The sequence below is a fragment of the Chitinophaga sp. genome (assembly GCF_039596155.1).
Lineage (GTDB): Bacteria > Bacteroidota > Bacteroidia > Chitinophagales > Chitinophagaceae > Chitinophaga.
The window spans coordinates 173015-213644 of the sequence record NZ_JBCNKF010000010.1 but is presented as its reverse complement, the minus strand read 5'-3'; the positions used below and the strand labels follow the sequence as shown (position 1 = coordinate 213644).

Annotated in this window: 31 protein-coding genes and 1 CRISPR repeat array (1 of these 32 only partly in view); of the genes, 19 read left to right on the top strand and 12 right to left on the bottom strand. The window is 41.3% G+C overall.

Features of this window, described 5'->3' with window-relative positions:
• Window positions 1-450: 450 nt before the first annotated feature.
• From cas6 to ABDW33_RS12500, 18 genes are all read left to right on the top strand, one after another.
• Entirely contained in the window at window positions 451-1107 is a 657-nt protein-coding gene (gene cas6, locus ABDW33_RS12585; protein ID WP_343690421.1) for a CRISPR-associated endoribonuclease Cas6, read from the top strand.
• A 5-nt stretch (window positions 1108-1112) separates the two neighbouring features.
• Window positions 1113-1685: a hypothetical protein gene (locus ABDW33_RS12580; RefSeq protein WP_343690420.1), complete on the top strand. Its 573-nt coding sequence runs from the start codon at window positions 1113-1115 to the stop codon at window positions 1683-1685.
• Window positions 1685-3823: a CRISPR-associated helicase Cas3' gene (gene cas3, locus ABDW33_RS12575; protein WP_343690419.1), complete on the top strand. Its 2139-nt coding sequence runs from the start codon at window positions 1685-1687 to the stop codon at window positions 3821-3823. Before ABDW33_RS12580 ends, cas3 begins: the two co-directional genes overlap by 1 nt.
• Before the next feature lie 12 nt (window positions 3824-3835).
• Window positions 3836-5122, top strand: a complete 1287-nt coding sequence (locus ABDW33_RS12570; RefSeq protein ID WP_343690418.1) for a hypothetical protein — start codon at window positions 3836-3838, stop codon at window positions 5120-5122.
• A 10-nt stretch (window positions 5123-5132) separates the two neighbouring features.
• The gene (locus ABDW33_RS12565; RefSeq protein WP_343690417.1) at window positions 5133-6191 is read left to right on the top strand and encodes a hypothetical protein; all 1059 of its coding nucleotides are present in this window, start codon (window positions 5133-5135) and stop codon (window positions 6189-6191) included.
• A 59-nt stretch (window positions 6192-6250) separates the two neighbouring features.
• Entirely contained in the window at window positions 6251-6787 is a 537-nt protein-coding gene (gene cas4 / locus ABDW33_RS12560; RefSeq protein ID WP_343690416.1) for a CRISPR-associated protein Cas4, read from the top strand.
• Entirely contained in the window at window positions 6784-7788 is a 1005-nt protein-coding gene (cas1b, locus tag ABDW33_RS12555) for a type I-B CRISPR-associated endonuclease Cas1b (protein WP_343690415.1), read from the top strand. The genes cas4 and cas1b overlap by 4 nt, the downstream gene beginning before the upstream one ends.
• 10 nt (window positions 7789-7798) lie before the next feature.
• A complete protein-coding gene (cas2, locus tag ABDW33_RS12550) occupies window positions 7799-8062 on the top strand; it encodes a CRISPR-associated endonuclease Cas2 (RefSeq protein ID WP_343690414.1) in 264 nt (87 codons plus the stop codon).
• A 207-nt stretch (window positions 8063-8269) separates the two neighbouring features.
• Window positions 8270-12319: a CRISPR direct-repeat array (repeat unit 30 nt; unit sequence GTATTAATCGCACTATTGTAGAATGGAAAC).
• Window positions 12320-14131: 1812 nt separating this feature from the next.
• Window positions 14132-14371, top strand: a complete 240-nt coding sequence (locus ABDW33_RS12545) for a hypothetical protein (RefSeq protein WP_343690413.1) — start codon at window positions 14132-14134, stop codon at window positions 14369-14371.
• 78 nt (window positions 14372-14449) lie between these two features.
• A complete protein-coding gene (locus ABDW33_RS12540; protein ID WP_343690412.1) occupies window positions 14450-15646 on the top strand; it encodes a DUF4221 family protein in 1197 nt (398 codons plus the stop codon).
• A 10-nt stretch (window positions 15647-15656) separates the two neighbouring features.
• A complete protein-coding gene (locus ABDW33_RS12535; RefSeq protein WP_343690411.1) occupies window positions 15657-16124 on the top strand; it encodes a hypothetical protein in 468 nt (155 codons plus the stop codon).
• Window positions 16125-16136: 12 nt separating this feature from the next.
• Entirely contained in the window at window positions 16137-18344 is a 2208-nt protein-coding gene (locus tag ABDW33_RS12530) for a hypothetical protein (RefSeq protein ID WP_343690410.1), read from the top strand.
• An 11-nt stretch (window positions 18345-18355) separates the two neighbouring features.
• Window positions 18356-21049, top strand: a complete 2694-nt coding sequence (locus ABDW33_RS12525; protein WP_343690409.1) for an outer membrane beta-barrel protein — start codon at window positions 18356-18358, stop codon at window positions 21047-21049.
• On the top strand, window positions 21046-21816 hold the full coding sequence (locus tag ABDW33_RS12520) for a GLPGLI family protein (RefSeq protein WP_343690408.1): 771 nt from the start codon (window positions 21046-21048) through the stop codon (window positions 21814-21816). Before ABDW33_RS12525 ends, ABDW33_RS12520 begins: the two co-directional genes overlap by 4 nt.
• 12 nt (window positions 21817-21828) lie before the next feature.
• Window positions 21829-22782 (top strand): signal peptidase I, encoded by a 954-nt coding sequence (gene lepB, locus ABDW33_RS12515; RefSeq protein ID WP_343690407.1) that lies wholly within the window; start codon window positions 21829-21831, stop codon window positions 22780-22782.
• Window positions 22779-24341 carry an O-antigen ligase family protein gene (locus ABDW33_RS12510; RefSeq protein WP_343690406.1) on the top strand — a complete coding sequence of 521 codons (1563 nt, stop codon included), beginning with the start codon at window positions 22779-22781 and terminating at the stop codon, window positions 24339-24341. Before lepB ends, ABDW33_RS12510 begins: the two co-directional genes overlap by 4 nt.
• A 12-nt stretch (window positions 24342-24353) precedes the next feature.
• Complete coding sequence (locus ABDW33_RS12505; protein WP_343690405.1) at window positions 24354-27002, top strand: hypothetical protein; 2649 nt, start codon at window positions 24354-24356, stop codon at window positions 27000-27002.
• 71 nt (window positions 27003-27073) lie between these two features.
• Window positions 27074-27604: a hypothetical protein gene (locus tag ABDW33_RS12500; protein ID WP_343690404.1), complete on the top strand. Its 531-nt coding sequence runs from the start codon at window positions 27074-27076 to the stop codon at window positions 27602-27604.
• 242 nt (window positions 27605-27846) lie between these two features.
• Here ABDW33_RS12500 and ABDW33_RS12495 read toward each other — a convergent pair whose 3' ends face one another.
• Together ABDW33_RS12495 and ABDW33_RS12490 are read right to left on the bottom strand one after the other, a co-directional pair.
• Entirely contained in the window at window positions 27847-28320 is a 474-nt protein-coding gene (locus ABDW33_RS12495) for a hypothetical protein (RefSeq protein ID WP_343690403.1), read from the bottom strand.
• Window positions 28321-28458: 138 nt separating this feature from the next.
• Window positions 28459-28932: a hypothetical protein gene (locus tag ABDW33_RS12490; RefSeq protein ID WP_343690402.1), complete on the bottom strand. Its 474-nt coding sequence runs from the start codon at window positions 28930-28932 to the stop codon at window positions 28459-28461.
• A gap of 90 nt (window positions 28933-29022) precedes the next feature.
• Here ABDW33_RS12490 and ABDW33_RS12485 point away from each other — a divergent pair, with 90 nt between their 5' ends.
• On the top strand, window positions 29023-29385 hold the full coding sequence (locus tag ABDW33_RS12485) for a hypothetical protein (protein ID WP_343690401.1): 363 nt from the start codon (window positions 29023-29025) through the stop codon (window positions 29383-29385).
• A 206-nt stretch (window positions 29386-29591) separates the two neighbouring features.
• On the opposite strand, the gene ABDW33_RS12480 is transcribed toward ABDW33_RS12485, so the two are convergent.
• The 10 genes from ABDW33_RS12480 to ABDW33_RS12435 form a co-directional block, all read right to left on the bottom strand.
• Entirely contained in the window at window positions 29592-30128 is a 537-nt protein-coding gene (locus tag ABDW33_RS12480) for a hypothetical protein (protein ID WP_343690400.1), read from the bottom strand.
• A 1-nt stretch (window position 30129) separates the two neighbouring features.
• Entirely contained in the window at window positions 30130-30951 is an 822-nt protein-coding gene (locus ABDW33_RS12475) for a L,D-transpeptidase (protein ID WP_343690399.1), read from the bottom strand.
• A gap of 15 nt (window positions 30952-30966) precedes the next feature.
• On the bottom strand, window positions 30967-31362 hold the full coding sequence (tssD, locus tag ABDW33_RS12470) for a type VI secretion system tube protein TssD (protein ID WP_343690398.1): 396 nt from the start codon (window positions 31360-31362) through the stop codon (window positions 30967-30969).
• 188 nt (window positions 31363-31550) lie between these two features.
• A complete protein-coding gene (locus ABDW33_RS12465) occupies window positions 31551-31946 on the bottom strand; it encodes a Gfo/Idh/MocA family oxidoreductase (protein WP_343690397.1) in 396 nt (131 codons plus the stop codon).
• A 289-nt stretch (window positions 31947-32235) separates the two neighbouring features.
• Window positions 32236-33570 (bottom strand): MFS transporter, encoded by a 1335-nt coding sequence (locus ABDW33_RS12460; RefSeq protein WP_343690396.1) that lies wholly within the window; start codon window positions 33568-33570, stop codon window positions 32236-32238.
• Window positions 33571-33666: 96 nt separating this feature from the next.
• Complete coding sequence (locus ABDW33_RS12455) at window positions 33667-35958, bottom strand: glycoside hydrolase family 65 protein (RefSeq protein WP_343690395.1); 2292 nt, start codon at window positions 35956-35958, stop codon at window positions 33667-33669.
• A complete protein-coding gene (gene pgmB, locus ABDW33_RS12450) occupies window positions 35958-36611 on the bottom strand; it encodes a beta-phosphoglucomutase (protein ID WP_343690394.1) in 654 nt (217 codons plus the stop codon). The genes ABDW33_RS12455 and pgmB overlap by 1 nt, the downstream gene beginning before the upstream one ends.
• Before the next feature lie 22 nt (window positions 36612-36633).
• Complete coding sequence (locus ABDW33_RS12445; RefSeq protein WP_343690393.1) at window positions 36634-38481, bottom strand: glycoside hydrolase family 13 protein; 1848 nt, start codon at window positions 38479-38481, stop codon at window positions 36634-36636.
• Window positions 38482-38493: 12 nt separating this feature from the next.
• Window positions 38494-39525 (bottom strand): SusE domain-containing protein, encoded by a 1032-nt coding sequence (locus ABDW33_RS12440; RefSeq protein ID WP_343690392.1) that lies wholly within the window; start codon window positions 39523-39525, stop codon window positions 38494-38496.
• A 17-nt stretch (window positions 39526-39542) separates the two neighbouring features.
• Window positions 39543-40630: the 3' portion of a RagB/SusD family nutrient uptake outer membrane protein gene (locus tag ABDW33_RS12435; protein WP_343690391.1), read on the bottom strand. 505 nt of this gene lie beyond the right edge of the window; 1088 of the gene's 1593 nt are visible here — the last part of the coding sequence; its start codon lies beyond the right edge, outside the window — the gene reads right to left on this strand; its stop codon occupies window positions 39543-39545.

Sequence of the window (40630 nt, the reverse complement as noted above, 5' to 3'; positions counted from 1 at the left end):
TCTAAAAGTCCCTTTGGGAGTAGAAATTCCATCAACTGTCTATAGCTCTGATCCAAGTTTGTTGCTTCTTTAATGAGTTGCAAAGCAACAAATTTTTAGCATTCCCCCCAAGAATTCAACTTGATCCGAAATGAGCACATGAAGGATCAAGTTGAATTCCTATAGGATTTTTGTGTCAAGCATAGATTTTAGATAAACTGAACAGAAAGAATCCTACATCTCTAACCCCTCTTACCGCCTTTCACTATCTACTCGATTGACCGCACTTTTTTATCTCCATTACTATCCCAAATACTGGTTGATAAAATTCGATACGTTGCATAGTTATCCCTTATAAACAACCGGTTAAAAGTTGAAGTATGTTCCTCGAAAGTAAGGGCCGCGAAAAAGGGGATTTTTCCTATTTTAATATATAGAAATAAAATCCACCTTTGAATTACAATTAAGTTTATGAGGTTACATTTAAAGCTATTATCAGGAGGCCCCCACGTTCCTTTCAACTACCAGGTTTATCTTACAGGAGCAATTCATAAATGGCTAGGAAAAAACGACCATCATGGTTCTATGGGCATGTATTCCTTTTCATGGTTAAAAGGAGGATCAGCTAAAAAAGATGGATTATGTTTTCCTCAAGGCGCTACATGGGAAATTTCTGCATACCATTCAACATTTTTAAAACAACTTATTAACGGCATACAGCAGCATCCTGAGATAGCATTTGGATTGATTGTAACAGATGTTACCATAAAGGAAACACCCAATTTCCCTTCATCTCAAACATTCTTCGTTAATAGCCCAGTACTTGTAAAAAGAACCATAAATAACAAAGATTATCACTACACATTTGATCACCCGGACTGTGAAAAGATGTTAACCGAAACATTGCAACATAAATTAAATCTGGCTGAATTACCATCTGCAGGTGTGAAGGTGAAATTCCAGACAGACTATCCTGCTGCACATACAAAAGTTATTTACTATAAGAGTATTGGTAACCGGGTTAATATATGTCCTGTTATAATAGAAGGTACGTCAGAGCAACTCGCTTTTGCATGGGAAGTTGGTGTGGGGAATAGCACAGGAATTGGTTTTGGAGCATTAAAATAATCTTTATGACTTTCTATGTAGTTAAATACACAGGTCCTTTTGGCTTTATCAAACCATGGACTGCAGTAAGAGACAGTAAAACTTTCAGCCAACAGTTTTTGACGGCTTCTACACTTGAAGGTATTGAAAAGAAGCTTTTCCCGGAACAATTAAAAGAGATTGGTATAAAAAAAATCGCCCGGTACAGGCTAAGCTACGATTCCATCAATTTACAGCAGGAAGTAACTCAGACAAGAGGGTGGGAATATAAAAAGCAACAGTCTTTAATGGTCAGGAATCGTTCGATTTTGGATCGCGGGGTAATGTTATCTCCCATGCTAATGCTTGCATTTTCTGACAGGCAGGATGCAGAAACAGCGGCTGAACAGCATATCTGTCTTTGCAGGAATGAGGACATTCTATTACCTGAGCCAGAGATATTACTTTTTGAGGAAGAAGAATTTAACGATATATGCGGCTTCGAACTAATTTTTGGTGAAACAGATGATTCGTTCTTAACAGGATTTAACCGCTTCGACAATAATATGACCATGCATGGAAGATTAATTGTAATTGGACGCCCGGTAAAAAACTGCTGATGTTTACATTTGACCATCTATTAGCAAAAAGTGAGAAGTATGGAAAGCTGACATTGGTCCAGCATCTTTCGGATGTAGCTTCAATTGCAAGAATGGTAGCTAAAAGCATGCAGCTGGATGAAGAAATCGCGTTTAAGGGAGCTATACTTCACGACATAGGAAAGACAAGTGATCAATTCCAAAAGACACTGGATAAAAATTTCCATCGTCCACCGGGTTATATTTTCCGGCATGAAATAGCATCTTTGTTTTTCATATCATTGATCGAGGGGAAAGACAAACCTGCAATAATAGATATGATAGTAGCGCATCATAAATCCATTTTAAATGATAACCGTAGCCTTGGATTGCTAGATATGACGGATAATATGACGGACTGTTTTGAAAAACATGCAATTGGTTTTTCATTATGGTCGCCCATTGCAATGGAGATTTTATCCCATTTTGGATTCCCGGTTAAAAGTATCTCAGAGCAAGAAGCCAGGCAAAATTTTGAATTTGTTGTTGAATATTGCGAGTCAAAAAGATATGGATATTCAAAATGGAAAGGACTTTTAATTGCAGCAGACCATTTGGCATCAGCAATGGAAGGAAGCGTTGATAAAATATTGGACAAATTGTTCATTAAGCCTGATCTCGATTTTTACAAACGACAAACAGCCCTTTATCCCCTCTCTATGATTCCCGGAGACAACGAATCTCGGTTTACGCTCGTCAAGGCACCAACCGGAGCAGGGAAAACTGACTTTTTGTTAAAGAGGTGCGCAGGTAGAGTATTTTACACGTTACCATTTCAGGCATCAATAAATGCCATGTATGAGCGAATAAAGCTTGACCTGGCTAATACAGCCAGTCAGATTCATTTACTTCATGCATCATCATCATTGAAAATAGAAGGGAAAGAAATTGAAGAAAAAATACTGCAAAAGCATATTGGTGCATCAGTAAAAATCCTGACACCACATCAGCTGGCTGCGCTTGTTTTCGGTACGAAAGGATACGAAGCATTGATAGCAGACCTGACAGGTTGCGATGTTATCCTTGATGAAATACATACCTATAGTGAAATTACACAGGCGATTGTCTTAAAAATTGTCGATATCATCTGTTCATTAGGATGCAGGGTACATATTGGAACGGCGACAATGCCTACGGTATTATACAACCGATTGCTTGAAATAATGGGAGGGGAAAAAGACGTTTATCAAGTAGCGTTGCCAGATGACGTCCTTGATACTTTTGATAGACATATCGTTTTTAAAGTTTCTAAAATGGAAAATCTGGAAGAGATTATCGACCATGCGATACATGATAACAAAAAATTACTGATTGTTGCTAACAGGGTTGTCAACGCACAGGAAATATTCAAAAAAATTTCAGCGAAATATCCGGATATAGAAAAAATGCTTATCCACAGCAGATTTAAAAGGGGAGAAAGAAGCAATCTGGAACTCAAACTAAAAGAACAATATAATAACAGTCCGCATCCATGTATTGTTGTAGCAACCCAGGTGGTGGAAGTTAGCCTTGATATAAGTTTTGATATAATGATAACAGAAACGGCACCCATTGACAGCTTAATACAAAGGTTTGGAAGGATAAACAGGAAACGGACAACCTCGACCATAGGCACTTTTAAACCTGTATATGTACTCGCACCACCAGAAAATGAACGGGATGCTCTGCCCTACAATATGGACATTCTTAAAAAAAGCTATGAGGTATTGCCGGATGGATTCGTACTACATGAAAGGGATGTTCAGCGCCTGGTCGATTTTGTTTATCCTGAAATTGCATTTACAAACATTGATCTGAATACGGTTTTTAATAATGGGAAATGGCGAATTAAGGAACTATGTCATCACGCCCGATCCGCACTTCTTGAGATATTGGATATTGATTCAGTTGCAGGTGTTCTCGAAAGTGACATGGCCGCCTATGAGAGAGGAAAACATGAAGAACAATCAGCATTAGAAATTCCCTTATCATACAGATCAATCGCTTTTAATCAATTAACAATAGCTACTATTTCTAACAAACCATACATTATACCAGACAAGGCATATGACAACGAATTGGGGTATCTGTCATTATTTGCGAAACCCGAATATTACGACGTTACATTACGGTTCCTATAATTAATTATTCATATGATAGCAGTCAACATTGGCAGAACATTTTTAAAGGCCTATAATGAAAGGTATCAAACTAATTACTCTGCTAAAAAATTCTTTCTTGAGAAATATTTTCCTCTTTTCTTTGATGCGGAAAAATACATGCAATACGTAACAAATTCTCCGTTTGTACAGGGATTGAAAAAGGGTACCCCTCCTACTCCCACAGAAAGACAGCAACGATTAGCCGCTTTTATTGAGAAAATCGACCGTAATGATCCGGACGCTAGTTTTGCAATTGGATTTCCATCTATGGAGATAACTGCAACGACATCTGGCCAACTTACGGATATTTCTCAACCCTGGATAAAAGAGGATGTATATCTTTCCTGGATAGGCAGTGGGCTTGGAATAGGTATACAAGGTGGACTATCTATATTTTTCAACAAAGGAGAGTTACTGATGGATCTTTATGAGGGCTGGAACATATACAGAAAATTTCTGCATACAATACCCTTACTAAGAGGTAATCAAATTAATACCTGGAATGGGCAATGGATTGCCCACCGTTATGATCATCGACGTTATGACCCATCAGATCCTACAACACAGTTTAATGGCATAAGTGCGATGAAAGATGGTGGATTGGAAATCAGCACACAATCCTGGATAGCTGTAATGATCGGTATTTCCCGTAAATGGGGTGATCTACAATTAACGGGGTATGTTTATAATCTTGGTCAAACCAACACAACCATTGGTTTTATACCATTTAAAATTCCACAGATAAAAAGACCTGTTGAGCTATATGAAAAATATTTCGGGACAACCAGTAAAGCAGAAGTTGACCAATTATTTGGTACTGCGTTTGGTTTTACAAAAGCATGTCAAATGGGGGTCATTGGTGTAAGTGCCATGGAGCCAAAAGGACTACGTGAATTTATTGAGCAGGGTAAAAGTCCTGTTTATAATGAAAAAGATGAAAATAAAAAACTACACTTCCAAACACATCAAATTTGGTTATTAGCTATGTTAAACAATGAGCAGTTATGGGAACAGGCAAGAAACTTTGCCCTCCTCCTGAACACATATGCATTAAGCAGTGATAAGGGTAAAAAAGATAAAACGAACCAGGTTAAAACGGTATTAACTGCGGTGAATCAAAAACAATTTTTGGAGAGCCTTATTACCATTGTCGAAGAAGCTAGTGATAAAGATGCATATGCAGAAATGGCAAAACTAATCCATGTAATGCCGAAGGACAATGTTCCCTATTTCTTAACACTTATACGTTTTCATTTTGCAACCATAAGTAAAAATTAAACTCAGATCAATGAAACCTTACATTTTTTTAAGAGCATTAAAGCATGCAGAGCATACAGTATTTGGTGTACAGGATGGGCAGAAAACCTATTATGATGCTCAGTTCGGTCAATATTGTGCATATTCCAGCGGCCAACAGGTAAAACGCTCCATTCTTGAGGAACTGACATCCCTTTTACACGTCCCGATGGCGCCCGTGACATTTAATTATAATATCACTAAAGATAAACAACTGGAAAATAAGGAGCCCTGGTCTCCATGTGATCCTTCTTATGTAGACCAGTTAATTGGTGGATGGATGCGTGCTGGTGATGGATTGACCGTAAAAAGGAGAAGTCCATTGTCAATATCCGCAATGCGGCCATTACATCCTTTATTGTCAGGCACCGTAAAAGAAAACATTACATTTGACAGGAGTAACCGACCAGATAATAACCCGGTAAATGTAAGAATGGCTGGCAGCGAAAAATTGCTATCAGAAGAAGAAATAGACAATTATCTCACTTCCAATGGCCGTACCTTACCACGCAGGAACTGGATACCTGACAACAGGAGAGCACAGGGGCTTTTTGTATATGATATTGCCATTGACCTTCGTACCCTATTTTCTGTATCAACGAACCAGCATGAGCCTGAATTGAGTAAGGAAAAAATCGTTGAACTAAAATCAAAAGGATGGCTGGAAAGTGAAAATACATTTGGTAAATGTTTGACGCTACCAAAAGAAGAACGTGAAAAAATAATTCCTGCGTTGGCAAGTGCATTACTTAACTGGAGGATTACATCCAACCAAGCCCGAACTTTTAGTTTAATGGAAACGCTGGCAGTGGCTATCAGCGACAATGCGAGCACACTTACCGGAGCGATCCGGGCAAAACTGATAGATGATGGTGATAGACCAAAGGCAAAACCCATTATTGATGGAACTGCCGGTGCTGCTATCTTTATTACGCTTCCTTGTGCAGGTTACATTGCTACAGAAAATGAAAGTGCAGATGCGCTTATAAAAGCAGAAGAAAAATTAATTGAAAAATTAAAGACATTTAACTACGAAAATCAGTTACCATAAATCCTGGTAACTGAGACATATATTACCTTCTATCATATTACAATCTGATTATCGGTCTAATGTTACAAATTAACGCTACTCATATTAATTACTTCCATGTGTGTCACCGTAAGCTCTGGCTTTTTTGTAATGGTATAAACATGGAACACACTTCAGATCTTGTTTCAGATGGCAAATTACTGCATGCTGTCAGTTATCCTCAGCGGGCTGAAAAGCGAAAAGAAATTGAGATTTCTGCTTCAATAGATGAAAATATTGTGTTGAATGGTAAAATTGATTTCTTTGATGCAGTAGGGAAAGTTATTCACGAAACAAAGAGAAGTGATAAGATTGAAATAGCTCATGAGTGGCAGGTGAAATACTATATATGGCTTTTTGAACTGAATAATATTGCTGGCGTTAAAGGAATTATTGAATATCCCAAACTACGCATAAATAGTGATATTAGTTTGACTGAAGGAGATAAACGTTATTTGGAGGAGGTGGTAAATATGATAAATAAGATTAGAATTAATGAGGTTTGCCCGCCCCTGATTAATAGCAAAATTTGCCGTAATTGTAGTTATCATGACCTTTGTTATGCAGATGAAATATGAAAAAGTCTTATTATCTTTTCAATCCGGGACGAATGAGCCGAAAGGACAACACACTGAAGTTCACTGCTATTGATGAGCGAGGTGAAGAAGGGGAGTCTCGGTTTATACCCATTGAAAATGTTGATAATTTGTATGCATTTGGTGCATTAGATGCTAATAGTTCATTATTTAATCTTTTAGGCAAAGAACAGATCAGTGTTCATTTTTTTGACTTCTATGAACATTATACAGGTAGTTTTATGCCAAGAGACTATTTACTCAGTGGAAAAGTTTTGATTGCTCAAACTGAATATTATAGCAAACCTCAGAAACGCATCAAAATAGCCAAGAAATTTATTGAAGGTGCAGTATTTAACATATTAAAGAACTTACGCTATTATAATAATAGAGAAAAAGATACATCCATCCAGATTGAAAAAATTGAAAATTTAGCTTTACAAATTGCTTTTTCAGAAAATATTGAGACTTTAATGGGTATAGAAGGCAATATAAGGATGACGTATTATGAATGTTTCGATTCAATAATCAATGATTTCAAAATGGGTAAGCGCGCTAAACAACCTCCCGACAACGAAGTTAACACCTTAATTTCCTTTGTAAATTCCCTGTGCTACACACTTTGCCTTGATATGATTTATCATACTCAATTAAATCCGACCATAAGTTATTTACATGAGCCGGGATATCGAAGATTCTCGCTTGCATTAGACCTCGCTGAAGTTTTCAAACCTATCCTTTCGGATCGATTGATATTTGCATTATTCAATAAGAGAATTATTCAGAAAAATGATTTTGATTTTTCATTGAATGGCTGCTTATTAAAGGAGAGCGGAAGAAAAAAAGTGGTAAAAGCATGGGATGAAAAATTAAACGAGACTATTAAGCATCGAATTTTAGGTAGAAATGTGAGTTATAAACATTTAGTAAAATTAGAATGTTATAAATTAGTTAAACATATTCTAGGTATGGAAGAATATAAACCTTTCAGGGCCTGGTGGTAAATTAAAAACCATGTACATTATTCTTTTTTACGATATCAAAGAAGAGCGGGTAGGAAAAATGTTAAAATTATGCAGGAGGTATTTAAATTGGATACAGAATAGTGTATTTGAAGGTGAATTGTCTGACGTAAAATTAAAAGAATTGGTAAATTATGCGTTAGAAATAATTGATACGGGGTATGATAGTATTATTATTTTTAAAACCCGCCAGGAGAAATGGCTTGATAAGCAAGTGATTGGTAGGGAACGGAATGATTTAAATAACTTTATATAGTTGTCGATCAGGTGTTTAAGGTGATTAAATTATTTCAGGTTAATCCAATATGAAATTGAAACGATTTGCTATGGCGGTTTTTATGATGTCGTCGATCTAAGGGGGAAATCGTACAATTAGGCATAGACGATAATTAGGGGTATTTTTTAAGGGGTTTAGGATTACAAAGCCTTGTGAACAGGCTTTTTTCCGGGGAATTTATGACGGGTATTAATCGCACTATTGTAGAATGGAAACGAAGTCATCATCAATAGGGAGAAACACGCCGTTCAGGTATTAATCGCACTATTGTAGAATGGAAACTACTAAGGAATGATGATATCGACCTGACAGATATCAGTATTAATCGCACTATTGTAGAATGGAAACAATATTGGAAGGACCAGAGGTATCTACCCCAATACGTATTAATCGCACTATTGTAGAATGGAAACGTAGCGTATACTGTGAAATTGATCTGCATTTATTCAGTATTAATCGCACTATTGTAGAATGGAAACTGATTATTTTCTCCTGGTAATTCACTGGCAGCGTTAAAGTATTAATCGCACTATTGTAGAATGGAAACAGAGGGCGAAACGGTATGGATGAAAGGGGAATACGTGTATTAATCGCACTATTGTAGAATGGAAACTACTTTAAGGAATTCGATCCGGATCTGATTGAAAGGTATTAATCGCACTATTGTAGAATGGAAACTTCGTAGCGTTTAAAGTAACATCATAGGGGTTATTTAGTATTAATCGCACTATTGTAGAATGGAAACTTAAAAATTTATCAGATGGCTTACGACGTTTCAGCCGTATTAATCGCACTATTGTAGAATGGAAACTGTTGAATGACCTGCATATTTCAAGCAAAAGATCCCGGTATTAATCGCACTATTGTAGAATGGAAACCAGTTTACCCATGATGAACTAAAGGCGGAATTGGCAGTATTAATCGCACTATTGTAGAATGGAAACATCTTAGGACCGGCCGATTGTGATTGTAGGTTATTGTATTAATCGCACTATTGTAGAATGGAAACATTTTCAAACCTTGACGGATCTGACAACGCATCAGGAGTATTAATCGCACTATTGTAGAATGGAAACAGTAAATAGTCTTGTTCGTTCGCTGTATGCCACATAGGTATTAATCGCACTATTGTAGAATGGAAACGTCGTTGGATAAGAATAGCTAGCAATGGCACTACCGGTATTAATCGCACTATTGTAGAATGGAAACTTGATTGCATCATTATAACCTGACTGCATAAATTCAGTATTAATCGCACTATTGTAGAATGGAAACTACTAAACGAATAAGCCACGTTGCGCTATTGAAAGGTATTAATCGCACTATTGTAGAATGGAAACTAGACTCACTCGCGTTCTTCGAATCGATCATTCAGCGTATTAATCGCACTATTGTAGAATGGAAACTATATTGACTCCGGAGCGGCAATAAACGGTATTGGTGTATTAATCGCACTATTGTAGAATGGAAACGGGAGATGCGCTAACGCTGCCCGATGACGTAACGCGGTATTAATCGCACTATTGTAGAATGGAAACTGTCATAACTGAGATTGATGGTAGTGATGCTGAAGGTATTAATCGCACTATTGTAGAATGGAAACTTGTAGCAGGATTCGTTGTTGACGTTAATAAGCTGGTATTAATCGCACTATTGTAGAATGGAAACGGTAAAGGCGGATCCGGTGTTGCCGGTCGTTGGATAGTATTAATCGCACTATTGTAGAATGGAAACGAGCTTTTAAGCATTTCGAGCGCAAACGCTTTAAAGTATTAATCGCACTATTGTAGAATGGAAACCAGTATAAAGCCTGTTGAATTCTTCCTGGTCAATAAAGTATTAATCGCACTATTGTAGAATGGAAACTCTCATTGCTATTTGCGAACTGGTTTTGCCGCCGAGTATTAATCGCACTATTGTAGAATGGAAACAATATATTTCAGATATATCCCCGGAAGCGAGTTTGAGTATTAATCGCACTATTGTAGAATGGAAACTTTTAAAGGGGTTATTAAGCTGCCTCAATCCGGATGGTATTAATCGCACTATTGTAGAATGGAAACGTAGTAGGCATTCTGAGATAGGCTCCTCACCTTACGGGTATTAATCGCACTATTGTAGAATGGAAACTTGCAAGTTGAACTATATTTCCCTCTGCATCACCGGTATTAATCGCACTATTGTAGAATGGAAACCGTTATCTTCTTTATGAGCTGATCAAATACATAGAGTATTAATCGCACTATTGTAGAATGGAAACTTGTCTGACGAATAGGAGAAGTATTGAGACCCCTGTATTAATCGCACTATTGTAGAATGGAAACTTTTTAACTACTGCTGTAAATGTCGATACTTCAAATGGTATTAATCGCACTATTGTAGAATGGAAACTCTATCTTGCTTATCGGTATCAGCCAAGGCGCTACTGGTATTAATCGCACTATTGTAGAATGGAAACATACAGGGGATTCGGCCAACTCGACACTTACCCTTGTATTAATCGCACTATTGTAGAATGGAAACGCGATCAATACCAGGAAGGCGAAGAAAGCTAAAAGGTATTAATCGCACTATTGTAGAATGGAAACCATTACCTCTTTCGAATCAATAATCATAATCATTGTGTATTAATCGCACTATTGTAGAATGGAAACGAATCTAGTGTAATCATGCCATCCCCAACTGATGACAGTATTAATCGCACTATTGTAGAATGGAAACGGGGCTGGGTTGGGGGTTGATGGAGACGTAACATTTGTATTAATCGCACTATTGTAGAATGGAAACTATCATTACTGCATGCATTTGACTCGCTGGATTACCGTATTAATCGCACTATTGTAGAATGGAAACAGTATTTTTGTCATTTTATCGATTAAAGGCTGTCTTAGTATTAATCGCACTATTGTAGAATGGAAACTACTAACGAGATAGTGCCAGATAGCCGTATTAAGTGTATTAATCGCACTATTGTAGAATGGAAACGGAGATAGGAAATTATTAAATGTGCTGCTTGCTGAGTATTAATCGCACTATTGTAGAATGGAAACTGAAGGGAGTGAAGCAGAGAGCTGCTCCACTTCTTGTATTAATCGCACTATTGTAGAATGGAAACAAACTTCCCCAGGAAGATTGCCCGCAGGTGAAATGGTATTAATCGCACTATTGTAGAATGGAAACACGACTGACAGGGGATGTGTGGTCTAAATCTTCAGGTATTAATCGCACTATTGTAGAATGGAAACATCTATGTGCTGTATTCGATGCCATTGATCGCGCTAGTATTAATCGCACTATTGTAGAATGGAAACAAAGATGAACAGACTAAAGATCATTTGTTTGTGGAAGTATTAATCGCACTATTGTAGAATGGAAACGTGATAAATACTAATTCGGAAAGCAACTTAGCAAATGTATTAATCGCACTATTGTAGAATGGAAACTAAGTATTTACTGGTTGATAGGTTTGGGCATTTAAAGTATTAATCGCACTATTGTAGAATGGAAACTTTAATTGTAAACACATATTTTAATAGTCTTTCAGAGTATTAATCGCACTATTGTAGAATGGAAACTTCACGCATCGAATCTCCATTGGAGAGACATTGAAAGTATTAATCGCACTATTGTAGAATGGAAACATATCAAAATCTTCAGCGTCCGCGCTGGCATGAAATGTATTAATCGCACTATTGTAGAATGGAAACGAAACTAAAGTGCAGCTAAAGTATTGGGTTGATCAGGTATTAATCGCACTATTGTAGAATGGAAACTTATCTGAAAGAATATACGAAGGCTATAGAGACGCTGTATTAATCGCACTATTGTAGAATGGAAACGTATCTGATTCGATGGTATCAAACAATTCCTTAATAGTATTAATCGCACTATTGTAGAATGGAAACTTGCTGAAGAGGGAATTATCTGTAGGTATCTTGGGAGTATTAATCGCACTATTGTAGAATGGAAACTATTGACTAAAAGCAACGAAATAACTTCCGTCGTTAGTATTAATCGCACTATTGTAGAATGGAAACAATAAGAACCTTTTTTCTTCACCGATTCATTTATGTGTATTAATCGCACTATTGTAGAATGGAAACACAGATTATTCCCATCTGCACAAAACGCTCTTTTACTGTATTAATCGCACTATTATAGAATGGAAACATGTTTAGAGGCACCCCAATTCGCCAGGAACAAATCGTATTAATCGCACTATTGTAGAATGAAAACTACCGTGTTTTGATTGTCTAAAACGGAGGGCATTGGGCTAACCGTAATGGCGCATACCGGTCGAGTCAAAAACGGCGATATTGGACCCAAATGAGCAGAAATAACTTGTCTAGACCACCAATTAAGATTCCACTTTTTAAAACGAAGGTTATTGGCCTCAAATAAAGTTCACAATCATCCAAAGCAGAGATTGTCGCGCCAGATTTATCAATAACCGTACTAAAAAGGAAGTTCTTGGGCCGTTTTCCATAATTTGCAACAGTCTTGTACCTAAAAGACCAATAGGTATATAGCGGGTCAAAGAATCAATGTCATGGAAGTACGTACATTAATTTCATTGAAACAGAAGAGCAGGAGCAATCGATCGCTGATTACATTAAGATCAACTGTAAGACTGTAGACAGTTATGATGCCTCCGTTTAAAGCATTTGATTTACCCCAGTAAGTCTAAAACAGGTAGAAGACGCAGAACTTGCAGATCTTTTTACTGAAGATAGGCAGACAGAAAAAGAACGCTATGAGACACTGGCTGTTACTTCAGTCACATTGAAAAGGAATTTTTGAATCCTGGTTATTGTGTGGAGCATTACACCGGGAATACGTCTTAAAGCACTCGGATGTATAGTTATACACAGTCTTGATGGTCCATACGACAGAGGAATAAAAGGAGTACGCCGGAAGGAATATAATGACATAAAGTCGGCGAAAAACTGTATGTCGACTTTTGTGATGATAAACTCTATATTGACAAAACTACAGGAGAACTAATAGCTGTAGAAGTATTTATTGCAATACTGCCTTGCAGCCGATTACCATCATAAAACTATTAGCCTTAAAGAAAAGAGCAGACCTTATCAATTGTTTACCTACCTGTTTATAGCTCCCGGGGGAGTTCTTCAGACCATCGTATCTGATAATCTCAAAAGTGCGGTGAGCAAGGCACACAAATATGCACCACCGATCAATAAAACATTTCCGATTTTGCACTTTTCTATAGTTTTTTTTGCGGCAGGTCCTTTCCACTCTCATCATCCGATAAAGTATCAATTTAACACGCAATGGAGCTAGTATGATAACGTATTTACTACCTACTATCCCACCATACCATTTTCTCTTGAATAGCTTGATGCTAAGATCTGCAATCTGCTGATCACTTTTAATGACTACCTTTTTGCCCATGGAAGTACAATCCGCCGACAACAATTTATTGATACCGGAAAGAAGTGATTGCAATCCCTGCCACCCGGCCCTTATCACATACGACAATACAGCAGAGCTAAGGTGCAGGAAAAAGTTTGTGCATAGACAGACAAGTGTCGAAGTAATAAAACATACAATAAGATGATTCCTTTTCAAAACATGCTATAAACCAGATCATCTCATTCATTATTACTACTGCTCCAGAACAGCAATAATTGTCAGAAATAACTTTATTACTTGTTTAACTAACAATTATTATCTATATTTATTAGGATTCTTAAGTGATGTAATTTTTCATCCTCTTTAAAAGATTCATGTTGAACCCGTAATTCCATGCTGATCTGTGCTAAAGGTAAGTAGCGTTCCACAAAAAAGGAGACCCTGTGTTAGCCTCTCCCATTAATGATCAATTCAAGTAATAAAGAAGTTAATATTTCCTTAACCATAAAACTATTGCCTATGGTACAATAGCAAGAGAAAGGAGGTCATTATTTCAATGATTATGTGCATCTGTATTGAAGCACACGAGGTATTATTTGCGATAATATTCCTCCCGAAAAATATCGCAACAAAGAGAAATAACCCTACTATTCATTTAAAAATGTTACCCACATGAAAAAAAAGATCTATGGTGCTCTCGGCGTAGCAGCACTGGCTATTGCAGTATTCTTTACTACTAAAACGTCCAGCTCCGCATCTGACATCTCCTTGTCAAACATGTTTAAGATCAATGCAGCAAATGCTGAATGCTGCAGCACTCCTATTAACAACGGACGTTGTTCTTTCACAGGCAATTGCTTTGGTAACCCAGGTGGTCCGGTTGATTGTGATACCACAAAAGGCAGCTGCTAATTTTATTTAGATAAAAAGGCTATCTGTCCGGTAATTGCTGGCAGATAGCCATCCCGGTCACCTTCAAGTAAAGATGCTATGCGTAGGAAAATACCTATCATTTATATCGTCGTGTCCAGTATTTTCATGTCCTGTCAATCAGGTCCTGAGATTACCATTAAAAATGAAAAAAAAGGCAACCTGAAAGCTACCAAACGCCTGGAAATAACGGAAGAAAAACAATTCCCGTTAGATAGCCTTTCTGCCCCACGCCCTCCATATATTGAAATATTCAGCGACAGTAGCGGAGACAGCCAGCTTGCTATGCTCAGCGGATTTTCAAAGAATATTTTTATTTACAATTACGACTCTTCCAATAGCCCCGTCCATAAAATCCCTATTGGAAATGTACAGATCCCGCTTGCATTTCACATCAAAAACATGGATTCCATTTATGTATACAATGACCAATTCCTCGAAATGGACCTGCTGAATAACAAGTCTGAGATCGTATCAAAAATTTCACTGGTCAATAGCACCAATTTGAAAGATCTCGCCTGGACATTTAAGTATCCCCAGTATATGCCTCACTCTGTGAATAAAATGATTGAACATGAAGGCAAGCTCATATTCCCCGGACAATACATCTGGACAATTCCCGACACAATCGTGAAAAACTTTAAGTTCGCCACAGCTATTGATATGAACAGCAATCAGGTAAGCTTTTTGAACAAATACCCGTATGATATATATGGTCATGGATATGTGTGGGATGAGCCAATATATACAAACGTATACTATCATATGACACCTGATAATAAAAAGATGATCTGTAGTTTCCCCGTGTCACATGATCTATTCATTTATGACATGGAATCCAACAAGGAGCAGGTTGTATATGGTGGCGGTAACGGAGCTGAAAATATCAGCTCTATGGACCCCGCGCAGTTCAAATCCAAAACAGTAGCTCCCAAGGAATATATCTACCGGCAATCCTGCAAATCTGACCTCTACGCGGGCATATTGTATGATAAGTACAGGAAAGTGTATTACCGCTTTTTAAGAAAAGGTATTCCCGATGGAGCCCGGTTCAAATGGGAAAATAAAAAAGTAAATGTGATCGTCATGGATGAAAACTTCAATTACCTGGGTGAAACTGAGATCGGCGATATGAATGAATTCTATCCGGACAATTCTTTTGTAACAAAGGAAGGATTGAACATTGAATATGTAGATCCTAATGACGTAAAAGAAGAATTCCTGCGGTTCAAAATTTTCGCGCTAAAGAATATTTAAAACTATTATCATGAAAATAAGACATATCGCATGTTACATAATGGCATCTATGGTTATCTTATGTTGTTACTCATGCAAGAAATCTGATGCAAACCGGGAAGATGAGATCATCGCAACCGGGATAAAGGAAATCAAATTGCCTTCTCAATATAACTGGCTGGTTGTTCTACCTGGACTTGGCTGCAGAGGTTGTATACAGGAAGCCGAAGCTTTTATGAAGACCTACGTAGAGAAGCCCAATATAATGTTTGTGCTGACGAAGGTGCAATCCATGAAAATCCTGGAGCAAAAGATAGGAAAAACGCTACATGATCGCCAAAATGTTTATATTGACAAACAAGGATACTTTGATATCCCGACTAACAATACTATTTACCCATGTATTGTACAACTGGATAACGGCAAACCTGTACAACACCAGTTTCAATCACCGGCAAACGGTCAGGCATTCCAGTTGCTAAAAACAAAAATTGAGTAAGAAATTTCACGAATGAAGGTCCTTTTCAACTTCTTTTTTATCGTTAACCTGATCTGCAGCGGATCTAAGGTGTATTCCCAACCGGGCCGGGTATTGATGGATAGCCTGGCCCGGAGAATGAACATGTCCCTTTTTAACGAAAGTATCTACCTGAACAGCGATAAGGATATCTATATAGCTGGTGAGAATCTGTGGTTCAATGCATTTGTGATGGACAGGCAGTCTTTTGGGCTGTCTGAGACAGATAAGATCCTTTACCTGGAAATCATGAGCCTGAATGGTGATACCGTGATATGGAAGGAGATGTATCCTGTTGTACACGGTGTATGTGCAGGTCATGCTTACCTGCCAGTGGATCTCAGGAAAGGCAGATATTTATTAAAGGCGTATACAGGACATTCCTTCACCCGGGATCAACCTTATTTTTTTGCCACAGCTACTATACAGGTAGTGAAAGACCCCAGGGAAATCAGCAATAACTGGAAAGAAGCCCTTGATAAAACTGCACGTATTGACATTTTTCCGGAAGGTGGACAGCTGGTGAGTGGTGTGACCAATACGGTGGCTTTCAGAACTGAAAGCTCATCTGGAAAGGGTAAATTGCTTAAAAACGGGGTTGCCATACAAGATATTGAAACGAAACAGGACCATATTGGTGTATTTCAATTCACGCCGGATGCACAAGCTACTTACAGTATTCAATATGGTGGACAGGAGCAGCAATTGCCTGCTATTCAAAAAAATGGTATTGCGCTACACCTGTTACATAACGGGAAAGACAGCATTGCTTTCAGTATAGCTGCCAGTGGCTGGCAGGGCAACGTACTATTAAGACTACAGATGAATGGGGCCCTGCAGATGATAGGCGCCGGTGTGCTGCGTGACAAGCTGGTCATCAAGATACCGGTAAGCAGCCTCCCTGCCGGCATCGCTGAAGTCAGCCTTTTTGATGAGCAATTTCAGGTACTTGCCAGCAGGCTGGTATATGTACATGCCGGGCGAAAAATGCATGTTCACTTTAGTGGACTGCAGGATACATATGGGCCTAAAGGTATGGTGACTTTGAAAATGACCACTACAGATGAAAATGGGAAACCCATACCGGCAGCTGTAAGCGTACGTGTATATGACCGTTTGTTCGGCGACGCCAGGAGGAACAGGGATCTGACAAACTTCTATTATCTGACCTCGCTTTTAAGGGACACCCTTATTAATCCCGATCATTATTTTGACAGCAGTCCCCCCCTATCATTGGATACGTTGTTACTAACAAAGCAGGCGATACAATACAACCTGAGTGAACGCAACCTGAAAGAAGATATGCCAGTATTGCCCGATAGCCTGTTGTGTACAGCTGTAGCCACTCATGGAACTGATAAAAAGCACCCTAACCTATCCCTGCTTTTCTTCAACTACAATAAAAGTGTGAACCAGGTAGGTATGACCAATGAAAAAGGACAGTTCTTCCTGAGACAGGAAGAGCTATCTGTTGGTCAGCGCTTCTTTATCAGGTATTTCTCGGACAAAGAGTATGTACTGCTGGTACCCAGGCCATTTGATACTATTATGGCCATTGAATCAAAACGGAAGCCGGTATACTTTCTCAATGAGCGGCATCTACTACCCGGAGACGGCGGTAGTCGCCCCAACATGCTCCAATATGGTAATATGCTGAAAGAGGTGATCGTAAGCTCCAAAGGGCGGGATTTTAGTGATACTTACCTTGGATTCCTGGACAGCATCGCAAAGTTCGAGGCCAATACCGACTTTGTAGGTGCATGCGGCTGGTTGAATTGTCCTGCTTGCGGGAGTGGCAAAAAACCAGTGGAAGGTGTCGTTTACTCCGAACTAAAAGATAATAAAAAGACACTTGTATCGGGTCATCCTTTTTCATTTGGTCCTGATGACTATACAAAGCAAGCTTATCATTATCCGAAATACACAGAAGAGGAACTGCTAAAAAAATTCAAGATGATTATCACAAAGGGCTTCTGGCAGCATGCTCCATTTTACCATCCGGATTATGAAAAGGAGGATACTAGGATAAATGATACCAGGAATGTACTATACTGGGATCCGTTGGTTGTAACAAATGAACATGGTGAAGCGACGATCCGGTTCTATTGTTCTGATATAAAAAGCAGTTTTGTGGGGGTAGCAGAAGGGGTAGCAGGAAACGGATACGTGGGTACCGGTACTTTCAATTTTTCAGTCAGATAAACGGTAAGAATATGCCAGGAAGGTGCCTGCTGATATATATGTCTATTCTCTTTATTTCTGTGCAGGTCATGGGACAGTCCTTTGCGATAACTGGTGTATTGCAGGATACAGGTTTACACCGTCCGCTCTATAACGGATCGGTCATATTGTTGCATGCAAAAGACTCATTTATCGTGGCAGATACTCGTGCTGACCAGGACGGTCGTTTTATTTTCAACGGAGTAAAAGATACGTCAATGTATTTATTGTATTTTTCTTATCCCGGCTATGTAGGGTATTGGTACCGGGTAGATGCCAGTCATCCGGATATAGGTACAGTCAACCTCTTTAAAAGGGAGCGATTGCTGAAAGAAATCGTGGTAAAGGCAAAGGTTGCCAGTATCAGGATCATCGGGGATACGACGGAATATGTAGCGGATAGTTTTAAGGTACAACCCAATGCAAATGTAGAGGACCTGTTGCGGCAGCTACCCGGTCTGCAGATCGATCAATTTGGAAATATTACGGCGCAGGGCCAAAAAGTAAAAAAGGTACTGGTAGATGGAGAAGAGTTTTTCAGTGATGACCCTACGCTTGTAACACGGAACCTGCGTGCAGATATGATCAGCAAAGTGCAGGTATATGATAAACGATCTGATGCAGCTGTATTCACAGGAATAGATGACGGGGTGAAGGATAAAACGATTAATCTTAAAATTAAAGAAGATAAGAATCATGGCATATTTGGGAAAATGGATGCAGGTGCAGGAACTGACGAACATTATGATGCACAGGGTATGTTCAATGCTTTTAATAAAAAGCGTAAAATGGCAGTATTTGCCACTACCGGCAACATTGGCAGGACGGGCTTAGGCAGTGCTGATAAACAAAAGATAGGATCGGGAGATAACGATAACGGGACTTATACCGGCAAAGGATTGCCAACAGCTACCAGCATGGGCGCCCATTATGATAATGCCTGGAATGATAACGGCACTTCCTTCAATGGCAATTATACCTATAACCTCATGAAGGTAAATGGTGAGGATAGGATAATATCACAAAACAATCTGCCAACGGGGTTGATCCTGGGTAATACTTACAATAAATTTGATAACAGCTCCATTCGCCACGCCGGCAATGGGAAGTATGTATACCGGATAGATTCGACTGCAACACTTGCCTCCTATGTAAATGGTGTGGTCCTGGACCAGACTTCCAATAGTGAGGGTTCAAATACAAATCTGAAAGAAGATAGTTCTTCTTTTTATGACAACCGGACCAGGGATCATAATGACTACCATTCCCAGTCGTATACAGCCAATGTATCGCTGGAAAAAAGGTTAAAGGCAGGCAGCACTGTTTCCCTTTATTTCGACAATAATTTCTCCAATGATCGTGCAAGTGGTGCGAACTATTCTATCAGTACTTTCTATGGTAACAATAACCTGCCAGACAGTACTACTATACTGGATCTGAAAAGGTATATGAATGATGACTGGCGTACCCATACACTCAAAGCATATTTTACTTCTCCCCTGTCAAAGCAACTGCATATCGTGTTCAATTACGAAGGAGGCAACAGCTACAGTAATGATGATAAGCGATCACTGGACCCTGATAAAAATGAAAATACCCGGTTTAGTACAAAAAGAACAAGCGATGTCTGGTCGCATCAGGCAGGTGTAGCACTCAATTTTTCTACTGCCAGATTGATTATCAAAGCCGGTAATAATATCCAGGCCATGCGGATGAATATAACCGAGGAACTGGACCCTATACACTTAAAGCGACAATTCCTGAACTGGCATCCCAATGCCAGTATGCAATACACCATTAAGCCGTACAACGTGATCAATGTCAGCTATACGGGCAACAGCACCACGCCTGAAAAAACTCAGCTATTACCGATGGCTTATAATAATAGTCAGCTGGTGACCTGGCTAAGGAATCCCGGACTCAATAACAGTTTTACACATATCATAGGTGCGGGTTACAATTCTTCACAGGTATCTGCTAATACTTATACTGGTATCAGCGGCAACATCACCTTGAATAGCCGTCCTATTGTGCAGGACCTGCATGTTACTTCTGCAGGAGAATACATTTATCAGTATGTTAATATCAGTGGGTATACTAATAGTAACTATAATGGCACTGCTTACTTCTCAAAAAAGATAATAAATGTACAAACTGTATTTGCATTATTTGGAGATGGTGGTACTGCTTATAGTTTGATAAATGACAGGGTGAACAAATTGCGTTACTCCAGCTACAGTGCCGGCATTGAGCTATTCGGATCTAAAGTAAAGGTTTATAGCATGTACCTGATGGGGCGTGCCGGGTATACGATGAATCAGTCTTCCCTGCAACCGGATAGCAAGAATAACTACTGGTTTATGGAAGCTAAGCCTACGTTGGATATCTACTTCATGAAGCGATTTCAGCTGCATACTGATGTGAATTATTTATGGCAGGAAAAATCACAGGCTTTCAGTGACAATTTCAGCCGGGTGATCTGGAATGCATGGATTGGCAGGACATTTTTGAAAAATGATCAGCTGACGGTTAAAATATCCTGTAACGATATATTAAATGAGAACAATGGTTATTCCAGGACGGCAACTAATACATTCTTCTCAGAAGAGCGGTATACCACTATACAACGTTATTTTATGATTGGCGCAACGTGGAGTTTTACCCGGTTTAAAACAATAGCGCAATGAGGTATTTCTTTTTAACAGTTTCGCTCTTATTATCTGTTCAGCTTTCTGCACAGCATTCCTCTTTTATGCGGAGTGGTAAGATCCTGTTTGAGCGAAGTGTAAATAAGTATACAGCAGTTGAAAACTTTGTCAGGGAAACAAGTGGCTTACCGGCAAATGACATTTATAATTACATGCAGGCGTTCAGGGCGGGTGCTGCACAGTTCTGGACCAGTTATTTTGAATTACGGTTTGACTCGACACATACCCTATATCAGCCACAGGACCCTAATTTGAAATACCCGGACGATTTTTACGTCCCCGTAGCATACAAAAACAAGGTGTTGAATAACCTCACTTCCAGAGAATCCTTTACGGTCAGACAGGCATTTGATAAGACTTTCTATGTAAAGGATACGATGCGACATATACGGTGGAAACTGACCGAAGAAATGCGTGATATAGCAGGTCACCAATGCAGGCGGGCAAATGCTTTAATAGCTGATTCTATATATGTGATCGCCTGGTATGCCGATGATATCCTGACAAAAGGAGGGCCGGAGTCATTTAACGGATTGCCGGGTATGATATTAGGTGTAGCTATCCCTCATGAGCACATCACGATATTTGCGCAGCAGGTGCAGGAAGAAGCTATGACTACGTTGACGTTACCCGAACAATCCAGGGAAGATGTATTGACGCATGCTACTTTCCTGGCCCAAATAAAGAAGATGTTGGCCCAGTTTAGACTGAACTATTCATGGATGAAATTTTTTATCGCTATGTAATTAATGATATAAATGAAATCATTGTTTATTGCCTATGCATTACTCCTTGCGGGACTACTCATACCGGTATGTGTTGGTTTATACTGGTTGTCGGGTATGCTTGCCATTCCATTTACCATCATACTGGGCTGTGAATATATATTTCGCCGGAAGCCTGCGATGCGCTTTATATGCAGGCTGGTACTGGTACTCGTATATGTACTTATCTGCAAACTGTTTGTATTTGACATCTTCCAGGTGAATAGCGGTTCTATGGAAGGCACCATCCTGAAGGGGGATGTACTGCTGGTGAATAAGCTCGCATATGGGCCTATCAGTTTACAACCGGAAGATATTTCATGGGTAAAACTTTTTCACAAGGGTCAACATAAAGACGTCGTGGACAGGAAGCGTGGTTATGAAAAGATCAGGCGGAATGACGTATTCATCTATGAATTGTTCCCAGGGTATTTTGTTGTAAAGCGATGTGTGGGATTGCCGCTGGATACTGTCAGGATTAACAATGATTCTGTGTATATCAACAACCAGCTGTCAGGCTTTCCCAGGGATGGATACCAGCAATACAGGGAGCGGTTTCGTGACAGGTCGGGAGTAAAGAAAGCGGTGTCAATAATTCCTGAATCTGCTATAGACTCCGTGAATATTGATTCAAATGTGGTCATTGCCAATATTGCCAGGTCCCAGTTGTCCGGTGATGCGATAGAAGTGGAACGGCTGCCCAATAAGTTACTGCAGGGAAAAACACCTTACTTCCAGCCCGGTGTATGGACAATCAATAATATGGGGCCACTCATTGTTCCACATGGTCATTATTTTATGATGGGAGATAACCGTCCTTACTCTGAAGATTCGCGATATCTGGGTTTTATACCGGAACAGCATATAGTGGGGAAGACAGTCATTGTATTGTATTCTTATGGTGATAACGGATTTATCTGGAACCGTTTATTTAAAAAAGTATTATGAACTTTTTATTTGCGGAAGGTATCGCTTTATTATTCATGTTCCGCTGTTTAAAGTGGAACGGCCGGTTTGCCTTAACGAGGATTGACGTGATCTTCTCATTGCTGGTAATGTATGTCATCATCAGGAGTGAATTGCGGCTCACCTTGCGGCTTGTAGATGTGATGGCACTGTCAGGATGCTATGTACTCTTAAGGAGAGCCCCTTTACGTTTCTTCATCTATATGTTTTATGGCATCGTTGTATGTGGTATTATTGAGTCTTCATATGGGTTATTACAGTTGTATGATGTATTACCTGCTGAAGGACAGTTTAAGTTAACAGGACATTTTTTCAACCTGGGTGCGTTTGCTGCTTTTATAGCATGTACTGTGTGTATATCTATAGTGTTATTATTATTCTTCAAGGGGAAGCGGTATCAGTTCATTCCATGGGTGAATGTGGTATTGGCTGTTATTGTGCTGCCAGTGACTTACAACAGGACGGCCTGGATCATCTGCGTGGTAGTCGGTCTGTTTCTATTTCTATCCAGGCGAATATGGGTGTTGATGATTGGGATGGTAATATTGACAGGCACCTATTTTATAAAAAAGGATTCTGCTGATGGCAGGATGCTGATATGGAAAGTAACGATGGATATGATTGGTCAGCAGCCGGTATGGGGTGTGGGATATGACCGGTTTGCTGCAAAGTATATGAACTACCAGGGAGCTTACCTGGCAGCGAGGGGTAGTAATGAGGAACGGCAACTGGCAGACAATGTGTATTATGCTTTTAATGATCTATTGCAAGCGACCGCTGAACTGGGTATTATCGGAGGTATCGGTGTACTGGCATTGCTGTATTGCTGCTTTAGTATCAGGCGGGGAAAGCGTTTATTATGGGCTGGGCAGGGAATTGTGTTGGCGTATGTGATTGCAGGATTGTTTTACTATCCTCATTTCATATTATCACTGAAGGTGGTGGGGGTAGTAGGATTAGCATTATTATCCAGGCTGGATAAGCGGGTATATCAGGGCAGGATACCTCCCCTTGTGCTGATAGTACCCGCCATTGGCATGATAATATGGATACTGCCATTGCAATGTGGCTATTACTACTGGGGAAAGGCAAAGGTAGCTTTCGGGCAGCAGCAGATACACCGTAGTCTTGACTATGCCAGAAAAGCCACGCCTGTGATGAAGCAGAATGGCGAGTTCCTGTCTGAAACAGGGAAGAGCTATATGCTGGTAGATTCACTGGATGAGGCAGCGGCATATATGAGGCAAAGCCAGACGTATTTAAACAACACGGTGATTGAGACAAACCTGGGGATCATCAGCTTGCAAAAAAAACAGTTTGCCGATGCAGAAAAGCATTATAAGCAGGCTTTATGTATGGTGCCCAACCGTTTCTTTACAGAATTCCTGTTATTGGAGCTGTATACAAAGACTCATGAAGACAGGAAAGCCTGTGAGCGTGCTGACATTATATTGCATAAAGATATGAAAGTATACTCATCAGCTGTGCGGGAGATATTGGACTCTGCGAAACACTATTACGATCATCATTGTAGTCAATAAAAAATTCCCCTTATGAAAATTCCTTTGTTAATCCTTCTTGTGGTGCTGTTATCATCATGTAAGCACCGGAGTGTAGAAGAGGAAGTGATTAGTTACTTTGAGCAGCAACATAACCCCGAGAAGCTACAGGCTGCCAGGTACCTGCTGGTCAATATGAAAGGGCATTATAGTTTATCTGGCCCTAACTATGGCAAATACGTAAAAGTATTGCATGAGGTATCCGGGTATGTTGAAAACAAAAGAAATAAGGCTATTACAGACCTGATGAAGGTGCATGCCGTGGGCGATACTTTTTCAATGGAGAAAGATGATAGCACGGTCACAGCAAAATACCTGATCGACCATATTGAAAATATTTACAGTGTGTGGGAAAAAGTGCCATGGAGGAAGGATTATAGCTTCGATCTGTTCTGTGAATACGTATTACCTTACAGGATAGAGAATGAGCGATATAGCAATTGGGTCCGCCCTTTTAACGAGGCATTCTCGGGAATCTTCAAAGAGGTATTTTTTGCGGGAGGTACTGTGTATAAAGCAGTGGATTATTGTAAGGATACTACACAATACTTATCTATGCTGGATTGGGATAGTACGACAATGGTGAAGCTGGAACCAGGAAAAAACAGTGTCGTCTTTAATCATGTACAGATAGACAAACCCGGGGAAAAATGGATCAGGATCCAGTATACCAGCGGGCAGGATTCAGCCGAAGTGGTAATGGTATTCAATAAGAAAGATACGGTTGTACATGCTTTAAGTGCATCCGGCAGCATCTATTGTTATCCCAATAATCAGTGGCGGATCAGGAAGGCTTTTGAAGAAGGCGATAATACAATTGAGATCAGCGTGCGGAATCAGCCGATTGGACTGGATTATATTGATATTATTCCAATAGAGGATTTTCATAGGAACGGGCTGACAGATGGAGGTCATTATATGATCACTAATGCATGGAATGGTCAGGGGGTAGCAGGGAAAAAAGTGTTGAATATGCAGAACATTGATTATGGTTTCTTTGTATTGAGGGACTCATTGCAGGCCCTTGGGTTGCGATGGAATCCTTACTATAGCCAAGATACATCGAAGATGGAGGCATTTACAGGAAAGGATAATCAACAGTGGTTTATTTCAGGTGTGGATGGCGAACATTATAAAGTCATCAGTAAGGTCAATGGAAAGTGCCTGGAGTTTGCGGAAAACGGGCATTTAAGAGCAAACAGGGAATATAAAGGATTGCCATCTCAGCAGTGGCATGTTAAGCAGGTAGGTACCCGTATAAAGTTCGATCCGAAAACCCATGTGCCTCAAAATACCCCATTGGAGTATGCATGTAGGGTGAAAGATGCGATCAATTTTCAATGGATGTTCTTCGGTAATTATTTTCCTGCTTTGCCGGCAGATGAAATATTGAAGATACATATGGGTGATTGTCGTGAGCAGTCACATTACCTGGTATATATTCTGCGCTCATTGGGTATACCGGCTGTAAGTGAGGTCAATCCACAGCGTCCTTTTAAGGACATGGGCCATGACTGGAATGCGATCATTGGCAGCAATGGTGAAACGATCTACTACCAGTTGGATACAAAACCGGGCACAGGAAAACCAGACTCTCCCATTGCGAAGATCTATAGAAGGACATTTAAGACGGAACCTACTTCACTGGCTTTAAATAAATACCCACATGAGATAATACCGGCGGAGTTTGATAATCCATATATGAAGGATGTAACCCGGGAGTATTTTAATACGCGCACGATATCTGTGCCAGTCTTTCAACCGGTGGATAGACAACATGTATATTTATGTGTATGGGATGATGCCAAATGGCTACCAGTGGGTTGGGGAGAGATCAGGGATGGCAAGGCAATATTTAAGGATGTTGGGTTAAATGCCCTGTATATGCCTATGCTATTTGACAAGAAATATACACCCATTGGGAAACCATTTGTGGTGAAAGATAGCAGTATTGCCTATATTTCAGTGAATCCTGAAAAGAAGCAGCAGGCAGTGCTGACCAGGAAGTACTGGTGGCCGGCCAACCATTTTATGGACTTTAGGCTGAAGGGGGGAAATTTTCAGGGTGCCAATAAAGAAGATTTTTCAGATGCGGTGACGTTCTATACGATTAAGGAGAAGATCAAACCGGTTTATTATAATGTTAGGGTCAGTGATCAAAAGATGTATAAGTACTACCGGTTCTGGAGTGTACCATATAATTACGGGAATTTAGGTGAAATGAAGTTTTATGGAAAGGATGATCATGAATTGCAGGGAAAAGTGATTGGGAATGAAGGGAGCTATAAGGCACTGGGAAACGGGCGGGAGAATGTGTTTGACAATAATATACTGACCTATTATGATGGTAAATCAAGGTTGGAGAGCTGGGTGGGGATAGCTTTGAATACGCCACAGGCACTGGGTAGGATAAGATTTGTTCCGAGAAGTGATGGGAATTGCGTGGAAACGGGAGATAGTTATGAGTTGTTATACTGGGATAATAAGGGGTGGACATCATTGGGGGAAGTAGTAGCCCAACAGGATTCGCTGGTCTATAGCAATTTGCCTAAAGGGGCTTTGTTCCTGTTGAAGGACAAGACGAAGGGAAAACAGCAAAGGGTGTTTACGTTGGATGAAAAGGGAAGGCAGGTGATGTGGTGATATGCTTGTCGGTCAGGCCCGACAAGCAATCCTTATCTGCTATTTTTACGATGCTAAACGGCAAATCTTCTATGGAATTAACACAGCTTGGAGAACGGATCTGCATTATGGGGCCTAGCAACAGCGGCAAATCTACCCTGGCACAAAAGCTCGGCAAAAAACTCAATGTCCCGGTTTGCCACCTCGATCAGCTGGCACATGTCGCAGGCACTAACTGGGTACCCCGGGCCAATATCGACTGGGTAGACGAGCATGACACCTTTATAAAACAGGATCGCTGGATAATGGAAGGGAATTACAGTTTTAGCATGCCCCAGCGTTTTGCGCGCGCCACTACATTGATATGGCTCGACTTTGACATCTGGGGATGCATAATCCGCTATATTGGCCGGTCGCTAAAGAACGATCCCAATCGCCCAGGCCGATTGGCCGATGCTACGCAGGATTTTAGCTTTACATTGATCCATTACATGTTATTTACCTATCCGCAAAAACGCCTGAAAAGCAAAGCGATTATTGAGCAATCTGGCGTGCCGCTACTGCGGATTACGTCTGTTAAGGAGCTTAACCGGTATTATCAACGCTGGGGACTGAAGCGATAAAGATGTACAAAATCAAAATTCAGCACCGGCCAGGTAAAAGCTAGCCAGTGCTGAAGAGCACATGCATAATACTGCCGGTTACAAGCCGGCACATTCATTTCTATAAAGCAATTTTCTTCCAACCGAGGCATGTCCTGACTCCAATAGGTCAGCGCTCATTATCGGTGATCCATAGGGCTGCATGTATACACTTTTTCGTAAAATTCAATTACATTTAAAATCAGGACCATTATTTTATCCGGTTACATTTTAACCGTAATTATATAATAGGTGTCCTTATTTTCTACTGTATATGAATATCCTTCTATAACAGGTTCTCCCACAATTATCATACTCGGATGACACGGAGTGCCTGTTGCTTTTTCTACATTCGTATGTGAAAGGTTGAGCGCCCCCACCTCAGGAATATTAATGGTGTATTTGATATCACCTTTTTTTGTTTGCTCTGCAAGAAATGATAAAGCACCATACGTATCCGGATTCCTGTTTGTTTGAATAGTCAATGTCTCTGCTGGCGTAATAGTGATTTTTGAGACATCAATATTTCTTGATAGGAAAAAATTCTCACCCGTCACTTTATCCTTTAAAATAATTCCGACCTTCACTGGCGCTGTTAACCATGCAAATCCATTACAGGGATCAGCCTGTTTAGATTTATCGCAGGCAGAGCACATGCTGACTACAGCCAGCAGCAATATGAGCAGCATCTTTTTCATTGAGAGTGCTTATTATAGGTTAAATGAAATGTTTACTTTTGATCAAACTCCATTGCAGGGAAATACATCACAGTCTTAACCGGCCTTCTAAATTTCATACGCTGATAATAATATATAACCTGGACGTAAATAGCTGTATTATATCTTTATTGTAATGATAAACACGGTTCCTTCCTTTGTCGTTGTATATGGATATTCTCCAACGGTTGGATTATTCACAACGATAGCGGTTGGATTGCATACATTTCCTGTTTCCTTTTCATCATTGGTATATTTAAGGGTAAAGGTGGCAACTTCCGGGATATTGACATTGTAACTAAACGCACCTTTGGAAGTATCTGCTATATGAAACACGAGTGAACCATACAGATTTGAGGTGGCGGTCGTTACGAAATAGACCCTCTCTGTGGGAGCAACAGTAACCTTTGCAGGATCAATGTTTTTTGCTAACAGTATATTCTCGCCTGTTTCCTTATCCAGAACCACGATTCCTACCTGTGCAGGCGCAATCCGGGCGTATAAGCCGATACAGGGATCAGTCTGTTTATGTTTTTTACAGGCAGCGCACAGGCTCATGACTGCCAGTAATGATAACAGTAGCGTTTTTTTCATAATGGGATTGCTTGTTATAAGTTAAATGGTATGCTATATTGCGTAAAACGAAGCGCAGCGTAAATAAGTTACAGCAATTATTCTCACAATATGAAAATAAACCATCCGACAGCACTGATAAATTTCCTCCCAGACGATTCTACCGTTGAACTCAACGACCCGATTCACGTTAAATACCGCGCATGTACTAAATTGGATAAAGCAGACCAGGAACAACTGGTGTTGATAGGGGAAATTGACATTGAAGATGGGACTGACGTCTACGAAGTATATAAAGACCAGTACTGGCAGCCGGATGCGCCTATTGCATTGCAATATTATCCATTTAACGGATGCTCCATATACCGATACCAACAAAACGGTGGCCTTTATTTTGTCTATACTGAATTGGGGGGGCATGCTCCTGAAATCCGATGCAGATGGATACAACGCCATCTGATTGTAAACCTATAAAAAAACGGTAGCCGGATAATATCCAGCTACCGTTCGTCTCTCACCTACGGCTTTTGCAGGTATCAATCTGATCGCGCCGCTACTACTGTATTACATGATAATTCAAAACACAAGTGACAGAGGCGAACAGAAAAATGACTTAATATATTCTCAACAGTTAAACTGGTTGCCTGCTAATTAACTGTTTCCCTGGATAATGAGGCAATTTATTGACCCTCATTTGAAATAATCCTGATCTCTTTGATAGCAGAATCGTGTGTCAGATCCAGGATGAAAGGTCCCATCACCTCCACCTTCTTCTTCCGGTGTTGCTGATCTGTATACCACCCCATCACTCCCGGTGGAGGTTCTTTAATCCCAGGCTCCATATTCCATTCCTTCCAGGCGCTGTCCATTCTGACTTCCAGCTCCTTTAATGGTACATGCAGGTTGGCACCGGGAGCCGGCCATATTTCCACATCATTCACTATACTATCCAGGTTGTTAATAACCAGGCTGATTTCATGGCTTGTAAAACGTGTAAAGTCTCCATCTGTAGACACTTTCATACTATCCGACGGAACGAACAGACCAGCCAGGAAAGCGGTGGCACTGTCCCTCTGCAATGGAAGCGCATCTGCTATTCTAAATGTCTTTTCGCTAACGCTCAGGGCGGGAGCAACTGCTCCACGTTCCGATGTATTACTGTTGCCACAAGACATGAACAACAGCATGCAGGCAATATTGATCAGGAGATGCTTCATGTCAACCTAATTTTGAAACTTTATAAACAACCAGTTTACCGCTACCATCTATCCTGTTCATATCTGCACTTTTTGTTGGGAAAAAGTGGAGTTCATGTGGGGGTTTGCCAGTATTACTCATAAATGATATCGGGGCATTGACAACTGCCGCATATGGATGGATTTCTATAATAATACCTTTACGTACATACCCCATACTGATCAACCTGTCAATATCATTTGGCTTAACATGGATACATCCATGAGAATACGCCAGATTGATGTTTACAGGCGATCGCTGCCGGTTACCAAGGGCTGTAGCCGCTTCATCCGGCGGTGTGGTATGAATAAAATCGCTCATGAGCTCGTCTTTGTTCTTCTGATAGATGCCATCGTTGTTATTGTCCCGGAAATACTTAACGGAGATATGCCCGAAATCATTGAACACCCAGCTGGTAGGTTGTGCAGCACCATAGCTGGACGCCATTCTATCGTAATAGCGCTGGATTACTTTCTTTAATTGCAATTCCCACTCCTTCTTTGGATAGTTAAATTTAATCGTCTCCAGCCACTGAGGGTTCAACTCGCTTAGTTTCTTCCATGTACCGTTCTTATTAATGTAAACAGCATCACTCGCCATCTTCATGGGGGTACCCCAGGGAATGGTAGAAAATAGCCAACGGCCTCCGCTGGTATGTTTTTCGACAGTTAGAACCGTAAACCGCCCGGCTCGTGTAGGGGTATGTTGACTGGCAGCCTTATCCGGGTTCCTGGCAATAGTTTCTTTTGAAAGTCCCCCGCGTGCATCTACTTCAAGTAACCTGGTAAATTGGAATGTAGGCATACGCAATAGTTTAGGTTATGCCGTAGCCGGCCATGGATTATCGAACGTCGCACCGCCTAGTTTTAATTGCCTGGCAGATAAGGTCAGCTGGATTTCCATTGGCAACTCCCCTCTTGATGAAAAACTTTCATGATATTCTATACAGTAGGCATCTTCAAAGGCGAGTTCCTTCATCTTGGAAAGCGCATCACGGCGATAAAATATAATCTTGCCACTCTTGGTTTTGGTGTTAGAGATCATCCATTCAAACAGGTCAGTGCTGCCATCTGATTCCAGGGTGACGGTAACGAGACCTCCTATAGGACGCGCAGCAGGTTTACCATTATGATCAATGCTTTGGGTAAATGAATAGTGGCAGTTCAGTACATTGATTTCTTCGCCATCTATTTGCAATACAGATTTGAATGACATAATCTACAGGTTTTTTAATTAATATGGTATGTTTCAGGGTTGATTATGGGTTAAGTGAGTACGAATTTAATGAATAATTCGGTATAAAGACGTGTCAATTGCCTTGCTGCTTTTTAGCATGCTAAAGAAGGCTTTTCAATTTTAAATGAATAATGTTATTATTTGAGGGGATTCATTATAATTAAACATTACATAACTCTACAATAGTAAGAAGGTGCCAGCATAGCTGCTTTGGCAATAGCATAATAGGTATGCGCAGGAGTAGCAATGATCACAACATCCACCTGATCACTGGCAAGCAAATCCTGCCATGAATCAAATACAAGCGGACTGTTAGATCCTTTAAACAATTGTAGGCCTTCTCTTTCAGAAGTTTCGTCTGAATCACATATTGCGGTGATAGTCAGATCTTTCAGGGTAAGTGCTGCAGACAGATATTGGCGGCCCCAGGTTCCAGTGCCGATAGTCCCCGTACGCAAGCCACTACGAACATTTTTAGAGAACAGAGACGACGGCATGACTGCAAATGCGGGCACGATCAATGTGACGTTTCTGAAAAATTCTCTCCGTTTTTGATTGTACATTTACAACTAATAGGGATAATTATTCAAATCGTTTACTTAAATGGCTTTTCCAGGATTGAGGTCAAAAATTCGAATTACTATTTTTAAGGAATGGTGCGCAAATTTATAATAGAAATATATTCAAATATTAAAATGTTTTTTTGGGGAGCGTCTTTTTTCACCTTTTAAAGCAGGCAGCATCTGGCCATTTTTCCTATAAAATGCAGAAAATGGGTACTATATTTTTTCGAAGGCAATAAAAAACCGGTAGTTACATACGCAACCACCGGCCAAAACTTAGGTCATTGTGCTAGGCCCCCTGTTCCTTCACATTCAACACCGCTACCGCTGCTATTATCATAAAAACACCCCCCATTACCAATGCATAGATAGGCTGATCATGGAAACAATACCTGACGATTAGCCCACCAAACAAGCCATTCACGATCTGTGGAAATGTGATAAAAAAATTAAAGATCCCCATATACACCCCCGTCTTGTGCGGAGGGATCACACCTGACAGGATAGCATAAGGCGTTGATAAAATACTCCCCCATGCAAAGCCAATACCAATCATAGGCAGTACCAGCAAATCGGGAGATTGTATGAAAAAGATGGAGATGAGCGATCCCCCTCCCGCAATCAGAGAGAAAGCATGTGTCACCCGACGGTTTGTTCTACGCGCTATCGTAGGCAGTACCAGTGAATACACCGCAGATACTGCACTGTAAATACTAAATAAGAAACCTACCTTATTTCCCGCATCCGCATAACTGGATGAAGAAGTATCCCCCGGCATCACCTTATAGATATGCTGCGCTACCGCAGGTGTGGTAAACACCCACATAGAGAACAAAGCAAACCAGCTACAGAATTGTACTAACCCTAACTGCCGCATCGCCGATGGCATTGCCGCAAAGTCCTTCACAATTGTACCCAACCCGGAAGGGGCACTCCCCTCTTCCGCAACGGGATTAAACTGCGCAAACTCCTCCGGACTATATTCACTACTCGTAAAGATTGACCAGAGTATTGTGGCAATCAATACCACCGCACCTATATAAAAAGAGTAAATCACATTATCAGGTACCACACCCGGTGCCGCCACCTTAGATACATTCAAATACTCCGCCAGCAGATAAGGCAATGAAGACCCTAACACCGCACCCGCACCTATCAGAAAGGTTTGAACGGAAAAACCCATGCTCCGCTGCTCATCCGGCAGGTTATCAGATACAAGTGCACGAAAAGGTTCCATGGCAACATTGATCGAAGCATCCATCAGTGTCAGCATCCCCGCTCCTATCAACATTGGTGGCAACAAATACGCCAGCATCGACGAATTCGGTAACAGTATTAACGCAAGCGCTGTCAACAATGCACCCACCAAAAAATAAGGACGGCGACGCCCCAGCCTGTTCCAGGTACGATCACTATAATGCCCGATAATAGGCTGTACAATCATGCCGGTCACCGGTGCCGCCAACCAGAAGAGGGATAAATGTTCTACCTCTGCACCATAGGTCTGCAGAATACGGGAAGCATTACCATTCTGTAATGCAAAACCAAACTGTATTCCGAAAAACCCCATGCTCATGTTCCAGATCCTTGCCGCAGATAAACGTGGTTTTGTCAACCCTTTCATGGAATTTATATTTTCTGCAAGAGAGTGTCTCAAAAGTAAATTACCGTGGTTGAAGACGGTTCTCTGTGATGCTGAGACATCCTCTTTATTATTATCTTAATTGACTTTCAATTGTACAACGGCCCCTGCCTTCACAACATACGTCCCATCATATACCTTCACAGCCAAATCACCACCTTTCTTATTCTCCAGCACAACCTGATGCTTATTGATCTCTACCTTCAAAACATTACTTCTGAAACGAATACTGAATGCAAATGACTCCCATTTACCCGGCAGGAATGGTGTAAACTGCAACTGCCCGTCTCGCACACGCATACCGGCAAATCCTTCTACTACACTCATCCAGGTACCTGCCATTGAAGTGATGTGCAAACCATCTTCTGTATCATTGTTATAATCATCCAGATCCAGCCGTGAAGTACGCAGGTAAAACTCATATGCTCTTTCCCCATCCCCCAGCTTTGCCGCGAGAATCGCATGGATACAGGGTGACAATGAACTCTCATGTACCGTACGTGGCTCATAAAAGTCAAAATTCCTACGCAACGTATCCATGTCGAACCTGTCTTCCAGGAAGTAGAATCCCTGCAATACATCTGCCTGCTTAATGAAACAACTTCTTAGAATCCTATCCCAGCTCCACTTCTGATTCAATGGCCTTTGTGACGGATCCAGCTCTTTCACCAGCACCTGTTCCTTATCCAGATAACCATCCTGCTGCAGGAAAATACTACGTTCCGCATCTTCAGGATAATACATGTTATCTATGATATGTTGCCATTTCGCCACTTCTGTACCAGCATCAAATGAAGTCTTTGCAATGATCGCATCATTCATATGCCCTAGCGACTCTATTGTATACTGCAGGCACCAGGTTGCCATGGTACTCGTATACCAGTTATTGTTGACGTTGTTCTCGTACTCGTTCGGCCCGGTTACACCCAACATCACATATTGCTGACGCGCTTCACTCCAGTTCACCCGCTGTGCCCAGAAACGCGCAATACCAATCAGTACCTCCAGGCCATATTCTGCCAGGTACGCCACATCACCTGTATAACGGATGTAGTTGAAGATCGCAAATGCTATTGCTGCATTCCTGTGAATCTCCTCAAAGGTGATCTCCCACTCATTGTGACACTCCTCTCCATTCATCGTCACCATCGGATATAAAGCAGCACCTTTATTAAACCCTAACTTCTCCGCATTTTCAATGGCCTTGCCTAACTGGTTATACCGATACACCAACAGGTTCCTCGCCACCTGCTGATCCGCAGTGGCCAGATAGAAAGGTATACAATACGCTTCCGTATCCCAATAAGTAGATCCCCCATACTTCTCACCCGTAAAACCTTTCGGACCAATATTTAATCGCGCATCTTCACCAGTGTAAGTCTGATTGAGCTGGAAAATATTAAAACGAATACCCTGTTGTGCAGCAACATCTCCTGTGATCACGATATCACTCTCCTGCCATTTGGCAGCCCATGCAGCCGCCTGCTCTTCCAGGAGTTTTTCAAACCCTTTGGCAGCCACTTTTACTACTACTTTCTCACACTCAGCGACCAGCACTTCCCGACTGTGATTCTCTGAAGTCAGGTTAGCCGCATATTTCACGATTACAGTTTCCTGATTTTCTGATCCTGCCACCGTCACCTTTCCTCCCACAAATTTATCTTTCTCCACAGCCGAAACAGCTGATGCCAATTGGCGTCCATCCTGATATACATGGAACAACATACCTGTACATACATCAAACCCTGTCTTCCGGGTACGTAAAGTAAGATAAGCACTATTGTCTTTTACATCACCATCTACCAGATCCCAGAACCCCTCGTCATAATTGGAATCCTGATTTCTAATCGCGCCATCTATAAAAGCAGTTATTTCAATCTGCCCGTCAAAGTTCAGTGGCGTAATACTATACCGCAATGCACCCGCCTCATCATCCACTATACTACAAAAGCGCGTAGCGCGAACTGCCACCCGCTTACCTGAAGATAAAGTCGCTGTAAATGTACGTTCAAGATACCCTTCCTGCATATTCAACACACGACGGAAGTCACTCACTTCCGCATGATGTAAATCCAGCACCTCCCCATCTATTCTTATCTCTAATCCAATCCAGTTCGCTGCATTCAATACCTTGGCAAAATATTCAGGGTAGCCATTTTTCCACCACCCCACACGTGTCTTGTCAGGATAGTAAATTCCTGCTACATAGCTACCCTGTAACTTTTCGCCGGAATAAGTCTCTTCAAAATTACCACGCTGCCCCATACGCCCGTTGCCCAGACTGAAGATACTTTCTGAGATTTTGTTGTAACCCGGTGTAAAACCTTCTTCGATGATATTCCACTCATCTACCTTTATATACTGCTTCATTATTTCAAATTTTTTAATCGCTGGAGATTCATCTCTCCAAGGCCACTGACAATCATATCTGCTGCATTCAACACGGCAGCATCTCCGATGCCCACTGCCTTCATACCCCCCGCCTTCGCAGCCTGTATACCCGCTACCGCATCTTCAAATACCACACAGTAAGCGGGATCTGCATGCAGACCAGCAGCTCCTTTCAGGAACACTTCAGGATCTGGTTTAGACGCCGTCACAGAGTTTCCATCCACCACCACATCGAATAAGGCAGCCAAACCAACTTTGTCGAGAATAGTGCCCGCATTCTTACTCGCTGAACCCAGTGCCGTTTTTATCCCTGCCTGCCGCAGACTTTCCAGGAATGCCCTGGCCCCCGGCAATACTTCATCTGGTTGCATATGACGGATCATATCTACATACCATTCATTCTTGCGGGCCGCCATTACCCCCTGCTCTTCTGCAGATAGCTGCACCTTTCCTATCTCCAGAATAATTTCCAGAGAACGGGTACGGCTAAGGCCTTTGAGTAATTCATTTTGTTCCTCTGTAAAGTCGAACCCCAGTTCATTTGCCAGCCTTTTCCAGGCTTTATAATGGTACTTTGCGGTATCGACAATCACACCGTCAAGATCGAAAATACATGCGTCTATTCTGTCCATATCATCCATTTAAATTGCATTCTCAGCGAGCGAGTTCCAATACCAGCGTTGTCGTAGCCGGTACATGCAGGCTGTCTGAAAGACTATAGGTTTTATCAGTTACTATATCGTGCGCACTGGAAAATCCAGCTGTTCTTTCTTTGAATCTGCTCACATCTATGGCGACAGCATCCTTATTTGGATTCAATACCACCATCACGGTCTTGTCAGCATTGTAACGGAAAAAGGTGTAAACATTGTTCTGTGGAATGAATTGCATCAGTTTACCGGTTTGTACCACAGGATTATTCTTCCTGTAGTTAGCCAGCTTCTGCACATAATCATGCAGCTCATTTTCCTCTTCATTACGACCTGCTGCGGTGAACTTATTCACCTTATCATTCTTCCAGCCACCTTTAAAATCTTCACGTACCAATCCATCAGGTGCACTGAAATTCTTCATCCCGATCTCATTCCCGTAGTACAACTGGGGAATACCACGGGTAGTGAGCAACCATGCCAACGCGGCTTTGTATTTTCCTTTGTCCTCTCCTATTACAGAGTAAAAACGGCTCAGGTCATGGTTATCAAGGAATACTACATTCCTCATAGGATCCTGGTATTGATAATCTGATGCCAGCGTAGTATACAACTTCACAGCACCATCATCCCAGGCAGCTTTATCATTCATCGCACCTGTAATGGCCCAGAGTGAATTAAAATCAGTGAGACCTGGTAATTGTGTATCCAGATGTTGATTCACGGTTTTACCCTGTGTAAAATATACCTGGTCAGCTACTCCTTTCACCCATACTTCCCCAAAGAAGGTAAAAGTTGGATAGGCATCCTTGATCGCCTTTCCCCATGTAGCCATAAATTCACCATCATTGTAGGGATAAGTATCCAAACGGAATGCATCTACACCTGCATACTCAATCCACCAGATATGACTTTGTGTAAAGTAATTGTACACAAAAGGATTACTTTGATCCAGGTCAGGCATGTGATTATCGAACCAGCCATTGGTCATGATGTCCTTATCATATTTAGATGCATAAGGATCAAAGTCTGGCTGCGCCCTGAAACTGGATCGTGTAAATTCCGGCCACTGGTGTACCCAGTTTTTCATCGGCATATCTTTCATGGTCCAGTGCTGACTGCCAATATGGTTGTGTACCAAATCCATCACCAACTTCATGCCGCGCTTGTGCAGGCTATCAGCCAGTGTTTTATACAATTCATTGGTACCATAGCGCGGGTCTGTACGGTATTGCTCTGTAGCAGCGTAACCATGATAAGATGCCTGTGGCTGATCGTTGGTAATCATCGGCGTCATCCATAATGCTGTCGCCCCCAGTTCCTGCAGGTATCCCAGGTGATTAATGATACCCTGTATATCACCGCCATGACGGTAATACATGGAATCTCTGTTCAAAGTAGTCTCCTGCATACCTTTGATCACATCATTCGTCGTGTCCCCGTTTGCGAAGCGATCCGGCATAATGAGATATATCAGATCGCCCGCAGTGAGGCCCTGTGCTTTCGTACCAGTGTTCCTGGCTTTCAGTTCATATGCAAAAACCAGATCCTTGCTGCCCTTCTTTGAGAATTTAATCGGGAATGTACCCGGGGCTGCGGATGGATCAATATTCAGATCGAGAAACAGGTAGTTTGGGTTTTCCACTTTATTCACCTTCAGGAGTGTTACCCCGGGATATGCCAGTTTGACGTCTCTTTCTGCGATCTTATTTCCATGTACAATCAGTTGTAAAAAGGGCTGTTGCATCTTCACCCACCAGTTGGCAGGTTCTATGCGCTCCAGGCCGGGAATTTGTGCCATTGACGTACTTGCCATCAACAGCAGCATAGTGATCCACCGAATCTGTTTCATACTAATGTGCTATTATTGAGCTTTAAGAGAATATGTATAGTTACCTGGGTTACTTATATTCATAGTGATGATATAAGTCCCTGGTGCATCTACCGTAATTGCGCCTGTTATACCGCTGGCCAGTGTACCATTGTTGCTCACATCACTCAGCGTAATGGCATCTGCATTATTCGCCCGGAAGTAGAATGTACCTTTACTCATTGTAGCAGTTACAGACCATACACCTGTAGTGGCACTGTAGGTCATAGCTGCATCACCTGATACCGCAGTGCCAGAAATACTCCAGGTTGTCTTCGTCATTGTATACTTCAACTGGTTCAGATCTGCCGTCAGACGGTAGTACCCCCCTTCAGCAACCGCGATGTTACCACCACCTGCAGCCAGCGTACCACTGCCGCCATCTCCGTAGTTCACATCCCAGCTCTTGCCTTTCGTCATCTTAAATTCGGTAGCACCTGTTAAATACATGTAACCTTCATAGGTACCATCATTCTTCACTGAGGCAATGCTATCCAGACCTGCATTGTCAAATGACCACCCTTCGTAGCCTCCGGGCAGGTAAACGCAGGTATACACCTTCGGCACGTAGTAAGGAGTTACAGTCAGCGAAATGCTGTCTGAATATACCTCATCTCCAACTTCATCCACCGCTGCTTTCACACGGATCACGAGGTCATGCTCACGCCCTGCTGCCAGTCCCATGTTATTGATCACCTGGTTCAACGCCGCTACTGTATAAGCTTTGGTCAGCGTACCTGTACCCATCGTCACATTGGTAGCTTTTTTAAATCCATTTCCTTTCTCATCTATCTGTAGATAATAAGTTACAATCGACTTGTACCCCCAATCCACAGAAGCTGTCCAGGTATAGGTAACGGCTGCATCAGTGGCAGTTGCTTCAGTAAACAGAAAAACTGAATCAGTCGCAGTAAACTTAGGCGTAGTACCATTCTTTACCTGGGTAAAGCTGCCATCCTTTTTACAGGAAAACAAAGTCAGCACACTAAGACTGAGGATGTATATATATATGAAACGGAACTTCATGATGAATAATGTTTTGATTAGTAACCAGTGTTCTGTTTGAGGTTAGGATTCGCCACCAGTTCTGTAGCAGGAATCGGATACAGTGTACGATAATCACCTACTGCCACACCAGCCGCTACACCACCTTTCCAGGGCCAGACATAACTGCTGCCTGTAAAGTAGCCATAACGAATCAGGTCTGTTCTGCGATAACCTTCCCAGTAGAATTCACGACCTCTTTCATCCAATATGAATTGCAGGGTCAGCTGACCGCTGGTAATGTTACCGCTTGTATTGCCATAAGCTCTTTCGCGAACTTTGTTTACAAATGTCAAAGCATCCCCTGCATTACCACCTGTACCACCTCTTAACACAGCTTCTGCATAGTTCAGGTATGCTTCCGGCAGGCGTAATAGCGGAAAGTCTGTATCTACAAATGTTGTACTGGAACCTGCACCATCAGCAGATGTTTTATTACTCCATTTAGTCACGGCATAACCATCTGTGAATACAGTCAGATCATTGATCTCAAGATTTTGTCCACTGGTATAGAACATTGCGCGGTTATCTTTACCCCCGGTTTCATCAGGGAACAGTTTCACCAAAGCACTGGTAGTACGTAAACCTGCCCAGGCACTGCTTACACCATGGTCAGCAGGTTTCATCGTACCGCCTATTGATGCGCAGACCAGGTAGGTAGTACCCCCATAAGTCTGGGTTCTTGTACCATCGAAATTAGAAGCAAGCAAAAACTCTGATTTGGATGTCACATTATTATCCGCCTTAAACATGTTCGCATAACTGGATGCCAGTGCGTAACCGGAGTTAATCACTTTCGTACTGTAAGTAATTGCGTCTGTATATCGATCAGTACCGGTGTACACCTGCGCATTCAGGTACAACCTGGATAACAGCAACCATACACAAGCCTTGTCTGCACGACCATATTCATTGGCACCTGCATCAGGCAGCAGACTTTCCAGTGCTTTCAGTTCTGATTCTATATAAGTGAAGAGTTGTGCCCGGGTAATCTGATTAGGATAATAGTAAGATACCTCGTTCGTATCAGTAGAAAAAGGCACGTTCCCAAACATGTCCATGGCATGATAATAACTCAGCGCACGCA

Excerpts from the sequence above, each read along its gene's own strand:
- cas6 (WP_343690421.1), top strand. The coding sequence starts at position 451 with ATGAGGTTACATTTAAAGCTATTATCAGGAGGCCCCCACGTTCCTTTC.
- ABDW33_RS12580 (WP_343690420.1), top strand. The coding sequence starts at position 1,113 with ATGACTTTCTATGTAGTTAAATACACAGGTCCTTTTGGCTTTATCAAA.
- cas3 (WP_343690419.1), top strand. The coding sequence starts at position 1,685 with ATGTTTACATTTGACCATCTATTAGCAAAAAGTGAGAAGTATGGAAAG.
- ABDW33_RS12570 (WP_343690418.1), top strand. The coding sequence starts at position 3,836 with ATGATAGCAGTCAACATTGGCAGAACATTTTTAAAGGCCTATAATGAA.
- ABDW33_RS12565 (WP_343690417.1), top strand. The coding sequence starts at position 5,133 with ATGAAACCTTACATTTTTTTAAGAGCATTAAAGCATGCAGAGCATACA.
- cas4 (WP_343690416.1), top strand. The coding sequence starts at position 6,251 with ATGTTACAAATTAACGCTACTCATATTAATTACTTCCATGTGTGTCAC.
- cas1b (WP_343690415.1), top strand. The coding sequence starts at position 6,784 with ATGAAAAAGTCTTATTATCTTTTCAATCCGGGACGAATGAGCCGAAAG.
- cas2 (WP_343690414.1), top strand. The coding sequence starts at position 7,799 with ATGTACATTATTCTTTTTTACGATATCAAAGAAGAGCGGGTAGGAAAA.
- ABDW33_RS12545 (WP_343690413.1), top strand. The coding sequence starts at position 14,132 with ATGAAAAAAAAGATCTATGGTGCTCTCGGCGTAGCAGCACTGGCTATT.
- ABDW33_RS12540 (WP_343690412.1), top strand. The coding sequence starts at position 14,450 with ATGCGTAGGAAAATACCTATCATTTATATCGTCGTGTCCAGTATTTTC.
- ABDW33_RS12535 (WP_343690411.1), top strand. The coding sequence starts at position 15,657 with ATGAAAATAAGACATATCGCATGTTACATAATGGCATCTATGGTTATC.
- ABDW33_RS12530 (WP_343690410.1), top strand. The coding sequence starts at position 16,137 with ATGAAGGTCCTTTTCAACTTCTTTTTTATCGTTAACCTGATCTGCAGC.
- ABDW33_RS12525 (WP_343690409.1), top strand. The coding sequence starts at position 18,356 with ATGCCAGGAAGGTGCCTGCTGATATATATGTCTATTCTCTTTATTTCT.
- ABDW33_RS12520 (WP_343690408.1), top strand. The coding sequence starts at position 21,046 with ATGAGGTATTTCTTTTTAACAGTTTCGCTCTTATTATCTGTTCAGCTT.
- lepB (WP_343690407.1), top strand. The coding sequence starts at position 21,829 with ATGAAATCATTGTTTATTGCCTATGCATTACTCCTTGCGGGACTACTC.
- ABDW33_RS12510 (WP_343690406.1), top strand. The coding sequence starts at position 22,779 with ATGAACTTTTTATTTGCGGAAGGTATCGCTTTATTATTCATGTTCCGC.
- ABDW33_RS12505 (WP_343690405.1), top strand. The coding sequence starts at position 24,354 with ATGAAAATTCCTTTGTTAATCCTTCTTGTGGTGCTGTTATCATCATGT.
- ABDW33_RS12500 (WP_343690404.1), top strand. The coding sequence starts at position 27,074 with ATGGAATTAACACAGCTTGGAGAACGGATCTGCATTATGGGGCCTAGC.
- ABDW33_RS12495 (WP_343690403.1), bottom strand. The coding sequence starts at position 28,320 with ATGAAAAAGATGCTGCTCATATTGCTGCTGGCTGTAGTCAGCATGTGC.
- ABDW33_RS12490 (WP_343690402.1), bottom strand. The coding sequence starts at position 28,932 with ATGAAAAAAACGCTACTGTTATCATTACTGGCAGTCATGAGCCTGTGC.
- ABDW33_RS12485 (WP_343690401.1), top strand. The coding sequence starts at position 29,023 with ATGAAAATAAACCATCCGACAGCACTGATAAATTTCCTCCCAGACGAT.
- ABDW33_RS12480 (WP_343690400.1), bottom strand. The coding sequence starts at position 30,128 with ATGAAGCATCTCCTGATCAATATTGCCTGCATGCTGTTGTTCATGTCT.
- ABDW33_RS12475 (WP_343690399.1), bottom strand. The coding sequence starts at position 30,951 with ATGCCTACATTCCAATTTACCAGGTTACTTGAAGTAGATGCACGCGGG.
- tssD (WP_343690398.1), bottom strand. The coding sequence starts at position 31,362 with ATGTCATTCAAATCTGTATTGCAAATAGATGGCGAAGAAATCAATGTA.
- ABDW33_RS12465 (WP_343690397.1), bottom strand. The coding sequence starts at position 31,946 with ATGTACAATCAAAAACGGAGAGAATTTTTCAGAAACGTCACATTGATC.
- ABDW33_RS12460 (WP_343690396.1), bottom strand. The coding sequence starts at position 33,570 with ATGAAAGGGTTGACAAAACCACGTTTATCTGCGGCAAGGATCTGGAAC.
- ABDW33_RS12455 (WP_343690395.1), bottom strand. The coding sequence starts at position 35,958 with ATGAAGCAGTATATAAAGGTAGATGAGTGGAATATCATCGAAGAAGGT.
- pgmB (WP_343690394.1), bottom strand. The coding sequence starts at position 36,611 with ATGGACAGAATAGACGCATGTATTTTCGATCTTGACGGTGTGATTGTC.
- ABDW33_RS12445 (WP_343690393.1), bottom strand. The coding sequence starts at position 38,481 with ATGAAACAGATTCGGTGGATCACTATGCTGCTGTTGATGGCAAGTACG.
- ABDW33_RS12440 (WP_343690392.1), bottom strand. The coding sequence starts at position 39,525 with ATGAAGTTCCGTTTCATATATATATACATCCTCAGTCTTAGTGTGCTG.